The organism is Streptomyces pallidus (ex Mingjun et al. 2026) (genome assembly GCF_051550185.1).
GTDB lineage: Bacteria > Actinomycetota > Actinomycetes > Streptomycetales > Streptomycetaceae > Streptomyces.
In genome coordinates this window covers 4,664,635-4,721,974 of sequence record NZ_CP196181.1, presented here as the reverse complement: position 1 = coordinate 4,721,974, position 57,340 = coordinate 4,664,635, and the positions used below count along the sequence as shown (strand labels likewise).

Annotated in this window: 46 protein-coding genes and 1 tRNA gene (2 of these 47 running past the window's edge); 18 read left to right on the top strand and 29 right to left on the bottom strand. The window is 73.3% G+C overall.

What is annotated here, in order from left to right; translation table 11 throughout:
• A protein-coding gene (locus ACSHWO_RS20850) for a glycosyltransferase family 2 protein (protein ID WP_438313718.1) crosses the window boundary here: on the bottom strand, positions 1-3,712 show its 5' portion. Its footprint begins 65 nt before the window's first position; 3,712 of the gene's 3,777 nt are visible here — the first part of the coding sequence; its start codon is at positions 3,710-3,712; its stop codon lies off the left edge, out of view.
• Positions 3,713-3,907: 195 nt separating this feature from the next.
• The gene (locus ACSHWO_RS20845) at positions 3,908-4,171 is read right to left on the bottom strand and encodes a WhiB family transcriptional regulator (protein ID WP_003983763.1); all 264 of its coding nucleotides are present in this window, start codon (positions 4,169-4,171) and stop codon (positions 3,908-3,910) included.
• A 638-nt stretch (positions 4,172-4,809) separates the two neighbouring features.
• On the opposite strand from ACSHWO_RS20845, the gene ACSHWO_RS20840 reads away from it, so the two are divergent.
• Genes ACSHWO_RS20840 through ACSHWO_RS20830 form a run of 3 tightly spaced genes read left to right on the top strand, consistent with a single transcriptional unit; the run spans position 4,810 to position 7,737 of the window.
• Complete coding sequence (locus ACSHWO_RS20840) at positions 4,810-5,397, top strand: cysteine dioxygenase (protein ID WP_438313713.1); 588 nt, start codon at positions 4,810-4,812, stop codon at positions 5,395-5,397.
• A gap of 40 nt (positions 5,398-5,437) precedes the next feature.
• Positions 5,438-6,397, top strand: a complete 960-nt coding sequence (gene cofD, locus ACSHWO_RS20835; protein WP_438313711.1) for a 2-phospho-L-lactate transferase — start codon at positions 5,438-5,440, stop codon at positions 6,395-6,397.
• 20 nt (positions 6,398-6,417) lie between these two features.
• Complete coding sequence (locus ACSHWO_RS20830; RefSeq protein ID WP_438319194.1) at positions 6,418-7,737, top strand: coenzyme F420-0:L-glutamate ligase; 1,320 nt, start codon at positions 6,418-6,420, stop codon at positions 7,735-7,737.
• Positions 7,738-7,905: 168 nt separating this feature from the next.
• Here the strand turns inward: ACSHWO_RS20830 and ACSHWO_RS20825 are convergent, their stop codons facing one another.
• The gene (locus ACSHWO_RS20825; protein WP_438313709.1) at positions 7,906-8,934 is read right to left on the bottom strand and encodes a DNA-3-methyladenine glycosylase family protein; all 1,029 of its coding nucleotides are present in this window, start codon (positions 8,932-8,934) and stop codon (positions 7,906-7,908) included.
• A gap of 377 nt (positions 8,935-9,311) precedes the next feature.
• Positions 9,312-10,829: a peptidoglycan recognition protein family protein gene (locus tag ACSHWO_RS20820; protein WP_438313706.1), complete on the bottom strand. Its 1,518-nt coding sequence runs from the start codon at positions 10,827-10,829 to the stop codon at positions 9,312-9,314.
• Between the two features lie 140 nt (positions 10,830-10,969).
• Here ACSHWO_RS20820 and ACSHWO_RS20815 point away from each other — a divergent pair, with 140 nt between their 5' ends.
• The 4 genes from ACSHWO_RS20815 to ACSHWO_RS20800 all read left to right on the top strand — a co-directional run bounded on the left by ACSHWO_RS20815 (position 10,970) and on the right by ACSHWO_RS20800 (position 16,933).
• A complete protein-coding gene (locus ACSHWO_RS20815; protein WP_385844597.1) occupies positions 10,970-11,722 on the top strand; it encodes a TIGR03089 family protein in 753 nt (250 codons plus the stop codon).
• Between the two features lie 170 nt (positions 11,723-11,892).
• Positions 11,893-13,131 (top strand): LCP family protein, encoded by a 1,239-nt coding sequence (locus tag ACSHWO_RS20810; protein WP_438313703.1) that lies wholly within the window; start codon positions 11,893-11,895, stop codon positions 13,129-13,131.
• Between the two features lie 225 nt (positions 13,132-13,356).
• The gene (locus tag ACSHWO_RS20805; RefSeq protein ID WP_385844603.1) at positions 13,357-15,102 is read left to right on the top strand and encodes an LCP family protein; all 1,746 of its coding nucleotides are present in this window, start codon (positions 13,357-13,359) and stop codon (positions 15,100-15,102) included.
• A gap of 88 nt (positions 15,103-15,190) precedes the next feature.
• Positions 15,191-16,933 (top strand): LCP family protein, encoded by a 1,743-nt coding sequence (locus ACSHWO_RS20800; RefSeq protein ID WP_438313699.1) that lies wholly within the window; start codon positions 15,191-15,193, stop codon positions 16,931-16,933.
• A 144-nt stretch (positions 16,934-17,077) separates the two neighbouring features.
• Here the strand turns inward: ACSHWO_RS20800 and ACSHWO_RS20795 are convergent, their stop codons facing one another.
• Positions 17,078-18,103, bottom strand: coding sequence for a glycosyltransferase family 2 protein (locus ACSHWO_RS20795; protein ID WP_438313696.1), 1,026 nt, complete (start codon positions 18,101-18,103; stop codon positions 17,078-17,080).
• A gap of 186 nt (positions 18,104-18,289) precedes the next feature.
• Between ACSHWO_RS20795 and ACSHWO_RS20790 the strand changes: the two genes are divergently transcribed.
• Positions 18,290-19,837 carry an LCP family protein gene (locus tag ACSHWO_RS20790; protein WP_438313693.1) on the top strand — a complete coding sequence of 516 codons (1,548 nt, stop codon included), beginning with the start codon at positions 18,290-18,292 and terminating at the stop codon, positions 19,835-19,837.
• A 52-nt stretch (positions 19,838-19,889) separates the two neighbouring features.
• Here ACSHWO_RS20790 and ACSHWO_RS20785 read toward each other — a convergent pair whose 3' ends face one another.
• A complete protein-coding gene (locus ACSHWO_RS20785) occupies positions 19,890-20,438 on the bottom strand; it encodes an acyl-CoA thioesterase (protein ID WP_361100092.1) in 549 nt (182 codons plus the stop codon).
• A gap of 106 nt (positions 20,439-20,544) precedes the next feature.
• Here ACSHWO_RS20785 and ACSHWO_RS20780 point away from each other — a divergent pair, with 106 nt between their 5' ends.
• A complete protein-coding gene (locus tag ACSHWO_RS20780; protein WP_438313690.1) occupies positions 20,545-21,924 on the top strand; it encodes an LCP family protein in 1,380 nt (459 codons plus the stop codon).
• A gap of 88 nt (positions 21,925-22,012) precedes the next feature.
• Here ACSHWO_RS20780 and ACSHWO_RS20775 read toward each other — a convergent pair whose 3' ends face one another.
• On the bottom strand, positions 22,013-23,092 hold the full coding sequence (locus ACSHWO_RS20775) for a sugar phosphate nucleotidyltransferase (protein ID WP_438313687.1): 1,080 nt from the start codon (positions 23,090-23,092) through the stop codon (positions 22,013-22,015).
• A 200-nt stretch (positions 23,093-23,292) separates the two neighbouring features.
• Positions 23,293-24,450 carry an acyl-CoA dehydrogenase gene (locus ACSHWO_RS20770; protein ID WP_361100084.1) on the bottom strand — a complete coding sequence of 386 codons (1,158 nt, stop codon included), beginning with the start codon at positions 24,448-24,450 and terminating at the stop codon, positions 23,293-23,295.
• A 226-nt stretch (positions 24,451-24,676) separates the two neighbouring features.
• On the opposite strand from ACSHWO_RS20770, the gene ACSHWO_RS20765 reads away from it, so the two are divergent.
• Complete coding sequence (locus tag ACSHWO_RS20765) at positions 24,677-26,020, top strand: UDP-glucose dehydrogenase family protein (RefSeq protein WP_361100081.1); 1,344 nt, start codon at positions 24,677-24,679, stop codon at positions 26,018-26,020.
• Between the two features lie 51 nt (positions 26,021-26,071).
• Here ACSHWO_RS20765 and ACSHWO_RS20760 read toward each other — a convergent pair whose 3' ends face one another.
• From ACSHWO_RS20760 to ACSHWO_RS20745, 4 genes are all read right to left on the bottom strand, one after another.
• Positions 26,072-27,166: a membrane dipeptidase gene (locus tag ACSHWO_RS20760; protein ID WP_438313683.1), complete on the bottom strand. Its 1,095-nt coding sequence runs from the start codon at positions 27,164-27,166 to the stop codon at positions 26,072-26,074.
• A 203-nt stretch (positions 27,167-27,369) separates the two neighbouring features.
• Positions 27,370-28,566, bottom strand: coding sequence for a dipeptidase (locus tag ACSHWO_RS20755; protein WP_438313680.1), 1,197 nt, complete (start codon positions 28,564-28,566; stop codon positions 27,370-27,372).
• Positions 28,563-29,108, bottom strand: coding sequence for a 5-(carboxyamino)imidazole ribonucleotide mutase (gene purE / locus ACSHWO_RS20750; protein WP_361100072.1), 546 nt, complete (start codon positions 29,106-29,108; stop codon positions 28,563-28,565). Before purE ends, ACSHWO_RS20755 begins: the two co-directional genes overlap by 4 nt.
• On the bottom strand, positions 29,105-30,244 hold the full coding sequence (locus ACSHWO_RS20745; protein WP_361100069.1) for a 5-(carboxyamino)imidazole ribonucleotide synthase: 1,140 nt from the start codon (positions 30,242-30,244) through the stop codon (positions 29,105-29,107). The genes purE and ACSHWO_RS20745 overlap by 4 nt, the downstream gene beginning before the upstream one ends.
• A 217-nt stretch (positions 30,245-30,461) precedes the next feature.
• Between ACSHWO_RS20745 and ACSHWO_RS20740 the strand changes: the two genes are divergently transcribed.
• On the top strand, positions 30,462-30,986 hold the full coding sequence (locus ACSHWO_RS20740) for a GtrA family protein (RefSeq protein ID WP_385844635.1): 525 nt from the start codon (positions 30,462-30,464) through the stop codon (positions 30,984-30,986).
• A 104-nt stretch (positions 30,987-31,090) separates the two neighbouring features.
• Here ACSHWO_RS20740 and ACSHWO_RS20735 read toward each other — a convergent pair whose 3' ends face one another.
• The gene (locus tag ACSHWO_RS20735) at positions 31,091-32,356 is read right to left on the bottom strand and encodes an ATP-binding protein (protein ID WP_438313675.1); all 1,266 of its coding nucleotides are present in this window, start codon (positions 32,354-32,356) and stop codon (positions 31,091-31,093) included.
• A 16-nt stretch (positions 32,357-32,372) separates the two neighbouring features.
• Positions 32,373-33,050 carry a response regulator transcription factor gene (locus ACSHWO_RS20730; RefSeq protein WP_361100060.1) on the bottom strand — a complete coding sequence of 226 codons (678 nt, stop codon included), beginning with the start codon at positions 33,048-33,050 and terminating at the stop codon, positions 32,373-32,375.
• A gap of 495 nt (positions 33,051-33,545) precedes the next feature.
• Between ACSHWO_RS20730 and ACSHWO_RS20725 the strand changes: the two genes are divergently transcribed.
• Positions 33,546-35,063, top strand: a complete 1,518-nt coding sequence (locus ACSHWO_RS20725) for a peptide MFS transporter (RefSeq protein ID WP_438313671.1) — start codon at positions 33,546-33,548, stop codon at positions 35,061-35,063.
• 247 nt (positions 35,064-35,310) lie between these two features.
• On the opposite strand, the gene ACSHWO_RS20720 is transcribed toward ACSHWO_RS20725, so the two are convergent.
• From ACSHWO_RS20720 to hutU, 9 genes are all read right to left on the bottom strand, one after another.
• Positions 35,311-35,667 carry a hypothetical protein gene (locus tag ACSHWO_RS20720; protein WP_438313668.1) on the bottom strand — a complete coding sequence of 119 codons (357 nt, stop codon included), beginning with the start codon at positions 35,665-35,667 and terminating at the stop codon, positions 35,311-35,313.
• Between the two features lie 106 nt (positions 35,668-35,773).
• Positions 35,774-37,021, bottom strand: a complete 1,248-nt coding sequence (locus ACSHWO_RS20715; RefSeq protein WP_438313665.1) for a hypothetical protein — start codon at positions 37,019-37,021, stop codon at positions 35,774-35,776.
• The gene (locus ACSHWO_RS20710; RefSeq protein WP_438313662.1) at positions 37,018-38,046 is read right to left on the bottom strand and encodes a neocarzinostatin apoprotein domain-containing protein; all 1,029 of its coding nucleotides are present in this window, start codon (positions 38,044-38,046) and stop codon (positions 37,018-37,020) included. The genes ACSHWO_RS20715 and ACSHWO_RS20710 overlap by 4 nt, the downstream gene beginning before the upstream one ends.
• Positions 38,043-39,143 carry a COG1470 family protein gene (locus ACSHWO_RS20705; RefSeq protein WP_438313660.1) on the bottom strand — a complete coding sequence of 367 codons (1,101 nt, stop codon included), beginning with the start codon at positions 39,141-39,143 and terminating at the stop codon, positions 38,043-38,045. Before ACSHWO_RS20705 ends, ACSHWO_RS20710 begins: the two co-directional genes overlap by 4 nt.
• A gap of 16 nt (positions 39,144-39,159) precedes the next feature.
• A complete protein-coding gene (locus tag ACSHWO_RS20700; RefSeq protein WP_438313657.1) occupies positions 39,160-39,846 on the bottom strand; it encodes an LPXTG cell wall anchor domain-containing protein in 687 nt (228 codons plus the stop codon).
• Positions 39,847-40,017: 171 nt separating this feature from the next.
• A complete protein-coding gene (gene hutI, locus ACSHWO_RS20695) occupies positions 40,018-41,196 on the bottom strand; it encodes an imidazolonepropionase (protein ID WP_361100042.1) in 1,179 nt (392 codons plus the stop codon).
• A 113-nt stretch (positions 41,197-41,309) separates the two neighbouring features.
• The gene (locus ACSHWO_RS20690) at positions 41,310-42,650 is read right to left on the bottom strand and encodes a formimidoylglutamate deiminase (RefSeq protein ID WP_438313653.1); all 1,341 of its coding nucleotides are present in this window, start codon (positions 42,648-42,650) and stop codon (positions 41,310-41,312) included.
• Positions 42,641-43,831: an allantoate amidohydrolase gene (locus ACSHWO_RS20685; RefSeq protein WP_438319192.1), complete on the bottom strand. Its 1,191-nt coding sequence runs from the start codon at positions 43,829-43,831 to the stop codon at positions 42,641-42,643. The genes ACSHWO_RS20690 and ACSHWO_RS20685 overlap by 10 nt, the downstream gene beginning before the upstream one ends.
• Before the next feature lie 17 nt (positions 43,832-43,848).
• The gene (gene hutU, locus ACSHWO_RS20680; RefSeq protein ID WP_361102428.1) at positions 43,849-45,522 is read right to left on the bottom strand and encodes a urocanate hydratase; all 1,674 of its coding nucleotides are present in this window, start codon (positions 45,520-45,522) and stop codon (positions 43,849-43,851) included.
• A gap of 115 nt (positions 45,523-45,637) precedes the next feature.
• Here hutU and ACSHWO_RS20675 point away from each other — a divergent pair, with 115 nt between their 5' ends.
• Positions 45,638-46,996, top strand: coding sequence for a diaminopimelate decarboxylase (locus tag ACSHWO_RS20675; protein ID WP_438319190.1), 1,359 nt, complete (start codon positions 45,638-45,640; stop codon positions 46,994-46,996).
• Between the two features lie 173 nt (positions 46,997-47,169).
• Here the strand turns inward: ACSHWO_RS20675 and ACSHWO_RS20670 are convergent, their stop codons facing one another.
• Positions 47,170-48,015 carry a MurR/RpiR family transcriptional regulator gene (locus ACSHWO_RS20670; RefSeq protein ID WP_385844672.1) on the bottom strand — a complete coding sequence of 282 codons (846 nt, stop codon included), beginning with the start codon at positions 48,013-48,015 and terminating at the stop codon, positions 47,170-47,172.
• Between the two features lie 190 nt (positions 48,016-48,205).
• Complete coding sequence (locus tag ACSHWO_RS20665; RefSeq protein WP_385844674.1) at positions 48,206-48,601, bottom strand: SHOCT domain-containing protein; 396 nt, start codon at positions 48,599-48,601, stop codon at positions 48,206-48,208.
• Positions 48,602-48,814: 213 nt separating this feature from the next.
• Here ACSHWO_RS20665 and ACSHWO_RS20660 point away from each other — a divergent pair, with 213 nt between their 5' ends.
• On the top strand, positions 48,815-49,255 hold the full coding sequence (locus tag ACSHWO_RS20660) for a hypothetical protein (protein ID WP_361099024.1): 441 nt from the start codon (positions 48,815-48,817) through the stop codon (positions 49,253-49,255).
• A gap of 435 nt (positions 49,256-49,690) precedes the next feature.
• Here ACSHWO_RS20660 and ACSHWO_RS20655 read toward each other — a convergent pair whose 3' ends face one another.
• Entirely contained in the window at positions 49,691-51,076 is a 1,386-nt protein-coding gene (locus tag ACSHWO_RS20655) for a cystathionine beta-synthase (RefSeq protein WP_361099042.1), read from the bottom strand.
• Between the two features lie 124 nt (positions 51,077-51,200).
• Between ACSHWO_RS20655 and ACSHWO_RS20650 the strand changes: the two genes are divergently transcribed.
• The 3 genes from ACSHWO_RS20650 (at position 51,201) to ACSHWO_RS20640 (ending at position 55,242) form a co-directional block, all read left to right on the top strand.
• On the top strand, positions 51,201-52,223 hold the full coding sequence (locus tag ACSHWO_RS20650; protein ID WP_438313650.1) for an SGNH/GDSL hydrolase family protein: 1,023 nt from the start codon (positions 51,201-51,203) through the stop codon (positions 52,221-52,223).
• A gap of 543 nt (positions 52,224-52,766) precedes the next feature.
• On the top strand, positions 52,767-53,987 hold the full coding sequence (locus ACSHWO_RS20645) for an acetyl-CoA C-acetyltransferase (protein ID WP_438313648.1): 1,221 nt from the start codon (positions 52,767-52,769) through the stop codon (positions 53,985-53,987).
• A 442-nt stretch (positions 53,988-54,429) separates the two neighbouring features.
• A complete protein-coding gene (locus ACSHWO_RS20640; RefSeq protein ID WP_361099039.1) occupies positions 54,430-55,242 on the top strand; it encodes a hypothetical protein in 813 nt (270 codons plus the stop codon).
• On the opposite strand, the gene ACSHWO_RS20635 is transcribed toward ACSHWO_RS20640, so the two are convergent.
• Positions 55,226-55,588, bottom strand: a complete 363-nt coding sequence (locus tag ACSHWO_RS20635) for a hypothetical protein (protein ID WP_438313646.1) — start codon at positions 55,586-55,588, stop codon at positions 55,226-55,228. The genes ACSHWO_RS20640 and ACSHWO_RS20635 overlap by 17 nt on opposite strands.
• 101 nt (positions 55,589-55,689) lie before the next feature.
• Here ACSHWO_RS20635 and ACSHWO_RS20630 point away from each other — a divergent pair, with 101 nt between their 5' ends.
• Entirely contained in the window at positions 55,690-55,920 is a 231-nt protein-coding gene (locus ACSHWO_RS20630; protein WP_385844686.1) for a DUF4287 domain-containing protein, read from the top strand.
• A gap of 167 nt (positions 55,921-56,087) precedes the next feature.
• Here the strand turns inward: ACSHWO_RS20630 and ACSHWO_RS20625 are convergent, their stop codons facing one another.
• Both ACSHWO_RS20625 and ACSHWO_RS20620 read right to left on the bottom strand, forming a co-directional pair.
• Positions 56,088-56,936 carry a Bax inhibitor-1/YccA family protein gene (locus ACSHWO_RS20625; RefSeq protein ID WP_385844691.1) on the bottom strand — a complete coding sequence of 283 codons (849 nt, stop codon included), beginning with the start codon at positions 56,934-56,936 and terminating at the stop codon, positions 56,088-56,090.
• Between the two features lie 403 nt (positions 56,937-57,339).
• Position 57,340, bottom strand: a tRNA-Leu gene (locus ACSHWO_RS20620); it runs 84 nt beyond the window's last position.

Here is a 57,340-nt window from a genome sequence, read left to right as displayed (position 1 = left end):
CGTACGGGTGCGGGTACGGCTGGGCGTGGGGCTGGTGGGGCTGCTGGGTGTGCTGGGGCTGTGGGGGGTAGGCCTGGTGGAGGTCGTGGGCCTGGGGGTCGTAGCCCTGCTGGTACGGGTACTGCTCGTAGCCGGTGGCCTGGGCGGGGACGTACGGCTGCTGCGGCCGGTCCGGCTGCCCGTAGGCGTGGCCCTGGTCGCCTTGGCCCTGATCGCCGTACGGCTGGTCCCCGTACGGCTGGTCGCCGTACGACTGGTCCGCGTACGACTGGTCGCCGTACGACTGGTAGGCGTAGGCGTCCTCGCCGTACGCCGGCTGCGCAGGGATCGCCGCGTACGGGTCGGCCACGGCGCCGGCGGGCTCGGCCGCGGTGCCGGCGGCGGCCGGGGCGGCCGCCCCGTCGGTCTCGGCGCGCAGACGGCGGGCCCGACGGCCCTCCCCGGCCTCGCCGGGGGCGGGCCGGTCGGCGGCGGCCTCCTCGTCGGGCAGGTCGTCGTCGAGGCTGGCCCGGCGGCCGGGCAGGGCCATCACGAGCAGCAGCAGGGCGAGCCCGCCCTGGGCCCAGTGCCAGGCGGTCCGGGGGAAGGAGTCCTCGTGGACGAGGTCGAGGCGGCCGCCGGCGGCCGGCAGTTCGAAGCCCTGGGCCCAGCCGTCGAGGGTCTTGGCCCCCAGCGGCTTGCCGTCGAGGGTGGCCCGCCAGCCGGGCGCGGCACGGTCGGCGATGCGCAGGACGCGGCCCGCCTCGCCCGCCGGGATCCTGGTGTGGGCCTCGACGGGGCCGGAGGCCACCGGGATGGGGGCCTCGCCCGGCTTGCCGGAGACGATGACGGCGCGGGCGACCTGCCGGTCCACCCGCCACAGGGCGCTGCCGTCGAGCTGGCTGAGCCGGCTCAGGCCGGGGGTGGTGTCGAGGACCTTCCGCATCTGCTGCGGGGCTCCGTCGCGGACCAGGACGTAGCGGATGCCGTACCCGCTGAGCTGGTCGCTCTGGTCGGCTCCGGAGCCGGCGACGAGGCTGGAGACGACCTTGTCGAGGGCGGGGGTGCTGCCGGCCCCGGCGGCGAGTTCGGCGTCGCCGAGGCTGCCGCCCGAGCCGCGGACGAGGGCGTAGGACACGGTGGCGGGCGAGCTGCCGCCGAGGACGAGGGTGCGGGCCTGGTCGCGGGTGCTGCCCTCTTCGGCGACGAAGGCGGGGACCTGGACCGGGTCGCGCCGCTCCAGCGGGCCGGCGGCCCCGGAGACCATCCAGCCGGCCGCGCCCAGCAGCGGGCCGGCGGCTGCCGCGAGGGCGATCAGCGCGGCTGCGGGCTGGCGCCAGCCGAAGCTGCTGGCGGCGACGCGCTCCTTGGCCCCGTCCGCGCCGACGGCGGCGGCGGCGAGCAGGGCGAGCCCGTACACGAGGACGGCGGGTCCCGCCCAGCCCGTGCGGTTGAGGACGACGGCCAGGGCCAGCGCGGCCAGGGCGGCGGCCCAGGCGGCGCGGACGGCGAGCCGCCGCTCGGTGCGCAGCAGGGCGGCCAGGGCGGCGAGGACGACGCCGAGGAGCAGCAGACCGCCGGCGGTGCGGGGGCCGCCGGGGCTGAGGCCGACGAGGTCGAGGGCGGTGGCCCGGCCGGCGGCGCCGGGGAGGCCGGCCTCGTCCAGGAGCCGGGCCGGGTGCAGGAGCAGGCCCAGGGACCAGGGGGCGAGGACGAGGAGCGGGACGGTGAGGGAGGCGAGCAGCCGCAGCCCGTACGCCTTCCACTCGGCGCGCCGGCGGACCGCCGCGGCGGCGGCGAGGACGGCGGCCAGCAGCCAGACGACCGGGGTGAAGGCGGTGGCCAGGGTCAGCAGGAGGGTGTACGTCCACACCGCGCGCCGGCCGCCGCGCTGCGCGGGGGCGGTGGTGCCGGAGTCGGGGGCACCGGCGGGCGCGGGGTCGGCGAGGCCGAAGGCGGTGACGGCGGAGCGGGCGATGAGCGGGAGCAGGATCGCGAGGACGGCGGTGCCGAGGCGGCCGCCGGCGAGGGCTCCGGTGACGGCGGGCAGGAAGGCGTAGGCGACGGCGGCCCAGGCGCGCAGCAGCCGGGAGTCGACGAGCGGCCGGGCGGCGAAGTAGGCGGTGAGTCCGGCGAGCGGGACCGAGCAGACCAGCAGCAGGGTCAGGGCGGCGTCGGTGGAGCCGAGGAGCAGGGTGGAGAGGGCTCCGAGGACGGCGAGGTACGGGGGTGCGCCGGCGGTGGAGCCGACGCCGACGGGCTGCCAGTCGCGGGTGTAGCGGTGCCAGAGGTCCAGGCCGCTGTCGGGGGCGGGCAGCAGGGCGCCGCCCATGAGGGAGCCGCCGCCGAGGAGGCCGCGGCAGGCGATGACGGAGACGAGCAGGAGGAGGGCGAAGAGGGCGGGCGCGGGGTTGCGGGCGATCCGCTTCAGGCGCGCGAACTGTTCGACGTGGAGGTAGTCGGCGTCCTCGCCGCCGGGTCCGGATTCGACGGCTCCGCCGTGCCGGCCGGCGGCGGCGCCGTCGGTGTCGCGGCCGGAGCCGAGGTATCCGGCGAGCTGTTCGGCGCCGGCGCGCACGGTGGCGCCGGGCGGCGGGAACAGGGGGCGCAGTTCCTTGGCGGGGACGGCGGGGCGGCCGCGCCGGCGGCGGGCGCCGAGGAGGCGGCCGGGGCGCAGCAGCGTGGCGAGGAGGCCGGTGAACTCGTCGACGGCCTGGCCGGGGGCCTTGCCGACGAGGTAGCCGAGGGTGCGCAGTACGGTACCGGCGACCAGGCGCAGCAGCACGTACGGCAGGGCCCGGCCGGAGCTGTTGGCGAGCAGCGTGTAGACGGCGCCGGCCTTGTCGACGCGGTGCGGTCCGACGGCGCTGCGGCCGGCGCAGTCGACGGTGCGGCGCTCGCGGGCGGCGGCCTCGGCGTGCCGCAGGACGGCGTCGGGGGCGACGAGGACGGTGTGGCCGGCGCTCTGGGCGCGCCAGCACAGGTCGACGTCGTCGCGCATGAGGGGCAGGCGGCGGTCGAAGCCGCCGAGGTCGTCGTAGACGTCGCGGCGCACGAGCATGCCGGCGGTGGACACGGACAGGACGTGGCGGACCTGGTCGTGCTGGCCCTGGTCCTGTTCGCGGCGGTCGAGGCCGGTCCAGCGGCGGCCGCTGCGGGCGATGGTGACGCCGGCTTCGAGGAGCTGCTTGTTGTCGTACCAGCCGCGCAGCTTGGGGCCGATGACGGCGGCGTCGGGGTTCTCCTCGGCGACGCGCAGCAGTTCGGTGAGGGCGTCGGGCTCGGGGGCGCTGTCGTCGTGGAGCAGCCAGAGCCACTGGACGGGTTCGCCGTGGGGGAGGTCGGGGAGGTCGTAGGTGTCGTCCCGCCAGGTGCGGCTGACGGGGTCCCAGCCGCTGGGGCGCTTGAGGTAGGGGAGGTCCTCGGGGGTGAGGGTGCCGGCGGAGCGGGCGGCCTCGTCGACGGCGGTGCCGAATCCGGTGCGGCGGGCGAGGTGCAGGACGCGGTCGTCGCCGAGGGCCTCGGCGAGCAGGCGGGCGGATTCGTCGGCACTGCCGGTGTCGGCGGCGACGTGGTTCTGCGCGGGGCGCTCCTGGCCGAGGAGCCCGGCGAGGGTCTTGGGGAGCCAGCGCGCTCCGTCGTGGGCGACCAGGACCGCGGTGACGACGTGCCGGGGGAACTGGGGGGTGGCGTCAGCCTGGTAGGAGGCCGTCGACTGGCTGTGCAGGGACATCGCTCTACTGGCCCTCCGGCCTGGGGGTCCCCCCGGGCGCGGGAGGAGGGTCCGGGGGTGGTGTGCCCTCGGAGGCTGCTGGACAGCGCCCCACACTAACGGCTGGGAACACGCCGGTCCGCCTCCTGCGGGGAAGGTGCAGGAGGCGGACCGTGTGGTGTGCTCTTGGTGTTGTTTTCCGTGCGGCGGGAGCGGTCAGACGGCGGCTTTCTTCAGGCGGCGGCGCTCGCGTTCGGACAGGCCGCCCCAGATGCCGAATCGCTCGTCGTTGGCGAGGGCGTACTCGAGGCATTCGGAGCGGACTTCGCAGGCGAGGCAGACCTTCTTCGCCTCGCGGGTGGAGCCGCCCTTCTCGGGGAAGAAGGACTCGGGGTCGGTCTGAGCGCACAGGGCGCGCTCCTGCCATCCGAGCTCTTCGTCCGCTTCCTCGACCAGCAGTTCCTGAAACAGCTCGGTCATGTGCGCCCCTCGCTCTGTCTGTGCATCCCCGTGGTGGCGTCGTTACTCATCGCTACGTAACGACACGAGTGAAATTACAAGTGGGGGGCTCCAGCCCAGTCAAGCTGGGATCTGCTATTGGGGCCCTTATTCACTCTGCGGAACCAAGGCTATGCAGAAAGTGATCAAATCGCCAAAAATCGTGACACATGCCACTGGTGTCCGACTACGCCCACTTCACCCGCAACCGACGCGACGCCTCATGGACCGGTTGCAATCCGGCCACAGAAGCGGCGCAGATCACATTCCGGTCACGAGTTGGCATCGCACGTTTGAACAGGGCCACAGCGGGACTTGCAGCGCCATCTCCCCGGTCACGGGGTGCACAAACCTTTCTCCGACCGTGTTAACCGGATCAGATGAACCTTTTCCGCCAAACCGGTCATTGGGTTGACAGTCCGGCCCCCCAGCCGGTCTCCTTGTCCCCATGTCAGAGACCGCAGCCGCCAACCGGACCCCCGTTCGTGGGTTCCTGCGCGCTGCCCAGGTCCGCTGTTGCTGTTGCAGCTGTTGATGCCCTGGGAGCCCCCGGCTCCCCTGAGCTCCGGCCACCTCCGCAGCAACCGCCAGCACTCCTGACATCTCCCGAGGACCCCGCAATGCGCATCCCCGCACCCGCCGCTTCCGCTTCCGCTTCCGTTCCGGCCACTGCCGCCGCGGCCCCCGCTGCCGCGACGGCCGACGACCGCCCCCCGGTCACGGAGAGCGACCTCCAGATCGCCGGCGACATCCTCGCCGTCCAGCACCTGCTCCAGCCCGCCCGCGAACACCCCTCCACCCTCTCCGAGTTCGTCGGCCTCGCCCGCTCCATCGCCGAGGACCGCGCGAGCTGGCAGCACCTGGTCCGCTACGACGCCACCACCCGCTGGTACCACCGGCTGCGCACCGGCCCCGGCTACGAGGTGTGGCTCCTCAGCTGGGTCCCCGGACAGGGCAGCGGCCGGCACGACCACGGCGCCTCCTCCGGCGTCCTGACCGTCCTCGACGGCACGCTCACCGAGCACAGCCCCCGCGGCGCCCTCACCCTCCGGGCCGGCGCCCAGCGCGTCTTCGCCCCCGGTTACGACCACGAGGTCGTCAACGACGGCCTCGACGGCGCCGTCAGCCTGCACGTCTACTTCCCCGGTCTGACCGAGATGCCCATGCACCACTGCTCCCCCGCCCGGCCCGAGGCCCTCCCCGTCTGACGGAGCACGCCCGGCGGACCGCGGCTGACAGACTGTCCGCATGCGCATTGTTGTTCTGGCCGGCGGCATCGGCGGCGCCCGTTTCCTCCGCGGACTGAAGTCGGCGGTCCCCGACGCGGAGATCACCGTCATCGGCAACACCGGTGACGACATCCACCTGTTCGGGCTCAAGGTGTGCCCCGACCTCGACACCGTCATGTACACCCTCGGCGGCGGCATCAACGAGGAGCAGGGCTGGGGCCGCGCCGACGAGTCCTTCACCGTCAAGGAAGAACTCGCCGCCTACGGGGTCGGACCGTCCTGGTTCGGCCTCGGAGACCGCGACTTCGCCACCCACATCGTCCGTACCCAGATGATCGACGCCGGCTACCCGCTGAGCGCCGTCACCGAAGCCCTCTGCGACCGCTGGCAGCCCGGCGTCCGGCTGCTGCCCATGTCCGACGACCGGGTCGAGACCCACGTCGCCGTCACCGACGCCGGCACCGGGGAGCGCCGCGTCATCCACTTCCAGGAGTACTGGGTCCGGCTGCGCGCCTCCCTCGACGCCGAGGCCGTCGTACCCGTCGGGGCCGAACAGGCCAAGCCCGCACCGGGCGTCCTGGAGGCCCTCGCCGAGGCCGACGTCATCCTCTTCCCGCCGTCCAACCCGGTCGTCTCCGTCGGCACCATCCTCGCCGTACCCGGCGTCCGCGAGGCCGTCGCCGCCGCCGCGGCGCCCGTCGTCGGCCTCTCCCCCATCGTCGGCGGCGCCCCCGTGCGCGGCATGGCCGACAAGGTGCTGGCCGCGGTCGGCGTCGAAGCCACCGCCGCCGCCGTCGCCCGGCACTACGGCTCCGACCTCCTCGACGGCTGGCTCGTCGACACCGCCGACGCGGACGCCGTCGCCGAGGTGGAGGCCGCCGGGATCGCCTGCCGGGCGGTACCGCTGATGATGACCGACCTCGACGCGACCGCCGAGATGGCCCGCACCGCCCTGGCCCTCGCGGAGGCGGCCAGGTGACCGCGCCCTCGCCGTCGCCCGTGCCCGAGCCGTCGAACGCGCCCTCGCAATCGCCCTCGTACGAGGTGTGGGCCGTGGCCGGAATGCCGGAGGTCCGGCCCGGCGACGACCTCGCCCGACTCGTCGCGGACGCGGCGCCCGGACTGCGGGACGGCGACGTCCTGCTCGTCACCTCGAAGATCGTCTCCAAGGCGGAGGGCCGGATCGTCCGGGCCGACTCGCGTGAAGAGGCCATCGACGCCGAGACCGTACGGGTCGTCGCGCGCCGTGGCCCGCTGCGGATAGTCGAGAACCGGCAGGGCCTGGTCATGGCCGCCGCCGGCGTCGACGCCTCCAACACCGAACCCGGCACCGTACTGCTGCTGCCCGAGGACCCCGACGCCTCCGCCGCCGCGATCCGCGCCGGGCTGCGGGAGCTGCTCTGCGTCGACGTCGGCGTCATCGTCACCGACACGTTCGGGCGGCCCTGGCGGGCCGGCCTGACCGACGTGGCCATCGGCGCCGCCGGCGTACGCGTCCTCGACGACCTGCGCGGCGGCACCGACGCGCACGGCAACCCGCTCAGCGCGACCGTCGTCGCCACCGCCGACGAACTGGCCGCCGCCGGCGACCTCGTCAAGGGCAAGGCCGAGGGGCTGCCGGTGGCCGTCGTACGCGGGCTCGGGCACGTCCTCGGCGAAGGCGCCAGCGCCGCGCAGCTGGTGCGGCCCGCCGCCGAGGACATGTTCCGCCTCGGCACCTCGGAGGCGGTACGGGAGGCGGTCACGCAGCGCCGCACCGTGCGGGCCTTCACCGCCGAACCGGTGGACCCGGCCGCGGTCCGGCGGGCCGTCGCCGCGGCCGTGACCGCCCCGGCGCCGCACCACACGACGCCGTGGCGGTTCGTCCTGGTGGAATCCGAGGGCGCGCGGCGCGAACTGCTCGACGCGATGCGGGACGCCTGGATCGAGGACCTGCGGCGCGACGGCAAGAGCGAGGAGTCGATCGCGAAGCGGGTGCGGCGCGGCGACGTGCTGCGGAACGCGCCGTACCTGGTGGTGCCGTGCATGGTGATGGACGGCGCGCACACGTACGGGCACGCGCGGCGGGACGCGGCCGAGCGGGAGATGTTCGTGGTCGCGACCGGCGCCGGCGTGCAGAACTTCCTGGTCGCGGTGGCCGGGGAGGGGCTGGGGTCGGCGTGGGTGTCGTCGACGATGTTCTGCCGGGACGTGGTGCGCAAGGCGCTGGGGCTCCCGGAGGACTGGGACCCCATGGGGGCCGTGGCCGTCGGGCGTGCGGCGGAGGCGCCGCGCGAGCGGGCCCCTCGCCCCGCGGACCCCTTCATCACGATCCGCTGACCCGCCGCGGCCCCCGCACGGCGCGGGGAAGCGGGCCCGGTTCGCACCCCGCGGGCCGCGGGCCCGACCGCGGGCCCGGGCCCGACCGCGGGCCGCGGGGGGCAGGGCGCGCAGTTCCCCGCGCCCCTGGAGCACCGCCACCGACTCGTAGGCGCGGGGCGGCGCTCGTCAGAGGTGGGCGATGTCGTTGCGGTACATCCTGGGGGCGCGGCGGGGTGGCGTGCGGCCGGCCAGGAGGATCAGACGGGCCGCGCGGTGGCGCTGGCCGGCGTACGGCGCGAGCAGTTCGAGCATGGTGGCGTCGTCGGCGTCCCGGTCGCCGGCCAGGGCGTAGCCGATGATGCCGGGCAGGTGCAGGTCACCGGTGGTGACGGCGTCCGGGTCGCCGTTGCTGCGCTGGAGGGTCTCCGCGGAGGTCCACGGGCCGATACCGGGCACCGCCTCCAGCCGGGCGGCGGCCCGCCCCGGCGGCATGGCGGCGGCCTCCTCCATCCGGGCCGCCACCCGCGCGGCCCGGACGATGGTCCCCGAGCGCTTGGCGTCGACCCCGGCCCGGTGCCAGTCCCAGGACGGGATCAGCGCCCAGGTCCGGGCGTCCGGCATGACGTACAGGTCAGCGGCGGTCCGCGGGCCGGGGGCGGGTTCCCCGTGCCGGCGCACCAGACGGCGCCAGGAACGGTAGGCCTCGTCGCTGGTGACCTTCTGCTCCAGGACGGTCGGGATCAGCGACTCCAGCACCAGCCCGGTACGGGTCAGGCGGAGGCCGGGGCGGCTGCGGTGGCTGGCGTGCACCAGGCGGTGGCGGGGGACGAAGGCCGACGGGTCGTCGTCGGCCCCGAGGAGGCCGGGCAGGCCGTCGAGCATCCACTCGGCGCCGGGGCCCCAGGCCTCCGCACGGACCGTGCCGGTGGTGCGGTCCACGGCGACGCGCAGTGTGGCGGGGCCGAGGGGGGTGCGGCTGGCGCGCCAGACGGAGCCGTCGGCGGTGACGCGGAAGGTGGGGTCGTGGGGGCCGCGGCGCAGCGGGCCGAGGGTGAGGCCGAGGTCCACGGGGCCTTCGGGGGCCCATGCCCGGTGGAGGGCCGCGGCCGTTGCCGGGGGGCCGCCGGGCGCGGGGACGGGGGCGCTGGTCGCGGGGACGTCCGTGCGGCCGCCGCGTACGGCGGCGCGGGTGAGGGGATCGAAGCGGCCGGCCATGCCAAGAGCGTATCGCCGCCGCCGGGTGTCCCCGCGAGCCGCGGGTGGCCGAGCGCGCAGTTCCCCGCGCCCCTGAGGCATCCGACGCCGAGGCACGAGGGGTAGCGCCCAGGGGCGCGGGGAACTGCGCGGGCACCCACCCACGACCCACACACACAGGCGCGGGGAACTACGCGACAGGCCCGCGGCCCGTGTCTCCAACGCCGCGGCACAGGGGGGTGCCGACAGGGGCGCGGGGAACTGCGCGAGCAGCCGCGCACGACCCGCAGACGCGCACCGCACCTGCGGCCCGTCCGGGGCCGGCGCAGCCAAGGGTGCCCGCGGCCCGGGGAGGCGTGCCCCGGGTTCCGGGGCGGCGGGCCGCGGGGCGGGGCGGCTCAGCGGCCCTGGAGTCGGGCCGCGGTGGTGCGGGTCGGCGGGAGCTGGCCGTACAGGAGCTTGCCGGGGCATTCCGTGGCGAAGCCGTCCCGGTGCCCGGAGATCACGTTCATCTTCACGCTGCTGCCCTTGGCGTACAGGTTCCCGCCGCCCGACTTCAGGGTGGTCGTGGCCCGCGGGTCCCGGTTGAACAGCCCCAGCTTCCAGGCCGTGAGCGCGGCCACCGACTGCACCGCGGCCGCCGGCGGGGCGGTGGTCGTGAAGGTGCCGAGCACCGCGATGCCCATGCTGTCGGTGTTGAACCCCATGGTGTGCGCGCCGAGCACCGGCCTGGCGACTCCGCCGGCACGGCCCTCGTACACGGTGCCGCACTTGTCGATGGCGAAGTTGTAGCCGAAGTCCCGCCAGCCGGCGCTGACCACGTGGTAGCGGTACAGGCTGCGCAGCACCGCCGGGGCGTCCTTGCAGTCGTAGTTGTTGCCGGAGGCGGTGTGGTGGACGAAGGCCGCCTTGACGGTGCTCGTGTACACGAACTCCTTCTCGCGCAGCGATTCGTCCGCGCCCCAGCCCAACCGGGTGACGATGCCCGGGCGCGGGCCGATGTACGGCGGGCTGCTGAGGGCGCCGTCGACGGCGATGACCGCGTCGGCGATGGTGTCCTGCCGGTTGAGGGGGGCGATCTCCTTGGCACCGAGCGGGGCCAGCGGCACGTTGGCGGAGGAGGCCTCCGCCGTGGCCAGCGACATGCCGGGCTGTGCCACGGGGTCACCCTTGTCGTCCTCGACCGGGGTTCCCGCGGTCCCTGTTGTCCCTGTTGTCCCTGCGGTGTCCGTGGTGCCTGCGGTGTCCGTGGTGCCTGCGGTGTCCGTGGTGCCTGTAGTGCCCGCCGTGCCCGTGCCGCTCGTGGTGTTCTTGCCGTCGCCGGGGAGCGACGGGGTCCCCGCGCCCGGGTCGACGAGTTCGATGCGCAGGCCCGACGGGAGGCGGGCGGCGTTCCCGGAGCGCGTGGCGGCGGGCGGGGCACCTGGTTCCGCTTGGACGCGCACCTCGATCCCGTCGGAATCGCCGACCCACAGCGGGGCGGTGCTGCCGCGGAGCCGGCCGCTTCCGCGTTCGACCGCGCCGAGGTCGGGGGCGTGCTCGCTGTTGTGGGTCTCGATGTCCTGCCAGTCGGACCAGGCACCGGTGCGTGCGGAGCGGGTGCGGACCTGGACGCGGCCGTAGAGCTGGCTGCCGGCGTCGTCCCAGACGACACCGACCAGCGAGAACCTCTCGACCTCGCGGGCGGCCAGCCCCCTGGCTTCGGGCAGGCGCGGCGAGGTGCTCATGCCGGGAATGCCGGGCGAGCGGTCGGCCGCGGGCCCGAGGGGGGCGAGCGGCAGGGACTGGGTGGAGCCGGCGGGGGCCGCGGAGGACGCGGAGGACGACTCCGCCAGGGCCGGGGTGGGCAGGGCGAGCGGCAGGGCGAGGGCGGCGGCGGTCGCGACGCCGACCGCGGAAGCAAGGAATCCACGCATGCAAGCGATGTTGGGCACGCGCACCACGAACCGCCATCGGAGAACTGACGGACCGTCTGCTCGCCGCCGGGTGCGGCTCCCCCGGACGGGTGAGCCGCGGACCGCCGTACGGGCGAGGGGCCCCGCGTACGCTGTGGCGGGTGAACGCATCTGACCGCACCCCTGCCGACCTGCTGCGATCCGCGCTCGCCGCCGATCCGGGCCGCCCCCTCGTCACCTTCTACGACGACGCCACGGGCGAACGCGTGGAATTGTCCGTCGCCACCTTCGCCAATTGGGTGGCCAAGACCGCCAACCTGCTCCAGGGCGACCTCGGCGCCGAGCCCGGTGACCGGCTCGCGCTGCTGCTGCCCGCGCACTGGCAGAGCGCCGTGTGGCTGCTGGCGTGCGCCTCGGTCGGGGTGGTCGCCGAGGTGGGCGGGGATCCGGCGGACGCCGACCTGGTGGTGAGCGGCCCCGACACCCTGGAGGAAGCGGCCGCCTGTTCAGGCGAGCGGGTCGCGCTCGCGCTGCGGCCGCTGGGCGGGCGGTTCCCGCAGCCGCCGGCCGGGTTCGCGGACTACGCGGTGGAGGTGCCGGGGCAGGGCGACCGGTTCGCCCCGTTCGTCCCCGTCGACCCGGAGGGGCCGGGGCTGGCGGTCGGCGGCGAGGAGCTGTCGTACGCGGGACTGGTCGGCCGGGCCCGCGAGGACGCGGCGAAGCTCGGGCTGGAGCCGGGGTCGCGGGTGCTGTCCGGGCTGGGCTATGACACCTGGGACGGACTGTCGGCGGGACTGTTCGCGGCTCTGGCCGCGGGCGGGTCCGTGGTGCTGTGCCGCCACCTGGACCAGTTGCCGGCGGAGGGCCTGGCCCAGCGCACCGAGGCGGAGCGGGTCACCCACACCGTGCGGTGAGCATCCGCGCCGACCGCCCCAGCACTGCCGCGAGGGGGCCGATCTTTCACCCGTTCGGGTCTGGACAAGGGGCCGCCCCCGGGCCGCCTCCCGGCCCCGGGGGCAGGATCGGCTCAGGCCGTACGCACGCCTGTACGGCCTCCTGCCCACGCGGTGAGGACGGTACGCGAGTGAAGGACAGCGCAGGCATACCCGACGCCACCGGGGCGGCAGGAGGCTCCCCGGAGCCTCCGCGCGACCGCCGGCGCCGGCTGCTGCGCTGGACCGCGGCCGGGGTCTCGCTGCTGGTGCTGGCCGGCGCCGGGGCGGGCTGGTGGCTGTACCGCAAGCTCGACGCGAACATCACCGAGGACACCTCGGCCGCGTCCGAGCTGGAGCGCTTCGAGCGGGAGCGTCCGACGGCAATCGCGGGCGGATCCCAGAACATCCTGCTGATCGGCTCGGACTCGCGCGCGGGCGCGGACAACTCCCGCTACGGGCGTGACGGGGGCGGGCAGCGCTCGGACACCGTGATCCTGCTGCACCTGCCCGCGGACCGGCGCAGCGCGACGGCGGTCTCGATCCCGCGGGACCTGATGACGGACGTCCCGAGCTGTCTGACGGCGGACGGGTCCCGCACCGCGGCGCAGTTCGTGCAGTTCAACTGGGCCTTCCAGTGGGGCGGGGCCGCCTGCACGATCCGCACGGTGGAGAAGCTGACCGGGATCCGGATCGATCACCACATGGTGATGGACTTCGGCGGGTTCAAGAAGATGGTGAACGCGGTCGGCGGGGTGGAGGTCTGCCTCAAACAGCCCATGAACGACACGGAGGCGCGGCTGCACCTCCCCGCGGGCCGGCAGACCCTGCGGGGCGAGCAGGCGCTCGGCTTCGTGCGCGCCCGCTACGGGCAGGGCGACGGCAGCGACACCGAACGGATGGACCGCCAGCAGCAGTTCCTCGGCTCGCTGGTGAAGAAGGTGCAGAGCAACGGGGTGTTGCTGAACCCCGGCAGGCTGTACCCGCTGTTGGACGCGGCGACGTCCTCGGTGACCACGGACGCCGGGCTGGCCTCGCTGCGCGGGCTGTACGAACTCGTCCGGGGCATGCGGGACATACCGACCGAGCAGGTGAAGTTCCTGACGGTACCGCGCCGTCCGTACGCGGCCAACCGGAACCGGGACGAGCTCGTGCAGCCCGATGCGGCCCGGCTGTTCCAGCGGCTGCGCGCGGACGCGCCCCTGACGGTGGCACCGCCGACGGAGGCGGACGGCCGAAAGGCGGACGGCCGGAAAGCCGACGGCCGGGAGCCCGACGGCGTACGGGCCGGGGCCGGCAGTGCCGAGCCGTCGCCGACCAGAACCGGAACGGCCCCCACACCCGTCCCCACCTTCACCGGCACCACCGCGGGGATGGCCGGCTGCCGGTAAAGCAATGCCAAAAGCCGGTGCACGAAGCGCGGGAGCTTAGGCGGTTTGCCCCGATATAAGGGGAGTGGAATTTGTCACCACCATGGTTTGACGTTGACCGGGGCGGATAAGGTGAGCGATCCGGTGCCCTGGCCAGCAAAGAGGCCGTGCACCAGCAGCCGGATCGTTGACCGGGCGTCTTGGGGGAGGCGCGTCGCGAGGCACCGACGGAGGATTCGAGCAACCGTGGATGCGCAGAGCCGTGGGCGGGCGGAGGAGATCGACCCCGCAGACCAGTGGGTGCTCAACCCCAGCACCGGCAATTACGAACTGCAACTGGATCAAAGCGCTCCGCAAGGGAAGCGCTCGATGACCTCCCCCCGCAGGTCCGCCGGCGCCCGTTCCGGCAAACCGGCCTCCCCCAAGAAGCCGGAGGCCCCGGAGTCCCCGGCCTCGCCGTCCCCGGCGGTCCCCGGGCCGCGCCGCGGCGAGACCCCGCCCGGCCGGCGCACCGGTCGGCCCCGCAAGGGCGGCACGGGCAGCGCCCGCCGCAAGCGGCTGATGGTGGTCACCGGTGGCACGCTCGCCTTCCTGCTGGTCGGCGGCTCGCTGGGCGCGTACCTGTACTACAACCACCTGAACGGCAACCTGAAGGTCACCGACATCGGCGACGCGGGCACGGGCGGCTTCAAGAAGGACCAGCCGATCAACATCCTCGTCATCGGCACCGACAAGCGCTCCGGCTCGGGTAACGAGGGCTACGGCGACGCGGACAGCCCCGGCCACGCCGACACGACGATCCTGTTCCACGTCTCCAAGGACCGCTCCAACGCCACCGCGCTGTCCATCCCCCGCGACCTGATCACGAACATCCCGGCCTGCCCCACCAAGCAGCCCGACGGGTCGATGAAGACGATCCCGGGCCAGCGGGGGACCCGCTTCAACACCAGCCTCGGCCAGGAGGGCCGCGACCCGGGCTGCACCATGCGCACGGTCAAGGAGCTCACCGGGATCACCGTCGACCACTTCATGATGGTCGACTTCAACGCGGTGAAGGTGCTGAGCACGGCCGTCGGCGGCGTCCCCGTCTGCCTGGACAAGGGCGTCGACGACAAGGACTCCAAGCTGAAGCTGGGCCCGGGCGAGCACCGGCTGCAGGGCGAGCAGGCCCTCGCCTTCGTACGGACCCGGCACGCCTTCGGCAACGAGAGCGACCTCGACCGCATCAAGACGCAGCAGCAGTTCCTGAGTTCGATGCTGCGCGAGATGAAGTCGAAGGAGACCCTGACCAGCCCGAAGAAGTTCTTCTCCCTCGCCGAGGCGGCCACCAAGTCGCTGAGCGTGGACTCGGGCATAGGGTCCATCGAGAAACTCACCAACCTCGCCGGTGAGTTGAAGGACATGAACCTCAAGAACGTCACCTTCACCACCCTGCCCGTGCTCGACAACCCGGCCGAGAAGGTGAAGGCCACCGTCGTCCTCAACAACGCGCTGGCCGACCCCCTGCTCCAGATGATCCGGGGGGACGTCTCGCTCACCGAGGTCGAGAAGAAGGAGCAGGCCGCCAACGCCGAGGCCAGGGCCAAGCAGGACGCGCTCCTGCAGGGCCCGCGCGCCGCGGCGAAGGACGTACGGGTGGACGTCTACAACGGCGGCGGGCCCTCGGGCTCGGCCTCCACCACCCTGACCTGGCTGCAGAACAGCAAGGGCGTCACCAAGGCGAGCAACCTCGGCAACGCGCCCGCCAAGCTGGATGCCACGCAGCTGGAGTTCGCCCCGAACCAGGCGGACCAGGCGCGGGCGCTGGCGGACATGATGGGCCTGCCGTCCACGGCGCTGAAGATGGGCACGGCCGACGCCGGGCCCCGGACCGCGATGAAGCTGACGCTCGGCGCGGACTTCAAGGGGGCGGGGATCTCCATGACGGCGCCGCAGAAGGCGCCCGAGGACATCCAGCGCGTCGAGGCGGACAAGGCGGTCTGCGCCAAGTAGCCGACCGGCCGGCCCCGGGCCGGCCATCAGCCCTGCGCCGGCGCGGCCGGCGCCACCACAGTCATGAAGTGATTTCGAGGGGGGACCTGTGAGGAACGACAGCACGCGGGGGGAGGGGGCGTCCGCCCGGCCGGCCGACGACATATCCGGCGGCCCCTCCGACGGGCCAGCCGTGCCCGCCGGCGGCGCGCCCGGCAAGGGGACGCCCGGCACCGGGACGCCCGGCACGGCGGGCACCGGCGTGCCTGCGCCCCGGCGCGGCAAGCGGCGCATCCTGCGCTGGACGGCCTCCGTCCTGGCGTTCCTCATACTCGCGACGGCGGCGGCGGGCTACCTCTACTACCGGCACCTCAACGGCAGCATCCAGACCGACGCGCTCAACCTCGGCGACAGCAAGCTGGGCGGCTCCAAGCCCAACGCCTTCGGCCAGACCCCGCTGAACATCCTCATCATCGGCTCCGACGCCCGCGACGGCGCGGAGAACCAGGCCCTCGGCGGCGCGAAGGAGACCTTCGACGGGCCGCCCCTCGCGGACGTGCAGATGCTGCTGCACCTGTCGGCGGACCGCTCCAACATGTCCGTGGTGTCCATGCCGCGCGACACGCTGCTGAAGATGCCCAAGTGCACCGAGCCGAACGGCAAGGTCCACCAGGCCAGCAGGGGCCTCGTGCAGACCAACGAGTCCCTCAGCCGCGGCGGCCCCGGCTGCACGGTCGCCACCTGGCAGGAGCTGACCAAGATCCCGGTCGATCACTTCATGATGATCGACTTCAAGGGCGTGGTGACCATGGCGGACGCCATCGGCGGCGTCCCGGTCTGCGTCCAGGAGAACGTGCACTCCCGCACCAGGGACGGCAAGGGCTCCGGCCTGAAGCTGCCCAAGGGCGAGAACGTCATCCAGGGCGAGGTGGCCCTGCAGTGGCTGCGCACCCGCTACGGCTTCGAGGACGGCACCGACATCGGCCGCGCCCACGCCCAGCACATGTACATGAACTCGATGGCCCGCGAGTTCCGCAAGAACGCCAAGCTGAGCAACCCGATGAAGCTCAACAGCCTGGCGCAGGCGGCCATCAAGGCCATGGTGGTCGACCCCGGCCTGAACAAGATCGACAAGCTGTACGACCTGAGCATGGAGCTCAAGAAGGTCGCCCCGGGCCGGATCACGATGACCACCATGCCGTGGATCTACAGCCCCTCGGACTCCGCCCGGGTCGAGCCCAAGCCGGGCGAGGCCGAGGACCTGTTCCGGATGATCCGTGAGGACATCCCGCTCGACGGCAAGGGCCCCGAGCACCCCGGCGGGGCGGCCTCCCCGGCCCCGTCCTCGTCGGCCCCGTCCTCGTCGGCCGCGGCGCCCGGCACCCCGGGCGGCGCCCCGGCGACGCCCTCACAGCCCGCCGTCGACCAGGCCGCCCCGCCCGCGAAGATCGCGATCACGGTGCGCAACGCCACCGGCGGCAGGGACGGTGCCCAGCCGAGGGTGAGGGACCGGGCCCTGCAGGTCGTCTCGGTGCTGGCCGGCAAGGGCTTCACCAAGGCCGTCTCCGACAACGTGACCGCGGCCGAGGACACCACCGTGGTCCGCTTCTCCAGCCCGGACCTGGCGGGTGACGCGGCGGCCGTGGCCACCGCGCTGGGCCTGCCGGCCTCGGCGGTGCAGAAGGTGGACGACGTCTCCGGGATCGTCCTGCTCGTGGGCAAGGACTGGCGGACCGGCAATGCGCCGACCCCGCCGCCTCCCGCTCCGACCAAGGCCCCCGACTCGGCGCGCCCGCTCAACGGCGACAACGACAAGGAGTGCATGGCGATCCAGCCGGGCTTCACCTGGTAGCCGGTGGCGTACGGTGCGCCGGCCGGCGCACCGTACGCAGGAACGGGGAAGGGGCCCGGTGCCGCGGCTGCACGACCACGGCACCGGGCCCCTTCCCGTGTGCGCCCGCCGCCGGGCCGCGGACGACGGGCGACGAGCGGCGCCTCAGGCCGCCGAGGGGTCCGGGCTCGGCGACGGTCGCCGGCTCGCGATGACCTTGTCCGCGAGCGAGCGCGGGCTGGTGAGGAAGCCGAAGCCCCACGACATGTGCATCGTGGCGATGGCCACCGGGATCTGCGCCCGCGCCCTGAGCGGGAGGCCCTTGCCCGCCGGGATCGAACCGAGCGCGATCCCCGCGAGGTAGCCGACCGGGACCGCGAAGGCCCAGGGGGTCACGGCCGCGCCCGCCACCACACCGGCCGCGACCGCGCAGACGGCGGTCGGCGGGGCCAGGTAGCGCATGTTGATCGAGCCCGCGTGGTAGCGGGCCACCACGTGCCGCCAGCGGCCGTAGTCCTTGTACTGCTTGGCCAGCGCCCGCACCGTGGGCCGCGGGCGGTACTGGACCTTCAGCTCGGGCGAGAACCAGATCAGCCCGCCGGCCTCGCGGATGCGGAAGTTCAGCTCCCAGTCCTGGGCCCGGATGAACTCCTCGTTGTAGCCGCCCGCCCGCTCCAGTGCCTCGCGCCGGAACACGCCCAGGTAGACCGTGTCCGCCGGGCCGGCCTCGCCACCGGTGTGGAAGGCCGCGTTGCCGACGCCGAGCTTCGAGGTCATCGCCGCGGCGACGGCCTCCTCCCAGGCGTTCTCGCCCTCGGCGTGCATGATGCCGCCGACGTTCTGCGCACCGGTCTCCTCCAGGAGGCGGACCGCGGTGGCGATGTAGTTCGGCGAGAGCATGCCGTGGCCGTCGACGCGCACCACGATCGGGTGGCGCGACGCCTTGATGGCGGCGTTGAGGGCGGCCGGGGTGCGGCCGGACGGGTTCGGAACGGTGACGACGCGGGGGTCCTCGCGTACGAGCTCGGCGGCGATCTCGTCGGTGCGGTCCGTGGACGGCCCCAGCGCGATCACCACCTCCATCTCACCGGCGTACTCCTGTCCGAGGATGTGGTGGACGGAGTTGCGCAGGTGGCGCTCCTCGTTGAGCACCGGCATGATCACCGAGACTGCGGGCTGCTGGGCGGGCATGTGGTCCTTCAAGGTCGGGTATCGGTGTCACGTTACCGCGTACGGGGGAAACGGGTGCGCGCCGCCTGATCGGTCAGGACCGAGGCTGATCGTATGGGCCTATTGTTCTGACGATCTGACCATTATGTCTGGTTCGCCTTATCTGGTCCGTCCCTGTCGGCCCGGCTCCCCCGCGGAGGTGTCCCCGTGCCCCAGCCACCCCGTCCGCCCCGACCCGCCCGGCCCGCGCACCTGCCCCCGCACCCGCGCCCGCGCCCGCGCCCGCAGCGCACCCGGCGCGGCCCGGCCCCGCACCGCCGCCGCGGCAACCGGGCCCGCGGCGGGCGGCCGCGGTGGGGGGTACGGCTGGCGGGCGGCCTGGCGGCGGTCGTCCTGGGCTCCGGGGCCGTCGGGCACGCGGTCATGACGGGCCTGGACACCGGGATCGAACGGGTGGACCCGTTCAAGGACATGAAGAACCGCCCCCAGGCCGGGCACGGCCTGAACTTCCTCCTCGTCGGCACCGACGGCCGCGACAGGATCAGCCGGGAGGACCGGCGCGAGTACCGCCTCGGCGGCGCCCCCTGCCACTGCACCGACACCGTGATGCTGGTGCACCTCTCGGCGGACCGGGCGCGCGCCAGCGTCGTCAGCCTGCCCCGCGACAGCTACGCCGAGCTGCCCGCGCACCGCGACGGCTCCACGGGGAAGCAGCACGGCCCGCACCCGGTGAAGCTGAACGCGGCCTACGCCGAGGGCGGCCCCCAGCTGACCGTGCGCACCGTCGAGCACATGACCCGCGTCAAGATCGACCACTACCTGGAGGTCGACTTCACCAGCTTCATGCGGACGGTCGACGCGATGGGCGGCGTGGAGATCTGCACCGCCAAGGTCCTCGACGACCGGAACACCGGCCTGCACCTGCTGCCCGGCACCCACCGGCTCAGCGGCGGCCAGGCCCTGCAGTACGTGCGTTCCCGCCACGTGGACGGCGCCGCCGACCTCGGCCGGATGCAGCGCCAGCAGCGGTTCGTGGCCGCCCTCATCAAACAGGCCACCACCGGCGGGGTACTGCTGAACCCGGTGAAGTTCAAGCAGGTCAGCTCCACCCTGCTCGGCTCGGTACGGGCCGACCCCGGCTTCGGCGCCGAGCAGATGCTGGCCCTCGGCCAGGCCATGCGCGACTTCTCCCCGTCCTCTTCGGAGTTCGCCTCCGTGCCGGTCGGGAACCCGTCCTTCCCGGTCAAGGGCATCGGCTCCACCGTGAAGTGGGACGAGCCGAGGTCCGCCGAGCTCTTCGAGGCGCTGCGCCAGGACCGCCCGCTGACCCCCGGCCCGGCCCCCGGGCCCGGGCGGTCCGCCCGCCCGCAGCAGCCGCCCGCGGTGCCCGTGGACGTACCTCCGGAGCGGATCCGGGTCCGGGTCGAGAACGGGACCCGGATCGACGGGCTGGGCGGCCGGGTGGACGCGGCCCTGCGCGCCACCGGCTTCGACACCACCGGCACCCCGGGCAACGGGGCCGGCCGCGGCGTCAGGCGCACGGTGATCGCGTACGACCCGCGCTGGGACCGCTCCGCCCGTACGGTGTCCGCCGCGCTGCCGGGCAGCGAGCTGCGGGCCGTGCCGGGGCAGGGCCGCACCGTGCTGGTGATCGCCGGCACGGACTACGAGAAGGTCGTGCCGGTCCGGCCGGAGGACCCGCACGAGGGAGGGTTCGGGGTGGTCACCGGCGACCAGGTGGTCTGTGCCAAGTAGGACGAGCGGCAGGGGGCGGGCGGCAGGAGGCGGGCGGCCCGGCGCCGCCGGGTCAGTCGTCGAAGCCCTGGGCGGCCCGCTCCTCGCGCAGCGCCATGATCGCCCTGCGCCGGGCGAGCCGGTGCGTGCGGCGGATCATCGCCTCCTGGTAGCGCCGCTTGTCCTGGTCGGTCTCGGGGACCACGGGCGGGACGGTGCGCGGCTTGCCCTCGCCGTCCACGGCCGTGAAGACGAGGTAGGCGCTGCCGACCTGGGTGGCGGGGGTGGACTCGTTCCACCGCTCGGCCAGGACCCGGACACCGATCTCCATCGAGGACCGGCCGGTCCAGTTGACCTGCGCCTTGACGTGAACCAGGTCACCCACGCGGACCGGGGCGAGGAAGGCCATCTCGTCCATGGAGGCGGTCACGGCCGCGCCGCCCGAGTGGCGGCCGGCGACGGCGCCCGCCGCGTCGTCAACGAGTTTCATGATCACGCCACCGTGCACCGTGCCCAGGAGATTGGTGTCGTTGGCGGTCATGATGTGGCTGAGAGTGGTCCGCGAGGCCGCGGTGGGCTTCCCCTGCAGGGCACCCGTCGTCGCGCCCGGTATCTGTGTCATACCGCTACCTTAAAGGCGGCCCGGATGCATCAGCTGTGCAACAGCACCGGCACGAAGCTCCGCCCGGACTGTCGTGCACCTCCTGCGACCGGGCATCCTATGCGGCATGAACGAGTGGCCGGATGGGCGCGGTGGCAGCCGCGAGGACGGGTACGGGCGCGGCAGCGCGCAGGCACAGCCGGAGGGCGCCCGGCGGATGCCGCACGTCCAGCGCCGCGGGCCGGCACTGCCCCCGCAGCCGCAGCAGCCCCAGCGGCCCCCGCAGCCCCCGCAGCCCCCGGCGGGGCGGCCGGGCCGGCCGCCGGCGCCCGCGTACGGGGTGCCGCAGCAGCAGTCCCACGGCCAGGACACGTACGGCGGCTACGACAGCGGCTACAACACCGGCCAGGTCTACGGCTCGCCGCAGCGCAGCCCGCAGCACCCGGGCGGCCCCGGGGGTCACGGGGGTCCCGGCGGGCCGGGGCAGCCGCCGTCGGCCCGGCCCGGCGGACCCGGTCCCGCCGCCGCCCCGGACTGGCGCCGACGCATCAAGATCGGCTCGATCGTCCTGGCCACGGCCCTGGTGGTGACCACCGTCGGCACCTACTTCTGGGCCGACTCCAAGGTGCGCCGCGAGGTCGACCTCTCCAAGGTCATCGAGCGCCCGAAGGACGACGACTGCACGACGTACCTGATCGTCGGCTCCGACAGCCGCGAGGGCATGTCCGACGAGGAGAAGAAGAAGCTCCACACGGGCTCCGCCGAGGGCAAGCGCACCGACTCGATGATGATCCTGGCGGCCTGCTCCGGCGGGAACACCATGATCTCGCTGCCGCGCGACTCGGACGTGGAGATCCCCTCCTTCGTCGGCTCGCAGTCCGGCAAGAAGTACCCGGCGACGGGCAAGCACACCAAGCTCAACGCCGCGTACGCGGACGACGGCCCGGAGCTGCTGGTCCGCACCGTCGAGCACAACACGGGCCTGCGCATCGACCACTACGCCGAGATCGGCTTCGCGGGCTTCGCGAACATCGTCGACGCGCTCGGCGGCGTCGACATGAACATCGAGAAGGGCTTCAAGGACGAGAAGTCCGGCGCCGACTTCAAGGCCGGCGAGCAGACCCTCAACGGCGAGCAGGCCCTGGCCTTCGTCCGCACCCGGTACGCCTTCGCCGAGTCCGACCTGGCCCGGACGAAGAACCAGCAGAAGTTCCTGGCGGCCCTGGCCAGCCAGGCGGCCACCCCCGGCACCGTCCTCAACCCGTTCAAGCTGTACCCGGTGCTGGGCGCCGGGCTGGACACGCTGATCGTGGACAAGGACATGGGCCTGTGGGACATGGGCGAGATGTTCTTCGCGATGAAGGGCATCAGCGGCGGCAGCGGCACCTCGATGAACATGCCGATCGCGGGCGAGCGCGGCGGGAACCTGCTCTGGGACAAGCCGAAGGTCAAGCAGATCGTCCAGCAGATCCAGAACGGCGAGAAGGTCACCGTCACCGGCAACTGACCCTGCGGGCCGTACGCCGACGGCCCCTGCCCCGGCATCGCGGAGCAGGGGCCGTCGGCGTCTTCCGGTACCGGGCGGGGCGGGCGGCTCAGCCGTCCGCGGAGAAGCGGAGCGCCTTGGGGGGCAGCTCGGCGCGGCACCAGACGCGGGCGCCGGCCCGCAGCTCGTTGTCCGCGCCGATGACGGCGCCGTCGCCGACGACCGAGGCGTCGAGCACGGTGCGCGGGCCGACGGTGGCGCCGACGCCGATCAGGCTGGCGCTGACCTGCGTGTCCGGCCCGATGACGGCGTCGTCGAGGACGATGGACCCGGTCACGACCGCGCCCGCCCCGACGGTGGCCCCCGCGCCGACGACGGTGCCGCCGGAGAGCCGGGCACCGGGCTCGACCCGGGCGCCCGGCAGGACGAGGGACTCGCCGCGCGGCCCGGGGACGGCCGGCGAGGCCACGACGCCGCGGACCAGGTCGGCGGAGGCCTGGACGAAGGACTCGGGCCTGCCGAGGTCCAGCCAGTACGTGTTCTCGGTGACGCCGTGCAGCAGGGCGCCGTCGGCGAGGAGGCCGGGGAAGGTCTCGCGCTCGACGGAGACGGGCCGGTCGGCCGGGATGGAGTCGATCACGCTGCGCCGGAAGACGTAGCAGCCGGCGTTGACCTGGTCGGTGATGATCTCCTCGGGGGCCTGCGGCTTCTCGGTGAAGGCCAGCACCCGCCCGTCGGGGTCGGTGGGGACCAGGCCGAACGCGCGCGGGTCCTCGACCTGCACCAGGTGCAGGGTGACGTCGGCGGAGGCGGCCCGGTGGGCGTCGACGAGGCCGGCGATGTCGAGGCCGGTGAGGATGTCGCCGTTGAAGACGAGGACCGGGTCGTCGGGCCCGCCCCGGAGGCGGCGGGCGGCGTTGCGGATGGCTCCGCCGGTGCCGAGGGGCTCGTCCTCGACGACGTACTCCAGCTGTACGCCGAAGGCGGAGCCGTCGCCGAAGTACGGCTCGAAGACCTCGGCCAGGTAGCAGGTGGCCATCACGATGTGCGTGACGCCGGCGGCCCGCGCCCGGGCTATCTGGTGTGCCAGGAACGGCACACCGGCCGCCCGCACCATGGGCTTCGGGGTGTTCACCGTCACGGGGCGCAGCCGCGTCCCCTGCCCGCCGACCAGCAGGATCGCTTCCAAATTCCTTCTCCCCACCCGGTCCGGGCCTATGAAGCTCCAAAGCTAACCCATCCCCGCCCGCCGCCCGCCGCGCGGCGCACGAATCGTGACCGGGCCCCGTGCGGGCCCGCCACCTGGGCTTCTACCGCCCGCGCGCCGGGCGCGGGCAGCGCAGCGCCCCCGCCGCGTCGCGGCGGGGGCGCTGTCGCGAGGAGGGGGCCCTACGGCAGGTTGCGGGCCATGACGATCCGCTGGACCTGGTTCGTGCCTTCGTAGATCTGCGTGATCTTGGCGTCGCGCATCATGCGCTCGACCGGGTAGTCACGGGTGTAGCCGTAGCCGCCGAGGAGCTGGACGGCGTCCGTGGTGACCTCCATGGCCACGTCGGAGGCGAAGCACTTGGCCGCGGCGCCGAGGTAGGTCAGGTCGGCGTCGCCGCGCTCGGAGGCGGCGGCGGCCTGGTAGGTCAGGGCGCGGGCGGCCGAGATCTTCATGGCCATGTCCGCGAGCATGAACTGGATGCCCTGGAAGTCGGCGATCGGCTTGCCGAACTGCTTGCGCTCCTGGACGTAGCCCTTGGCGTAGTCGAGGGCGCCCTGCGCGATGCCGAGGGCCTGGGCCGCGATGGTGATGCGGGTGTGGTCCAGGGTCTTCATGGCGGTGGCGAAGCCGGTGCCCTCGGCGCCGATCATGCGGTCGGCCGGGATCCGGACGTTGTCGAGGTAGACCTCGCGGGTCGGGGAGCCCTTGATGCCGAGCTTCTTCTCCGGGGCGCCGAAGGAGACGCCCTCGTCGCTCTTCTCGACCACGAAGGCGGAGATCCCCTTGGAGCGCTTCTCCGGGTCGGTGACGGCCATGACCGTGTAGAAGTCGGAGACGCCCGCGTTGGTGATCCAGCGCTTGACGCCGTTGAGGACCCAGAAGTCGCCGTCGCGGACCGCGCGGGTCTTCATGCCGGCCGCGTCCGAACCGGCGTCCGGCTCGGAGAGGCAGTACGAGAACATCGCGTCGCCCTTGGCGAGCGGCGTGAGGTACTTGGCCTTGAGCTCCTCGGAGCCGGAGAGGATCACCGGGAGGGAGCCGAGCTTGTTGACGGCCGGGATCAGGGAGGAGGACGCGCAGACGCGGGCCACTTCCTCGATCACGATGACGGTGGCGAGGGCGTCGGCGCCCGCACCGCCGTAGCTCTCCGGGACGTGCACGGCGTGCAGGTCGTTGGCGACCAGCGCGTCCAGCGCCTCCTGGGGGAAGCGGGCTTCCTCGTCGACCGCCGCGGCGAACGGGAGGATCTTGGCCTCGCAGAGCGAGCGGACGGACTCGCGGAGCATGTCGTGCTCCTCGGCCGGGCGGTACAGGTCGAAGTCGGCAGAACCCGCCAAGATCTCTCACTCCCCAAGCTGAAGCGTGCGCTCAGTCATTGCTAACTACCGTTAAGTAACCCAAATCTTAGTGGTCGGCGTCCGCACAGCGATATGTACGCGGCACGTGAGCTGCACGACAGCCACCGGCACCGGTGAGGCCTCCCGGTGCTCCTGGGAAACGTCCCCCCTGACCGGCCCGACTATGCTCAGTTGCCGCAAACGGCCCCGCACCTCTGGAGCACCCATGGCCCCCCTCAGGATCACAGTGATCGGCACCGGCTACCTCGGCGCCACGCACGCCGCGGCGATGGCCGAGCTGGGCTTCGAGGTGCTCGGGCTCGACGTGGTCCCGGAGAAGATCGAGATGCTGGCGGCCGGGCGCGTGCCGATGTACGAGCCCGGGCTGGAGGAGCTGCTCTCCGCGCACGTCGCCGGACTGCCCGGCTCCACCGGTCGGCTGCGCTTCACGCAGTCCTGGGAGGAGGTCGGCGCCTTCGGCGACGTCCACTTCATCTGCGTCAACACCCCGCAGAAGCACGGCGAGTACGCGTGTGACATGTCCTACGTGGACTCCGCCGTGGAATCCCTCGCCCCGCACCTGACCCGGGCCGCGCTCGTCGTCGGCAAGTCCACCGTGCCCGTGGGCTCGGCGGAGCGGCTCGCCACCAAGCTGGCCGAGCTGGCCCCCGCCGGCGACGAGGTCGAACTCGCCTGGAACCCGGAGTTCCTGCGCGAGGGCTTCGCCGTCCAGGACACCCTTCACCCGGACCGGATCGTCGTCGGCGTCCAGGGCGACCGCGGCGAGAAGCTGCTGCGCGAGGTGTACGCGACACCGATGGCGGAGGGGTCACCGCTCGTGGTGACCGACTTCCCGACGGCCGAGCTCGTGAAGACCGCCGCCAACTCCTTCCTCGCGACGAAGATCTCCTTCATCAACGCGATGGCCGAGGTGTGCGAGGCCGCCGGCGGCGACGTCGTGAAGCTCGCCGAGGCCATCGGCCACGACGAGCGCATCGGCGCCAAGTTCCTGCGCGCCGGCATCGGCTTCGGCGGCGGCTGCCTGCCCAAGGACATCCGCGCGTTCATGGCGCGCGCCGGCGAGCTCGGCGCCGACCAGGCGCTGACGTTCCTGCGCGAGGTCGACTCCATCAACATGCGGCGCCGCGGCCACATGGTGGAGCTGGCCCGGGAGGCGGTCGGCGGCGCGTTCCTCGGCAAGCGGGTCGCCGTGCTCGGCGCCACCTTCAAGCCGGACTCCGACGACGTGCGCGACTCGCCCGCCCTGAACGTGGCCGGGCAGATCCACCTCCAGGGCGGCCAGGTCACCGTCTACGACCCCAAGGGCATGGACAACGCCCGCCGCGTCTTCCCCACCCTCGCCTACGCGGACTCGGCCGTGGAGGCGGCCCGCGGGGCGGACGTGGTCCTGCACCTCACCGAGTGGCGCGAGTTCCGCGACCTCGACCCGGCGGAGCTCGGCGCGGTCGTCTCCGACCGGCTGCTCCTCGACGGGCGCAACGCCCTGGACGCGGCGCACTGGCGCGCGGCCGGGTGGACCTACCGGGCCATGGGCCGACCGCGCGCCTGACCCGGTCGCCCGCCCGCCGGGCCCGGGGCGCCTGCACTGCGGGCCACAGCACTAGGTGGGTCTGCGGTGTTGGGCGGCGCGGGCCGTGAACTCCGCGTCGCGCAGCACCCGCTGGGCGTTGCCCCAGGTCAGCAGGGACAGGTCGGACTCCGGCCAGCCCCGGTCCACGAGTTCCGCGACCAGCCTCGGGTAGCCGGAGGGGTCGGTCAGGCCGGTCGGGCGGGGCGTGCCGTGCTCGGTGCCGAAGGAGGCGCCGAGCCCCACGCAGTGGGGGCCGGCGACGGCCCGGAGGTGCTCCAGGTGGTCGGCGACCGCGTGCAGGGAGTCCCCGGTCTGCGCGGTGTCGAACGTGACCATCGCGAGGCCGCCGGCGGCGCGGAGCGCGAGCAGCACCTCGTCGGTGACGTTGCCCGGATGGTCGTTCAGCGCGGCCGCCGCGGTGTGGGAGACGATCACGGGGGCCTTGGAGGCGCCGGCGATCTGGCAGGCCACCACCGGCGGGCACCCGGTCAGGTCCAGCAGCATCGCGAGCCGGTTCGTCTCCCTGACCACCTCGTGGCCGAAGGCGGTCAGGCCCTCCTGCGCCCAGGGCGCCCCCGCCGGTGCGAGGATCCGTACGCCCAGCGCGTGGAAGGCGTGCAACGCGCCGAGGGAGCCGATGAGCGCCCGGCCGGTCACGGGGCCCAGGAACGAGGCGATCCGGCCGCGGTTGCGGGCGTCGGCCATGTCGTCGGCGGTCAGCGCCAGGCAGAGGCTGTCGGGGTAGCGGGCCACGAAGGCGCGGGCGTGGTCGATCTGCTCGAGGGTGTCGGACACCACCTGGTCGGGGACGGCGGCGTCGTGCGGCATCATCAGCGACCAGAACTGCGCGCCGACCCCGCCGGCGCGCAGCCGGGGGATGTCGGTGTCGACGCCCGGGTCGGTGGTGTCGATGTCGTGGTACGGGCTCTGGCGCAGGGTCCAGACGAGGGTGTTGTGGCCGTCTGCCACGGGATGCACGGACAGCAGCGCGGCGGCCCGTTCGAGCGAGCCGGCCGGTACCACGGCGGGAAGGTCCTCGGCTCCGACGGAGCCGGGGCCCGGCAGGGCCGTGTCGAGCGTGTACGCGGGATTCCCGGCGTGCGGTTCGTCCTGCAGGTCGGCCATGGATGCGCTCCGGTCTCGGCGGCAGCAGGGGGAGGTGCTGCCACGGTGACACGCGGGGCGCCCCGGTCGCCCGGCGGATGTGGCGTTCGGGTGTAGGCCGCGGGCCGACCCGCAGGTAGCGCGGCGGGCCACCGGGCGGGCGGCGTAACGGGCCCGCCGGTGCGGACGGGCCGCACGGGCGGCCCGCCCGTGCGGCCGCGCGGTTACGGCTGCGGGTGCAGCACCGCGTTGGAGGGGCCCCGGGACGCCGACAGCTCCCGCGCCACCGCCTCCGCGTCGCGCAGCGCCCGTACCGCGTTGGACCAGGTCAGCTTGGCCAGGTCGGTCTGCGACCAGCCGCGGTGCAGGAGTTCCGCGATGAGGTTCGGGTAGCCGGCGACGTCGTCCAGCCCGGCGGGGGTGAAGGCCGTGCCGTCGAAGTCGCCGCCGATGCCGATGTGGTCGACGCCGGCGACCTCGCGCATGTGGTCGAGGTGGTCGGCCACCGTGGCCGCGGTGGCCACCGGGCGGGGGTGACCGGCCTCGAAGGCCCGGTGCAGGGCCATCGCCTCGGGGGTGGTGTCGAGGTGGTGGAAGCCGTGCGCGCGGAGGTTCTCGTCGGCGGCTAGGGTCCACTCGACCGCCGCCGGGAGGATGAACTTCGGCACGAACGTGGCCATGGCCACCCCGCCGTTGGCGGGCAGCCGCTCCAGCACGTCGTCCGGGACGTTGCGCGGGTGGTCGCAGACGGCCCGCGCCGACGAGTGCGAGAAGATCACCGGCGCGGTCGAGGTCTCGATGGCGTCCCGCATCGTCGTCGCCGCGACGTGCGAGAGGTCGACGAGCATGCCGGTCCGGTTCATCTCGCGGACGACCTCTCGGCCGAAGTCCGTCAGGCCGCCGTGCCGGGCCTCGTCGGTCGCCGAGTCGGCCCAGTCGATGGTGTCGTTGTGGGTGAGGGTCATGTACCGCACGCCCAGCTGGTGCAGGGCGCGCAGGGTGGCCAGCGAGTTGTTGATGGAGTGGCCGCCCTCGGCGCCCATCAGCGAGGCGATCCGGCCGTCGGCGCGGGCCGCCTCCATGTCGTCCGCCGTCAGCGCCCGCACCAGGTCCGCCGGATAACGGTCGATCAGCTGCGCGACCGCGTCGATCTGCTCCAGGGTGGCGCTGACCGCCTGGTCACCCGTGTAGTCGGAGCGGACGTACACCGACCAGAACTGCGCCCCGACCCCGCCGGCGCGCAGCCGCGGGATGTCGGTGTGCAGGTGGTCCGACTGGTCGCCGGCGAGGTCGCGGCGCCCCAGGTCGTAGCGCACCTGCTGGCGCAGCGCCCAGGGCAGGTCGTTGTGTCCGTCGACGACGGGGTGTTCGGCGAGCAGGGCGCGGGCCCTGGCGAGCCGGTCCGCGGCCGCGGCGCTCACTTGCCGAACCCGAAGGACTCCGCGCCGGCGACCTTGGCCCGCAGCCGCTTGCCCTTCTCGGTGGCCTGGTCGTTCAGCTCCTGCTGGAAGTCGCGCATCCGGCCGAGCAGCTCGGGGTCGTGGGCGGCGAGCATCCGCACGGCGAGGAGGCCGGCGTTGCGGGCCCCGGCGACGGAGACGGTGGCGACGGGCACCCCGGCGGGCATCTGCACGATCGACAGCAGGGAGTCCATGCCGTCGAGGTACTTCAGCGGCACGGGCACGCCGATGACGGGCAGCGGAGTCACGGAGGCGAGCATGCCGGGCAGGTGGGCGGCCCCGCCCGCACCGGCGATGATCGCCTTCAGGCCGCGGCCGGCGGCCTGCTCCCCGTACGCGACCATCTCGCGGGGCATGCGGTGTGCGGAGACGACGTCGACCTCGTAGGGGATCTCGAACTCGTCGAGGGCCTGGGCGGCGGCCTCCATGACGGGCCAGTCGGAGTCCGAGCCCATGACGATGCCGATGACGGGGGCGGTGCCCTCGGTGCTGGGGGTGCTCATTCGGTGATGGTTCCTCTGAGGTAGCCGGCAGCGTGACGTGCGCGCTCCAGCACATCGTCCAGGTCGTCGCCGTAGGTGTTGACGTGGCCGACCTTGCGGCCGTGCTTCACGTCCTTGCCGTACATGTGGATCTTGACCTGTGGGTCGTGGGCCATGCAGTGCAGGTACCCCGCGTACATGTCGGGGTAGTCGCCGCCGAGGACGTTCGCCATGACCGTCCAGCGGGCGCGGGGGCGCGGGTCGCCCAGGGGGAGGTCCAGGACCGCGCGGACGTGGTTGGCGAACTGGGAGGTGACGGCGCCGTCCTGGGTCCAGTGGCCGCTGTTGTGCGGGCGCATGGCCAGCTCGTTGACGAGGATCCGGCCGTCGGTGGTCTCGAAGAGCTCCACCGCCAGGTGGCCGGTCACGCCGAGCTCCTTGGCGATGCGCAGGGCTAGCGCCTGGGCCTCGCCCGCGAGCTCCTCGGAGAGGTTCGGGGCGGGGGCGATCACGGTGTCGCAGACGCCGTCGACCTGGATGGACTCCACGACGGGGTAGGCGACGGCCTGGCCGTGCGGGGAGCGGACGATGTTCGCCGCGAGCTCGCGGACGTAGTCGACCTTCTCCTCGGCGAGGACGGGGACGCCCGCCTTGAAGGGGGCCTCGGCGTCCTCGGGGGTGCGGACGAACCACACGCCCTTGCCGTCGTAGCCGCCGCGCACGGTCTTGAGGATGACGGGGAAGCCGCCGACCTCCTCGGCGAAGGCCGCCACGTCCGCCGGGTCCTCGACGATGCGGTGGCGGGGGCTGGGAGCGCCGATCGCGTCGAGCCGGGCGCGCATCACCCCCTTGTCCTGGGCGTGCACCAAGGCGTCGGGCCCCGGCCGGACGGGGACGCCGTCCGCTTCCAGGGCCCGCAGGTGCTCGGTGGGCACGTGCTCGTGGTCGAAGGTGATCACGTCGCAGCCGCGGGCGAAGGCGCGCAGCGTCTCCAGGTCGCGGTAGTCGCCGATGACGACGTCGCTCACGACCTGGGCCGCCGAGTCCTGCGGGGTGTCACTGAGGATCTTGAACTTGATGCCGAGGGGGATGCCCGCCTCGTGGGTCATACGGGCGAGCTGACCGCCACCGACCATGCCGACTACCGGGAACGTCACCCCTCCAGAGTATCGGCCGGTTTTTCGCCATACGGACGCGGGCCCGCCCGGTACTCGTAGCAATCTCCCGTGCGCCCTGCGTCGCGCCGCTGGAGGAACACACAGGGCCGGAAGGCACAGACGACCCGATGGGGTGACACTTAGCATGGGTGGGCCGACCGAGAAGCGAGTGACGCTCCCGCGCGCGGGGGCGGCGACGGACAGGACCGACCATTAGATGAGCACGCCGGAGCAGGGATCCGCTCTCGAACGCGTACGCGGGCTCGCGCGCGAGATCGCCAAGTTCGGGGCCGTCGGGGGCCTGGGCGTACTGGTCAACCTGGGTGTCTTCAACCTCATCCGGCACACCACGGACCTCCAGGTGGTGCGGGCGAGCGTCCTGGCCACCGTCGTCGCGATCCTCACCAACTACATGGGCTTCCGGTATTTCGCCTACCGGGACCGCGCTCATTCGGGGAGCTCCCGCGAACTGCCGCTGTTCCTGGCGTTCAGCCTGATCGGGCTCGTTATCGAGAACGGCGTGCTGTACACGGCGACGTACGGGTTCGGCTGGGACGGCCGGCTCGCGACGAACCTGTTCAAGTTCATCGGCATCGGCACCGCCACCGTCTTCCGCTTCTGGTCCTACCGGACCTGGGTGTTCAAGGCCCTCCCGGCGGCACACGCGCCCGAATCCGCCCGCGGCCGCACCGCGACCGCGGCTGCCGCCTCCGAGCCGGCGCCGGAGCCCGCGGGCAAGTGACGGCGGGCACGTGACGGCAGGCAGGCGCACGTGCCGACAGGGGCCCGGCCGGGAATCCGGCCGGGCATCCGGGCGGGCGTCCCCGCGGGCGTCCCCCGCCGCGGTCAGCGGACCGTCTGCTCCGGCTCCCTGCGCGTCGGCTCCGTCCGACTGAGGAACAGCGCGAACACCGGCGGCTGCGCCTGCAGCAGCTCCAGCCGGCCCCCGTCGGCCTCCGCGAGGTCCCGCGCCACCGCCAGGCCGATCCCGGTGGAGTTGCGGCCGCTGATGGCCCGCTCGAAGATCCGGTTGCCGAGGTCGGGCGGGACGCCGGGTCCCTCGTCCGTGACTTCCAGCACCGCCTGGTTCCCGATGACGCGGGTACGCAGGGCGACCGTGCCGCCGCCGTGCATGAGGGCGTTCTCCACCAGCGTCGCCAGGACCTGCGAGACCGCGCCGGGTGTGCCGAAGGCCCGTACGCCCGTCTTCCCGGAGCGCACGATGGCCCGGCCGGCGCTGCGGTAGGCCGGCCGCCACTCCTCCACCTGCTGCTTGACGACCTCGTCCAGGTCGAAGGGGACCGCCGAGCCGGTCCGCGGGTCGCGCGAGTTGGTCAGCAGCCGCTGCACCACGTCCGTCAGCCGCTCCACCTGCGTGAGGGCGATGGTCGCCTCCTCGCGGACGGTCTCCAGGTCGTCGGTGACCGTGATCTCCTCCAGCCGCATCGACAGTGCGGTGAGGGGGGTGCGCAGCTGGTGCGAGGCGTCCGCGGCGAGCCGCCGCTCGGCGGTCAGCATCCGGGCGATCCGCTCGGCGCTGGAGTCCAGCACGTCCGCGACGCGGTCCAGTTCGGGGACCCCGTACCGGCGGTGCCGGGGCCGCGGGTCGCCCGACCCGAGCCGTTCGGCGGTCTCGGCGAGGTCGGTGAGCGGGGAGGCCAGCCGGTTGGCCTGGCGTACGGCGAGCAGCACGGCCGCCACCACGGCCAGCAGGGCGACGGCGCCGACCACCGCCAGCGTCCGCACGACCTCCCGGGTGACCGTGGCCCGGGACTCCTCGACGACCACGACCTCGCCCTGTTCGCCCTTGGCGGTGCCGCGGATGACGTCGTCCGGGATGCGTTCGCCGACCTCGGCGGGCGGCTGGCCGGGGACGGTGATCCGGGCGTACCGGCCGGGGTCGAGCTGCTCGGCGAGGGCCTCGGAGTCGACGGGTCTGCGCTCCAGGACGTTCGCCTCGACGATGCCGACGAGGCGCAGCGCCTCGGACTCGATGCGGTCCTGGGCGCTGCTGGTGATCGTCCGGGTCTCCACGATGACGAGGGAGACCCCGAACACGGCGATCACGACGAGCACCACGGCGAGCGTGGAGTTGATCAGGCGGCGGCGCATGGCTGGGGCGGTTCGCTCAGCTCTTCTCGAAGCGGAAGCCGACGCCGCGGACGGTGGCGATGTAGCGCGGGTTCGCGGCGTCGTCGCCCAGCTTCTTGCGCAGCCAGGAGATGTGCATGTCGAGGGTCTTGGTGGAGGACCACCAGGTGGTGTCCCAGACCTCGCGCATCAGCTGGTCGCGGGTGACGACCCGGCCGGCGTCGCGTACCAGGACCCGCAGCAGGTCGAACTCCTTGGCGGTGAGCTGGAGCTCCTCCTCCCCCATCCAGGCGCGGTGCGACTCGACGTCGATGCGCACGCCGTGGGTGGCGGGGGGCTGGGCCGCCTCGTTGGAGCCGCGCCGGAGCAGGGCCCGGACCCGGGCGAGCAGCTCGGCGAGGCGGAAGGGCTTGGTCACGTAGTCGTCCGCCCCGGCGTCCAGGCCGACGACGGTGTCGACCTCGTCGGCGCGGGCGGTGAGCACGAGGATGGGGAAGCTGTGGCCCTCGGCGCGCAGCCGGCGGGCGACCTCCAGGCCGTCCATCCCCGGCAGGCCCAGATCCAGGACGACGAGGTCCACGCCGCCCTGCAGTCCCGCGTCCAGGGCCGTGGGGCCGTCTTCCCGGACCTCGACCTCGTACCCCTCCCGGCGCAGGGCGCGGGCCAGTGGTTCCGAAATGGATGCGTCGTCCTCGGCGAGCAGTACACGCGTCATGTGGGTGATGGTAGTCCGCGGCGGCGATCCGCAGGGGCGGCCCCGCACACCCCTTTCCAACTGGCCTTATGTGTGAAGGCCGCCTTCGAAATGCTGAAACGGTTCCCGATCCCCCCTGTGATCCATCTCTCAAGTCCTTTCATATGCCGCACGGTCGTGTCGTATGGTGGCGAGACGCCTGATGCACTACCTCCGGGACCTTTGCGCCGAAATCCGAGCCAAAGGTCTCAATTCTGTCCGGATTGATCAGAGGGTCTTGACGACTTTCCAGATCGACTCGGGTGACAGTGAATGACCTGTGGGCCGGGCCCCGCGCGCGAAACGATGCGCGCGAGGGCGTGGATCCCGGTTGCGGATGTTCCCTCGCCCCCCGCCCTCGGCGGCGGGTGCGAGACCCCGGGGCGTGGGGCCGGAACGCCGCCGCCGGTTCCGGCCACCCCCCACCGGGCGCCGACCGGCTCACGAAGCCAGCGTCCCGAGCAAGCAAGGATCGACATGGCTTCCAGCCTGACGACGGGCACGGCGGACCCGTCCGCCGAGAAGACCTTCTTCGGCCACCCCCGTGGCCTGGCCACGCTCTTCATGACCGAGATGTGGGAGCGCTTCTCCTACTACGGCATGCGGGCACTGCTCGTGTACTACCTGGTCTCGGGCGGCGCCGACGCCGCCACGGGCACCCAGGGCGGCGGCCTGGCCATGACGGCGGCCACGACGACGGCCATCTACTCCGTCTACGTCTCCATGGTCTACCTGATGGCCATGCCGGGCGGATGGTTCGGCGACCGCGTCTGGGGCGCCCGCAAGACGGTCACCATCGCCGGTTTCGTGATCATGGCAGGCCACCTGTCGCTGGCGCTGCCCGGCCAGGCGATGTTCTTCGTCGGTCTGCTCCTCGTAGCGGTGGGTTCCGGTCTGCTGAAGGCCAACATCTCCACGATGGTCGGCCACCTGTACGACGGCCCCGAGGACCCGCGCCGTGACGGCGGCTTCACGCTGTTCTACATCGGCATCAACCTCGGTGCCTTCGTCGCCCCGTTCGTCGTCGGCACGGTCGGCAAGGAATACAACTGGCACCTGGGCTTCGCCCTCGCCGCCGTCGGCATGGCGCTGGGCCTGGCCCAGTTCCTGATCGGCACCAAGCACCTGAGCCCGAAGAGCAGCCTGGTCCCGAACCCTCTCTCCGCCGACGAGCGCAAGGCCGTCCTCACCAAGGCCGTCATCGGCGCTGCCGCCATCGCCGTGTTCTACGGCGCCGTGGTCGCCCTGGGCGTCTACACGCTGAACTGGGTCCTGGTCCCGCTGACCCTCGCCGGTCTGATCATTCCGGTCGCCGTCCTGGTCCGCATCAAGCGCGACAAGGACCTGAACTCGGCCGAGCAGTCGAAGATGACGGCCTACATCTGGTTCTTCATCGCCGCCGCCGTCTTCTGGATGATCTACGACCAGGGTGGCTCCACGCTGTCGCTGTTCGCCGACTCCAAGACCGCCGACACCGTGTTCGGCTTCGAGTTCTCGGCCACCTGGTACCAGTCGCTGAACCCGCTGTTCGTCATGGCGCTGGCCCCGGTGTTCGCCTGGCTGTGGCTGTGGCTGGCCCGCAAGAACCAGGAGCCGAACACCATCGTGAAGTTCGCGATGGGCCTGGTCCTGATCGGCGCCTCGTTCTTCGTCTTCATCGTGCCGATGGGCATGGCAACGGGCGACACCAAGGTCTCCCCGATGTGGCTCGTCTCGATCTACATGATCCAGACCATCGGTGAGCTGTGCGTCTCCCCGGTCGGCCTCTCCGTCACCACGAAGATGGCACCGCAGAAGTACGCCTCCCAGATGATGGGCGTCTGGTTCCTCGCGGTCACCGCCGGTGACTGCACCACGGGTCTGCTGTCGCTGGCCGGTGTGGACCTGAACGGCACCGTGATCATCGGCATCCAGGCGGCGGCCGCCGTCCTGGCCGGTGTGGCGGTGTACGCCTACCGCAAGAAGGTCCAGGCGCTGATGGGCGACGTCCACTGACGTAGCACGGCACGCGCCGAAATGCCCGGCACACCGAAAGGTGTGCCGGGCATTTCCGTCTCTCGACCCCCACGAAGGGGTCGCGCGCCGGACAGGATCCAGAAGTGAAGGCACGAGATCGCCGACCCGAGCGACTGCGCCGAATTCCACCCCGACGTCTGGCTGGAATTCCGATTCACCCGCCGCTCAGCCCCCGCGCGTCTCGGACGAGAAACTGACCAACATGACCTTGGTGCCACAGCTGACCTCAGGTGATCACGGGGCAGTGGGCGGCACCCGAGGGGAACCGGCCGGTGCAGCGGGAGGTGCCCCTCGGATTCCCCGTCCTGCCCAGGTCGGCAGTGGTCTTGCACCTGCCGTTGATGCCGCCTGCCGATGCGGCCCACTCGGCCGGCGCGCTCGGAATGCCCAGGGCCGTGGCAGCGGCCACGGCGACGACGAAGACCTTGAGCTTCGTTTTCTGCCCCTCGGTGACACCGGCCCGAAAATGCGGCCGGGCGAATAACGTGCCGGCCTTCGGGGGAGCGAAGGCATCCACCCCCCCCTGATCGCCGCACGAGCCGCTGTCACCCAACGGGGTGGCGCAGGCAACGCCATGTTCCACCGGGGATCCGGCCACCTCCGGGCAGAAGCCGCCGTCGGGCCAGACGGAAAAGGAGGGGCTGCGCCCGCCCGGGCGGGCGGGCGCAGCCCCTGCCGTGGGGCCGGCGTCAGCGGGTGCCGCGGAGGCGGCGCCAGGGGGTGAACGTGAAGACCGCGGCGCCGAGGAGGATCACCGTGCCCGCGATCAGGGCCAGGGCCCGGATGCCGCCCTCGGCACCGGCTCCCGTGTCGGCGAGGCCGCCGGAGGTGCCGGCGGTGGTGGCGCCGCCGGTGGTCGGGGAGCCCGAGCCGCCGGGCTGGGCGGTGGTGTCCAGCTCCAGGGAGACGGCGCTGCTGACCGCCTTGCACGGCACGTTGATCGGCGTGGAGCCGGGGCTCATCGTGACGTCGATGGTCAGCTGGTCGGGGCTCAGCGTCACCTTGCCGGTCTTGCCCGGTGTGTAGGTGCCGGTCATGTCGCTCAGGCTGACCGGGGCCTTGTCCGGGATCGGCTCCGCGTTGGCCGGGCCGGTGACCTTGACCGTGCCGCTGTCGGCGCCGCCGAGCTTGATGTTCATCGAGGGCTTGAGGGCGCCGGCCGGGAGGGCCATGGGGCTGGCCATGGCGCCCTTGGCGGTCCTGACCGTGAGGTCGAAGGCTCCGCCGTTCTTCCTGGCGTTGATGGTGACCGGGGTCTTGATGCCGCCGGGGACGACCGCGCCGCAGTCGAAGGAGACCTCCACCGGCTTGCCCGGGAAGTCGGTCTGGCCTCCGCCGCCGCCGGTCGCGCCGCCGGTGGTGCCTCCCCCACTCGTGGCGCCTCCGCCGCTCGTACTGCCGCCGCCGTCCGTGACCTTGATGGTGGCGGCGACGCCGGCCGCCTCCTTGGGCGAGCAGTGCGTGACGAAGCCGCTGAAGTCGACGTCGTACCTACCGGGGGTGATCGTCACGTCCCCCGCCTTGGTCAGCTTGACCTTCCCCTTCATGTCGGACATGACCATGGGGGCGTTCTTCGGGATGGGCGGGTTCTTCCGCTCGCCCTCCAGCTTCACCTCCGCGCCGAGCGCGCCGCCGAGCTTCACCCAGCCGGTCGGCTTGACGGTGTCCTTGCCCAGGTCCATCAGGTCGGTGTTGTTGGAGGCGGGCTTGACGGTCTTCCACACCACCTCGACCTCGTCGCCGACCTTCGCGGTGGCCGGCGCCGTGACCGACACCGTCGTGGTGCCCTGGACCGGGCCGCCGCCACCCGCCGGCGGGATGCACTCCACCTTGTACGAGACCTCGGCCGCCTGGGCGGGGCCGGCCGCCAGCAGGACGCCCGCGCCGCCGAACAGCAGCGCTACCGCGGCCGCACTCACCCTCCGTTGGGTCTTCACGCCTGTCCCTTCGTCGTCGGACTGTTCTCAGACGGTGCGGACGCCTGTGGTGCGGTGAACCACGGCAGGACCGCCGTGGTGGTCGTGGGGGTCGTGGCGGCTGCGGGAGCCGCGGGGGCGGCGGCAGCCGTCGCCGTCGGTGCCGCGTGCGGCCGGACCCGGTCCACGACGGCCATCCCGGCACGGAACAGCCCGGCCGGGACCACCACCAGGAGCAGGGCCCAGAACAGCAGCACCCCGTACGGCCGGGACACCCGCCACGGCTGCGCGGCCATGACCGTGTCGCCGTACTTGAGGGAGACCGTGTAGTCGCCGTGCGCGCCGGCGGACAGGCCGACCGCGAGCCGGACTTCGGCCTTGCCGCCCGGCGGGATGGTTCCCTTCCACCGGACCTCCTCCCACAGCGGAGCGAGCACGCCGTGCGCGGTGCCCAGCTGGAAGACGGGGTCCTTGACGGGGGCGGGCCCGAGGTTTCCGACGGTGACGGTGAACGTCCGCCCGGGCGGGGCGCCGAACCAGGTCAGGATCCCGTCCCCGCCGGCCAGCCGGACCCCGCTCAGCATCGCCAGGCGTGGGCTGCCCGGTTCCGCGGGCAGCTCGGCCACCGGATGGTCGGTGATCTTCAGGGCGGTGGCGACGGTGGCCCGGTCCTCGCCGACCGAGGTGACGTTCACGACGCACGGGCAGGGCTTGGGCGGGGCGACGACGGCCAGCCGGGCCGTGAACCGGCCGTCGTCGCCGGTCGAGACGGCGGCGCCGTCGGCGTTGGCGCAGCTGTTGGTGCCGCCGATCATGTTCTGGCCGCAGAGCAGCAGCATCACGAGGGTCCCGGGGCGCCAGCCGGTGCCGGTGACGGTGATCCCGGCGCCCTTCGCGGCCTCCTGGAGCGAGAGCGCCACGGCGGGCTCGGCCGCGGCCGCCGTGGCCGCGGGAGCGGAGGCCGCGGAGGCCGTCAGGGGCAGTGCGAGGAGGCACAGCAGCAGTGCCGCCCCTGCCGCGAGCCGGGCCCTGAGCTTGCCGATCACGTGGTTGCTCCCGTCAGCCCGTGGTCCGGAGTGCGGCCCGCCGCCCGTACGGGTTCTCCGGGCGCGGGCGGCCCTCGCCGGGCCCGCCGCCCGCGTACGAGGGGCAGGGCGACCAGGGCCGCCCCGCCGAGGGCGAGCGACACCGCGCCCGCCCACCCGGCGGTGCCCCCCGGCACGAGCCGGACGGACGCGCGGGCGCTCGCCGGGGCGGCCCCGGGGGCGGTGACGGTCAGCGTGAGGTCGACGTCGTCGAGGAGCGGCGCGCCGGGCCACGGCTCGGACAGCCGGACCCGCTGGCCGGGCAGCAGTTCCACCGGCAGGGCGCGGTGCGTGCGGCCGGGAACGGCGCCGAGGAGCCCCTCGGCCCGCAGGGACAACCCGGGCGCGAGGGTCACGTTGCCGCGGTTGACCAGGGTGTAGCCGACCTCGGCCCGGGCGCCCCGGCCGCGTACGGCGACGTCCTCGACGGTCAGCGCGGCCAGGGCCGGGCCGCCGACGCGCAGGTGGACCCGTACCCCGGCCTCGCGGCCGCCGGCCTCGGCTGCGACCAGGGCCGCCGGGTGGTCGCCGGGCAGGGCGGCGGGCGGCAGGGTGACGGTGAAGGGGACGACGGCGCGGGTGCGGGCGGGGACCTTCACGGTGGCGGCGGTGCCGAAGCTGATCCAGGAGGCGGCGCCGGCGCCCGCGGTGGCGCCGGCGGGGCGCACGGCGAGGCCCCCGTCCGCCGTGTTGTGGGCGTCGGCCCCGCGCAGGGTGAGGGTGCGCTCCCGGTCGGAGGGGTTGTCCAGGGCGAGGCGGTCCTCCAGGACGGTGCCGGGCGCGCCCGCGAGGTAGAAGGCCGGGCGGAGGCTGCCGGTGGCGCCCCCGGCGGGAGCGGCGGTCCAGTCGGGCTCGGCGGCGACCGCCGCTCCCGCCGGGGCTGCGGCGACGAGCGGGGTCGCGGCGACGAGCGGGGCTGCCGCGACCACCGGAGCTGCGGCGACCACCGGGGCTGCCGGGGTCGCGGCCGCCGCCGGGGTCGCGGCGGCGTACAGCGCTGCGGCGGCGACGAGCAGCGGCGCGGGCAGGCCGCGGCGGCGGGCGGGGAGCACGGGCATGGCCGGGGTGCTCCGTTCAGGTGCGGGCCTGCCGGCGCCGCGTCAGCCAGAGCAGGCCGGCGGTGCCGGACAGCAGCACGGTGCCGCCAAGGGTGCCGAGTGCGGTGACGGAGTCCGCGGGGCCGGTCTGCGGCAGGGAGTCGACCCCGCTGCCGCCAGCACCCGCCGATCCGGGCCCCGATCCCCCGCCGGCGGCCGTGACGTCCAGTTCGAGGGAGGGCTTCGGGTTGTTGCCGGGGGTGCAGGTGGTGGTGGTCCCCATGGCCTTGATGGTGAGCACGCCGGCGGTGAAGGTGGCCTTGCCGCTCTTCTTCGGGGTGTAGGTGCCCGACAGATCAGTGATCTTGATGGGGGTGTTGGGCGGGATCGCCTCGGAGTTGGCCGCCCCCGAGACCGGTACGGAGCCCTGCTCGGCGCCGCCGAGCGCGATGACCGCGCTCGGGTTCATCGCCCCCTTGCCGAGCTCGATGGGGCTGGACGAGACGCCCTTCTGGAAGGACATCGTCAGTTTGTAGCCGTCGCCCTGCTTGACGGCCTTGATGTCGATGGGCGAGACCGCGGACTTGTCCCCGATGGGGGTCTTGCAGTCGTACGCGACGTCGACGACATCGGCGTGGGCGACGGGGGCCGCGGCGAGCACGGCCGCCGATCCGGCCAGCGCGGCGCCCAGCGCGAGCGCGGTGGAGCGTATCCGGTTGGGCACCTTCGTCTTCCCCTCGAGCCGCAAGTTACTGACGACACATCAGATTCGGGGCCACAAGGTACGCCCGGGACCCTGCAAGGGGAAGACGAAGGACGCGCGGATCAGGCGCGACGGATCAGACCCGACGGATCAGGCGTGATCGACCGGGCCTGATCGACCAGGCGTGACGGGTCAGGCCGCGCGGACTCCGCGCTGCCAGACCGCCGACACCAGCGGGACGCCGGGCCGGTACGCCAGGTGCACATGGCTCGGGGCGTCCAGCAGGGCCAGGTCGGCGCGGGCGCCCGGGGTGAGCGCGCCGATGTCGGTGCGGCGCAGCGCGCGGGCGCCGCCGGCGGTGGCGGCCCAGACGGCCTCGTCGGGGGTCATGCGCATGTCCCGCACGGCGAGCGCGACGCAGAACGGCATCGAGCTCGTGTACGAGGACCCCGGGTTGCAGTCCGTGGACAGCGCGACCGTCGCACCCGCGTCGATCAGTCGGCGGGCGTCGGGCCACTGGGCGCGGGTGGAGAACTCGGCGCCCGGCAGCAGGGTGGCGACGGTGGTGTCCGCGGCCTGGGCCAGGGCGTCGACGTCGGCGTCGGTGAGGTGGGTGCAGTGGTCGGCGGAGGCCGCGCCGAGCTCGACGGCCAGCTGTACGCCGGGGCCGTAGGAGAGCTGGTTGGCGTGGACGCGCGGGATCAGCCCGGCGGCGGCGCCCGCGGTCAGGATCGCCCGGGCCTGGTCGCCGTCGAAGGCGCCCTTCTCGCAGAACACGTCGACCCAGCGGGCGTAGGGGGCGCAGGCCGCCAGCATCTCGCCGGTGACCAGGTCCACGTACGCGGCCGGGTCCTCGGCGTAGTCCGGGGAGACGATGTGCGCGCCGAGGTAGGTGACCTCCTCGGTGTGCGCGGCGGCGATCCGCAGGGCGCGGGCCTCGTCGGCCACGGTCAGGCCGTAGCCGGACTTGGTCTCGAAGGTGGTCGTGCCCTGGCGGCGGGCCTCGTCGAGGTGGCGCACCAGGTTGGCCTCCAGCTCCGCGTCGGAGGCGGCGCGGGTGGCGGCGACGGTGGTGCGGATGCCGCCGGCGGAGTAGCTGCGGCCGGACATGCGGGCGTTGAACTCGGCGGTGCGGTCGCCGGCGAAGACGAGGTGGGAGTGGGAGTCGACGAAGCCGGGGATGACGGCCCGGCCCTGCGCGTCGAAGGCGGTGTCCGCGGACGGGGCCGCGGCGGCTTCGCCGACCCAGGCGATGGTGTCGTCGTCGATGACGACGGCGGCGTTCTCGATGAGGCCGAGGGGGGTGCCGTCGCCTTGGGCGGGGTCGTTGGTGACCAGGCTGCCGATGTTCGTGATGACGGTGGTGGTCATGGGTTCCTCTCGAGTTGTCTCCCCCCGCCCCGCCCTTCCCGGAAACCGGGGCTCCGCCCCGGACCCCGTTCCGGGCGGTCGGCGGCGATTCCGAGGGGCGGGGTGGGGGGACGTCAGCCGCGGACGGCCGCGATCGCTTCGACCAGGGCGGACGGGACGTCGGGGACCAGGGTGTGGGCGCCGTCGCGGACGATGTGGCGGCCGCCGACCACCGTGTGCCGGACGTCCGCGGCCGAGGCGGCGAAGACCGCCGTCTCGGCCCCGAGCCGCGGCAGCGGCCCGGCGGTGCGGACGGTGTCCAGCGCGACGGTGGTGAAGTCGGCGAGCGCGCCGACCTCCAGCCGGCCGGCGTCCGCCAGACCGAGCGCGGCATGGCCGTCCGCCGTAGCAGCGGTCAGCAGCGCGTTCGCCGTCCAGTGCCCCCGCGTCCGGCTGCGCAGCCGCTCGTTCAGCTCCATCGCGCGCGCCTCCTCCAGCAGGTCGATCACGGCGTGGCTGTCGCTGCCCAGCGACAGCGGGCTGCCCGCCTGCTGGAGCCGCCCGGCCGGGCCGATGCCGTCGGCGAGGTCGCGCTCGGTGGTGGGGCACATGCAGGTGCCGGTGGCGGTCCCGCCGAGGAGGGCGATGTCCTCGTCGGTGAGGTGCGTGTTGTGGACGCCGGTGGTGCGCGGGCCGAGCACCCCGTGGTCGGCGAGGAGCCGGGTGGGGGTGCAGCCGTGGGCGGCCAGGCAGGCGTCGTTCTCGGCGGTCTGCTCGGACAGGTGGACGTGCAGCGGGGCCTGCCGCTCCTGCGCCCAGTGGGCGACGGTGGCGAGCTGTCCGGCGGGTACGGCCCGCACGGAGTGGACGGCCGCGCCGACCAGGGCGTGCCCGCGCGGCTTGAGGGCCGAGACGCGTTCGGCCCAGGCCTCGGCGGTGCCGTCGGAGAACCGCCGCTGGTGCTCGCTCGGGGCCTCGCCGAAGCCCGCGGAGAGGTAGGCGGTGTCGAGGAGGGTGATGCGGATGCCGGCGGCCGCGGCGGCCTCGATCAGGGCCTCACCCATGGCGTTCGGGTCGGCGTACGGGGTGCCGCCGGGCGCGTGGTGGACGTAGTGGAACTCGCCGACGTTGGTGATGCCGGCCAGCGCCATCTCCGCGTACACCGCGCGGGCGAGGTCGAAGTAGCTGTCGGGGGTGAGGTTCTGGGCGACCTTGTACATGACGTCGCGCCAGGTCCAGAACGTGCCGGAGCCGACCTGGACCACGCCGCGCAGGGCCCGGTGGAAGGCGTGCGAATGGGCGTTGGCCAGGCCCGGGAGGGTCAGACCGCGCAGCACCTCGGCGCCGGGCGGCGGCGCGTCCGCCCCGGTGCGCAGGGCGGTGATCCGCCCGTCGTCGGACACGTCCAGGGCGACGCCCGGCTCGACGGCGGTGCCGAGCCAGGCGTGCTCCAGCCAGTACGTCTTCAACGACATGCCAGGCCTTCCAGTACGTCGGCGAGGGCGAGGACGCCGGCCACGCAGTCGTCCTCGGGGGCGAACTCCCGCGGGGAGTGGGAGACGCCGGTGGGGTTGCGCACGAACAGCATGGCGGTCGGGACGGCCGCGGAGAGGATGCCCGCGTCGTGTCCGGCGCCGGTGCCGAGGACGGGGACGGACCCGCCCAGGATCCGGTTGATCTCGTCGCGCAGGGCGTGCTCGAACTCGACGACCGGGGTGAAGGACTCCCGGACGACCGCGAGGTCGATGCCGTCCTTGTCGGCGCGCTCGCGGGCGGCCTTCTCGATGGCGGTGACCACGGTGTCGAGCGTGGCCTGGTCGGCGGCGCGGGAGTCGAGCCAGCCCCGCACCAGGGAGGGGATGGCGTTGACGCCGTTCGGCTCGACGGAGATCTTGCCGAAGGTGGCGACGGCGCCGGCGAGTGCGGCCTCCGTACGGGCGGCCAGCACGGTCTCGGCGTAGGTGAGCATCGGGTCGTGCCGGTCGACCAGGCGGGTGGTGCCCGCGTGGTTGGCCTCGCCGCGGAAGTCGAACCGCCAGCGGCCGTGCGGCCAGATGGCGGAGGCGATGCCGACGGCGTCCCCGGACAGGTCCAGGGCGCGGCCCTGTTCGACGTGGAGTTCGACGAACGCGCCGATGCGGGCGAGGCGCTCGGGGTCGGGCCCGATGGACTCGGGGTCGTACCCGGCGGCCTCCATCGCCTGCGGGAGGGTGATCCCGTCGGCGTCGCGCAGCTCGTACGCCTTCTCCTTGGTCAGCTGGCCGGAGGTGAGGCGGGAGCCGACGCAGGCCAGCCCGAAGCGGGCGCCCTCCTCGTCGCCGAAGTTGACGATGGCGAGGGGGCGCCTGAACTGGACCCCGCGGGCGCGGAGTTCGTCGAGCGCGGCGAAGGCGGACACGACGCCGAGGGGGCCGTCGAAGGCGCCGCCGTCCGGGACGGAGTCCAGGTGGGAGCCGGTGACGACGGCGTCACCGGCGGTCGGGTCGCCGAGCCACGCCCACTGGTTGCCGTTGCGGTCGGTCTCGACGTCGAGGCGGCGGGCCTCCGCCTGCATCCGGAACCAGAGCCGGCAGTCGGCGTCGGCGCCGGTCCAGGCGTAGCGGCGGTACCCGCCCGAGGCGTCGCTGCGGCCGATCGGCCGCAGCGACGCCCACATGGCGTGGAAGCTCTGGCTCACGCGGAGGCCCCGGCGTCGCCCTCGCGCATCGGGACGCGCACGCCCTTGGCGTCGGCCACCGACTCGGCGATGTCGTAGCCGGCGTCGACGTGCCGGATGACGCCCATGCCGGGGTCGTTGGTGAGGACGCGGCGGACCTTCTCGCCCGCGAGCGCGGTGCCGTCGGCGACGGTGACCTGGCCGGCGTGGATGGAGCGGCCCATGCCGACGCCGCCGCCGTGGTGGATGGAGACCCAGGAGGCACCCGAGGCCACGTTGACCATGGCGTTGAGCAGCGGCCAGTCGGCGATGGCGTCCGAGCCGTCGAGCATGGCCTCGGTCTCGCGGTACGGGGAGGCGACGGAGCCGCAGTCGAGGTGGTCGCGGCCGATGGCCAGCGGGGCGGCCAGCTCGCCGGAGGCGACCATGTCGTTGAAGCGCTCACCGGCCTTGTCGCGCTCGCCGTAGCCGAGCCAGCAGATGCGGGCGGGCAGGCCCTGGAAGTGGACGCGCTCGCCGGCCATCTTGATCCAGCGGTGCAGGGACTCGTTCTCCGGGAAGAGCTCCAGGATCGCCTTGTCGGTCTTGGCGATGTCCGAGGCCTCGCCGGACAGGGCGGCCCAGCGGAACGGGCCCTTGCCCTCGCAGAACAGCGGGCGGATGTAGGCCGGGACAAAGCCGGGGAAGGCGAACGCGCGGTCGTAGCCGGCCAGCTGGGCCTCGCCGCGGATGGAGTTGCCGTAGTCGAAGACCTCGGCGCCGGCGTCCATGAAGCCGACCATGGCCTCGACGTGCTTGGCCATGGACTCGCGGGAGCGGGTGGTGAAGCCGGCCGGGTCCTTGGCGGCGGCGTCGGCCATGTCCTCGAAGGCGACACCGACCGGCAGGTACGACAGCGGGTCGTGGGCCGAGGTCTGGTCCGTGACGATGTCGATCGGGGCGCCCTCGGCGAGCATCTGCGGGAGCAGCTCGGCGGCGTTGCCGAGGAGGCCGATGGACAGCGGCTTGCGCTGGTCGCGGGCCTCGGTGGCGAGCTGGAGGGCGTGGGCCAGGTTGTCGGCCTTGACGTCGAGGTAGCGGTGCTCGATGCGGCGCTCGATGGCGCGCGGGTCGCAGTCGATGCAGATCGCCACGCCGTCGTTCATGGTGACGGCGAGCGGCTGGGCGCCGCCCATGCCGCCGAGGCCGGCGGTGAGGGTGATGGTGCCGGCGAGGGTGCCGCCGAACTTCTTCGCGGCGACGGCGGCGAAGGTCTCGTACGTGCCCTGGAGGATGCCCTGGGTGCCGATGTAGATCCACGAACCGGCGGTCATCTGGCCGTACATGGTCAGGCCGAGGTGCTCCAGGCGGCGGAACTCCTCCCAGTTGGCCCAGTCGCCGACCAGGTTGGAGTTGGCGAGCAGGACGCGGGGGGCCCACTCGTGGGTCTGCATGACGCCGACCGGGCGGCCGGACTGGACGAGCATGGTCTCGTCCTGCTTGAGGGTGCGCAGGGTGCGGACCATGGCGTCGAAGGAGCGCCAGTCGCGGGCGGCCTTGCCGGTGCCGCCGTAGACGACGAGCTTGTCGGGGTGCTCGGCGACCTCGGGGTCGAGGTTGTTCTGCAGCATCCGGAGGGCGGCTTCCTGCTGCCATCCCAGGGCGGTGAGCTCGGTGCCGCGCGCGGCTCGTACCGGTCGGGGTCCTGACATGGCGTTGCCTCCTGACGAAGTGGCGTTCTGTAGGTAATTCCATTCACATCCTCCCCGTCTGAATAGATCCAGTCAACAGCTGCGGTCCGGCGCGCCGGATGATGGGATGGCTGACATGGCTGCCGACATGCACGAGCAGGGCGCCGCAGAGCGCCGTGACCTGGCCGTACGGGCCGCCGTCGAGCAAGGGCTCGTCGGCGGGTCGGACACCGCCCCGCCGCTGGTCTGCCTGCTGGACACCGCCGGGATCCGGGCGTCCGCCGCCGCCCTCACGGACGCCTTCGCCACCGCGCTGCCGCCCGGCACCCCCGTCCTGCACGCCTTCGCCGTCAAGGCCGCGCCGCTGGTGCCGGTGCTGCGGCTGCTCGCCGACGCGGGCCTCGGCTGCGAGGTGGCGAGCCCCGGCGAGCTGGCCCTGGCCAGGGCCGCGGGCGTGCCGGCGGAGCGGACGGTGCTGGACTCCCCCGCCAAGACCACGGCCGAGCTGCGCGCGGCCCTCGACCTCGGGATCACCGTCAACGCCGACAACCGGCAGGAGCTGGAGCGGCTCGACGCGCTGGTCGCGGCACGGCCGGACGGCGCCGTGCCCCCGATCGGCGTACGGGTCAACACCCAGACGGGGGCGGGCGCCATCGACGCGCTGTCCACGGCCACCGCCACCTCGAAGTTCGGGATCGCACTGCGCGACCCGGGCGCCCGGCAACGGCTCGTCCGGGCCTTCCTGGACCGCCCGTGGCTGACCCGGCTGCACGCGCACTCGGGCTCGCAGGGGGTGCCGCTGCCCCTGATCGCGCAGGGGGTGCGGGAGCTGCACGCACTGGCCGAGGAGATCAACGCGGCGGCCGGGCGCCGCCAGGTCGACACCCTCGACATCGGCGGCGGCCTACCGGTGAACTTCACCTCGGACGAGCACACCCCGACGTACGCGCAGTACGTGGCCGCCCTGCGCGCGGCGGCCCCGGGACTCTTCGACGGCTCGTACGGCCTGGTCACGGAGTTCGGCCGGTCCCTGCTGGCCAAGCACGGGCTGGTCGTCACCCGGGTGGAGTACACGAAGGCGACCGGCGGCCGGACGATCGCCCTCACGCACGCGGGCGTGCAGTTGGCCACCCGTACCGTGTACGCGCCGCAGGCGTGGCCGGTGCGGATCCTGCCGTACGACGCGAAGGGCGCCCCGAAGACGGGCCCGCCCGTCGCCCAGGACGTCGCCGGGCCGGCCTGCTTCGCCGGCGACCTGCTGGCCACGGCCCGGGAGTTGCCCGAACTGGCCCCGGGGGACCTGGTCGCGGTGCCGGACACCGGCGCGTACTTCTTCACGGCCCACTACGGGTACAACAGCCTGCCGCGGCCGGCGGTGCACGGCTTCACGGTGCGGCCGTCGGGGGAGGTCCGCTTCGCCGCGGCCCGCCCGGCGCAGAGCCCGGCGGACATCGTCGCCGAGGCCGGCGGCTCCCACCCCGACGCCCTCCTCTGACCCCGCCCCGGCCGCCGGGCCGCAACCGGGTGCAGTGCCCAGGCGCACGGGGAACCGCGCGCTCAGCCGCGGTCGACCGGCACCCGCGAACCGGCCGAGACCCCCCAGGGGCGCGGGGAACCGCGCGAGCGGCCGCCACCGGCCCGCACCCCTGGACCGGGCCGGGGCGGGGCCTACTCGACGAACAGGCCCCGGGCGGCGGCCTTGGCGTCGAACTCCTCCAGCCGGGCCTGCGCGTCGGGCAGGGCATCGGCCATCGCCTCCAGCAGCACCCGCCCCAACAGCATGGGCGCGCACGCCGTGTCGAAGGCCAGCCCGGTGCCGACCGGCGCCGGGATCAGCAGGTCCGAGTACCGCGCGACCGGCGCGAAGGCCGAGTCGGCGACCGTCACCACCGTCAGCCCCGCCCCCCGGGCGTGCTCCAGCGCCTCGGCCACCTCCCGCGGGTGCCGGGGCAGCGCGAAGCACAGCAGGGCCGATGCGCCGGCCCCGGCGGCCGCGTCGATCCGGTCGGCCAGCATCGTGCCGCCCTCGTCGAGGAGCCGTACGTCCGGGTGCACCTTGGCCGCGAAGTACGCGAACCCGCGCGCCTGCGAGGACGCCGCCCGCAGTCCCAGCACGGGCAGCGGGGACGACCCGGCGAGCAACCGGCCCGCCTCCTCCACCGGCGAGGGGTCGGCGAGCATGGCCGACAGCTGCCGGAGGTTCTCGATCTCGCCCTGGACGGCCTGCTGGTACTCGTTGTAGGCGTCCTGGGGCGGCTCCTCGGCCCGCTCCACCGGCGGGGCCACCTCCCGCAGGTGTCGGCGCAGCGCCGGGTACCCGTCGAAGCCCAGCGCCACCGCGAACCGGGTCACCGACGGCTGGCTCACCCCGGCCAGGTCGGCGAGCTCCACGCTCGACAGGAAGGGCACCTCGGTCGCCCCCCGGACCATGCAGTGCGCGATGCGCCGCTGGGTCGGCGTCAGCCGGTGCCCCTCGAACAGCTTCTGCAGCCGCGCCGCCGGGCTGTCGCTCATCCCGACCCCTCCGTCCCCGTACTTATTCAGCCACCGAGCACTCTGCATGCGCTTATGCAGAACGGCAAGCGGCCGCCCGCTTCCCGAGACGCGGCGACCGGCATGCGGCGACGGGCGCACGGCGAAGGGCTCCCCCGTACGGTACGCACGCGGGAGCCCTTTCGGTGGCGGGTTCCGGAAGGGGCCGGCTCTAGGCGAGGAGCTTCTGCTTCGCCTGCTGGAACTCGGCCTCGGTGATCGCGCCCCGCTCCTTCAGGTCGGCCAGTGCGGCCAGCTCGGACGCGCTTCCGCCCGCGCCGGACGTCGCGGCGGCGTCGCGGACGTACTCCTTGAAGGCCGCGTCCGCCTGCCTGGCGCTCTCCACGTCGCGCTCGGCCATCCCCTTTCCACGGGCGATGAGGTACACGAGGATGCCGATGAACGGCAGGATCACCACGAAGATCGTCCAGCCGGCCTTGCCCCAGCCTCCCATGTCCTGGCTCCGGAAGATGTCGGTGATGATCTTGAAGAGCAGGAAGAACCACAGCACCCACAGGAAGATCAGGAGCATGGTCCAGAAGAGGTTGAGGAGCGGGTAATCGTCCATCTGAGCCTCCCGGAGGCTTGGTCGCCCCCCGATCATTCACCGTTCAGGTATAGCCCGAACTCCCGGGCGCCGCACCCGCAGCGCGGCCTTGCGGGGGACGGGGCCCGATTGCGGGTCCGAGACGGCTGTGCCAGCTTGAGTGGGCGGGGGACTCGGGGAACTCGGGGGCCGAAACGGGGGGACGTTCCCAAAGATCCCGAAGAGGGGCGACCCATGAAGCGACGCTTTCTGAGGACGGCTGCCGTCACCACGGCGGCACTGGTCATGACCGGCGGCGGCACCACCGCCGCGCTCGCCGCCGACCCGACCCCCGACCCGAGCAAGGCGGCGGCAGAACTGTGCACCAACCTCAACCAACTCAGCTCCGACACTGCGGCGTTGCAGGCCATGAAGCCGGCCACCACGACCAAGGACCAGCTCAAGGCCGCGACCCAGAAGGTCCAGGACGACTGGAAGAAGGTCGCGCAGTCCACGGCCACCTGGACCCAGGCGAAGAAGGACGCGGTGAAGACGGCCGCCGAAAACCTCAAGAAGGCGTACGACAACATGCCCGGCAGCACCACCGCCAGCCAGGCCGCCACCAACCTCGCGCCGCAGGTACAGGCGTTGAACACGGCCGTCCGGGACGCCAGGAGCGAACTCAAGTGCCCCTGACCTGACCGCGCTCGGCCGGAGGGACCGGCCGGAGGGTCTGAGCGCGGGGACCGCCACACCCTCGCAGGCGCGAGGGGCGGGACGACGGCGGTCCCCGCGGGGGACACGGGCCGGGTCAGGGCCGTCCGCGTCCATGGCGTTCACGTGGTCCGGGAGCCGCTCCGGAGGTCCGCCAACGCCGTTCCGTGGCGCCGGCCGGGGCCCTCGCCCCTGCCGACGACCACCACTGTGCCCGAGGCGTGTTAAGCCGGTGCTGCCGCCACGTGACGTGCCCGTACCGTTTGCCCGACGCGCCGGCACCGGCCCGGCGGCACCGCCCCGCCACCACGGCAGCACGGCGGACGCCCGCGGCCTACGGAAAACGAAACGCCGGTCCGGCCGGGAGATCGCCCTCCGGGCCGGACCGGCGCTCCGCCGCGGACGGACGGGCCGGGCCTACTTGGCGTTCTTGGCGAGGAAGGCCAGCAGGTCCTGGCGGCTCACCACACCGGTCGGCTTGCCCTCGACCAGCACGATCGCCGCGTCGGCCTCGCCCAGCGCGGCCATCAGGTCGGAGACCGGCTCGCCGGAGCCGACCTGCGGCAGCGGCGCGCTCATGTGCTTCTCCAGCGGGTCGGACAGCGCCGCCTGCTGCGCGAACAGCGCCGCCAGCAGCTCCTTCTCCACGACCGAGCCGACGACCTCGGCGGCCATCACGTCGGGGTGACCGGCGCCGGGCTTGACGACCGGCATCTGCGAGACGCCGTACTCGCGCAGCACCTCGATGGCCTCGCCGACGGTCTCCTCCGGGTGCATGTGCACCAGCGAGGGCATGTCGCCCTCCTTGTCGGCGAGGACGTCGCCGATGCGGGCGGCGGGGCCCGCCTCCTCCAGGAAGCCGTGGCCGGCCATCCACTCGTCCGAGAAGATCTTGCTCATGTAGCCGCGGCCGCTGTCCGGGAGGAGGACGACGACCACGTCGTCCGGGCCGAGGCCCTCGGCGGCGCGCAGCGCGGCGACGACCGCCATGCCGCAGGAGCCGCCGACGAGGAGGCCCTCCTCCTTCGCCAGCCGGCGGGTCATCTGGAAGGAGTCCTTGTCGGACACCGCGATGATCTCGTCGGCCACGTTCTGGTCGTAGGCGGTCGGCCAGAAGTCCTCGCCGACGCCCTCGACGAGGTACGGGCGACCCGAGCCGCCCGAGTAGACGGAGCCCTCGGGGTCGGCGCCGATGACCTTGACCTTGCCGCCGGACACCTCCTTCAGGTAGTTGCCGGTACCCGAAATCGTGCCGCCCGTGCCCACGCCGGCCACGAAGTGCGTGATCTTCCCCTCAGTCTGTTCCCACAGTTCGGGACCGGTGGTCTCGTAATGCGAACGGGGGTTGTTCGGGTTGCTGTACTGGTCCGGCTTCCAGGCGCCCGGCGTCTCACGGACGAGGCGGTCGGACACGTTGTAGTACGAGTCGGGGTGCTCCGGGTCGACCGCGGTCGGGCAGACCACGACCTCGGCGCCGTACGCCCGCAGCACGTTGATCTTGTCCAGGGAAACCTTGTCGGGGCACACGAAAATGCACTTGTAGCCCTTCTGCTGGGCCACGATGGCGAGTCCTACACCCGTGTTGCCGCTGGTCGGCTCCACGATGGTGCCACCGGGCTTGAGGGCACCGCTCTCCTCGGCGGCCTCGATCATCCGGAGGGCGATCCGGTCCTTCACGGAGCCGCCGGGGTTGAAGTACTCGACCTTGGCAAGGACGGTGGCCTGCAGGCCTTCGGTCACACGGTTGAGCTTCACCAGCGGGGTGTTGCCGACGAGGCTGATCATCGAGTCGTGGAATTGCACCATGTTCTCCAGTGACGACACTCCACGGGTTCTCCGGGAGACATGGCCAGAGTATGCGGAAAGGGATTGGCCGACAGGGAGTACGGGGCAGGAAGGTCAACAAGACCAGGAGGTGGCTTGCAGGGTGTCCAGGGCAAGGACGGCCCGCCGGATCGCGGCGGGAGCGGCGTACGGCGGAGGCGGGCTCGGACTGGTCGGGGTCGCCGCCGTCGGACTGGTGCTGGCGGAGGTCCAGTTCGCCAAGCGCACGGTCGGGACCGGGCTGGGCGACCCCCCGCGCGCCGACGGGCTGTACGGGAGCGAGTTCGGCGGGCCCGCCGACGGCCCGGGGTGCCCGGGGCCGGGTCCGCTGCGGCTGGCCATGCTGGGCGACTCCACGGCCGCCGGGCTCGGGGTGCACCGGGCCCGGCAGACACCGGCCGCGTTGCTGGCCTCGGGTCTGGCGGCGGTGGCCGAGCGTCCCGTCGAACTGCGGAACGTGGCCCTGTCCGGGGCCATGTCGGACGACCTCGACCGGCAGGTCGGACTGCTGCTGGGCGGAGACGGCCCCGGGGACGCGCCCGCCCCGGACGTCTGCGTGATCATGATCGGCGCGAACGACGTGACCCGGCGGATGCCGCCGACGCAGTCCGTCCGACACCTCACCTCGGCGGTACGGAGGCTGCGGCTGGCCGGCTGCGAGGTGGTGGTCGGCACCTGCCCCGACCTCGGCACGATCGAGCCGGTGTACCAGCCGCTGCGGTGGCTGGCCCGGCGGGTCTCGCGGCAGCTGGCCGCCGCCCAGACCATAGGGGTGGTCGCGCTGGGCGCCCGTACGCTCTCGATGGGCGACCTGCTGGGCCCGGAGTTCGCCGCGAACCCGCGCGAGATGTTCGGCCCGGACTCCTACCACCCCTCGGCGGAGGGGTACGCCACGGCGGCCATGGCCATCCTGCCGACAGTGTGCGCGGCGCTGTCGCTGTGGCCGGAGTCCGACCGGCTGGACATCACCCGGAACGAGGACATGCTGCCGGTGGCCAAGGCCGCGTCGGCCGCCGCCGGGCAGGCGGGTACCGAGGTGACCGCCGCCCGTGGTCCGTGGGCCCTGCTGAAGCACCGCCGCCGCCGGCGGGTCCCGGCCGAGTCCCCCACCCCGACCCAGGCCTGACCCCGGCCCCCGCACCGCCCCGGCCCGTGGCTGCGCCGGCGCCGCCGACCGTACGGGCACGGCCCGGGCCGCGGGCACCGCGCCCGGGTGCGGGCCGGCGGTGCCCGCTCGCGCAGTTCCCCGCGCCCCTTACCCCACAGCCCCGGCCTTGCAGGCACAGCCACCGTCCAGTGGCTCGCGGAACCGCGCCGGCAACCCCCACGGCCCGCCCCCAGGGGCGCGGGGAACTGCGCGAGCAACCACCCACGGCCCGCACGCGAGAAGCGCGCCCCAGCCCCACCAGGGGCGCGGGGAACTGCGCGGACGGCCCGTCTGGGGGCTTCCAGGGGCACGCGGGCACCGCGGCCGGTCAGAGGCGGGGCGTCGGCCCGCCGGGGCAGGGGCATGCTGGGGGCGGGGCCCGCCCCCGGCCCCCGCCCCGCAGGGCCCCACCCCACCCGCGGAGCGACCGGCATCACACCTGCCACCCGATGACCTCGACCGTACGGGCCGGTAACTTCGCATCCGGTCCGCAATGAGCCGCAACTCACCCTTGGAGCCCCGATGCCCGAAGCAGTCATCGTTTCCGCCACCCGGTCCCCGATCGGGCGCGCCTTCAAGGGGTCCCTCAAGGACGTCCGCCCGGACGACCTGACCGCGACCGTCATCCAGGCCGCCCTTGCCAAGATCCCCGAGCTGGACCCGCGGGAGATCGACGACCTGATGCTCGGCTGCGGCCTCCCCGGCGGCGAGCAGGGCCACAACCTGGCCCGCATCGTGGCCGTGCAGATGGGCATGGACTACCTGCCGGGCACGACCATCACCCGCTACTGCTCCTCCTCGCTGCAGACCTCCCGCATGGCCCTGCACGCCATCAAGGCGGGCGAGGGCGACGTGTTCGTCTCCGCGGGTGTGGAGACCGTCTCCCGCTCGGTCAAGGGCACCTCGGACGGCCTGCCCGAGACGCACAACCCGCTGTTCGCCGACGCCGAGGCCCGCACGGCCGAGGTCGCCCAGTCCGAGGGCTCCACCTGGCACGACCCGCGCGAGGACGGCCTGGTCCCGGACGCGTACATCGCGATGGGTCAGACCGCGGAGAACCTGGCCCGCCTCAAGGGCGTGACCCGCCGGGACATGGACGAGTTCGCCGTGCGCTCGCAGAACCTGGCCGAGGAAGCGATCAAGAAGGGCTTCTGGGAGCGGGAGATCACCCCGATCACCACCCCGGACGGCACCGTGGTCAGCAAGGACGACGGTCCGCGCGCCGGGGTCACCCTGGAGGGCGTGGAGGGCCTGAAGCCGGTCTTCCGCCCGGACGGTCTGGTGACGGCCGGCAACTGCTGCCCGCTGAACGACGGCGCCGCGGCCCTGGTCATCATGAGCGACACCAAGGCGCGGGAGCTGGGTCTGACCCCGCTGGCCCGGATCGTCTCCACCGGTGTGACCGCGCTCTCCCCCGAGATCATGGGCCTGGGCCCGGTCGAGGCGTCGAAGCAGGCCCTGGAGCGGGCCGGCCTGACGGTGGGCGACATCGACCTGTTCGAGATCAACGAGGCCTTCGCGGCCCAGGTCATCCCGTCGTACCGGGACCTGGAGATCCCGCTGGAGAAGCTGAACGTCAACGGTGGCGCCATCGCCGTCGGCCACCCCTTCGGCATGACCGGTGCCCGCATCACCGGCACTCTGATCAACAGCCTCCAGTTCCACGACAAGCAGTTCGGCCTCGAGACGATGTGCGTGGGCGGCGGCCAGGGCATGGCCATGGTCATCGAGCGGCTGAGCTGAGCCGTAGCGGAGGGTAGGGGTCGCCCGAGGAACGAGGGCGGCACCTGCCCGCAGCGCAGGCGAAGCTCAGCGCGACCGAGAAGACGAGCGGCTGAGCTGAGCCGTAGCGGAGGGTAGGGGTCGCCCGAGGAACGAGGGCGGCACCTGCCCGCAGCGCAGGCGAAGCTCAAGTGCCGCAAGGGATCCGCTTGATCTCTTGCGGCCTGCTGACGCCGGTTCCAATCCCCTCGCGGCCGACCCGTGACCGAAATTCCCCCAGGATGTGACCTTCGTCCTGGGGGTTTGGCATTTCCCCAGGTCAGGGTAGTGAGCTGTACGTCTGGTGTGACGAAAGCCCTGTCCATTTCGTGACGTAATGCACTGCACGCCATTCCCATGTCAGGACACTCTGATGTAGGAAGTCGGGGGATCGAGTCACATCAGGAGTTAGTCAGTGAGCGCCATGTCTCTTGCCCTGCTGCTGACCACGGCCGTCGCTGCGGCCGTGGGCGCTGCTGCGCTGCACGCTGTCCACGGCCTGCGCAAGCAGGTCACGGCCCTGCGCGGTGAGCTGGCCGTTCCGGCCCAGTCGCGCGGTGCGAGCGTCCCGCACGCCCGCAGCGCCGTGCAGTCCCCCGCCGCCGAGATACGGGCCGCCGTGGCCGAGGCCCTGGCCGAGGAGCGTGAGCGCGAGCTCGCCGAGGCGCGGGCCTTCTGGGCCGCGCAGGAGGCCCGTGACGCCGCCGACGCGCCCTCGCTGCTGGGCGGGCTGCCTGGGCTCGGGGACGACGCCCCGGCCGTGTTCCTGCCCCGCCAGGCGGACCTGGTGGGGCTGGAGCCCGTACTCGGCGAGGAGGTGGCGGACGAGTACCCCGAGGACTCCCCCGAGCTGGCCGCCGCCCGCCGGCGCCACCCCTCGCACCCGGACTTCGTCCCGGCGCAGCCGCCGGCCGCCGGTGTCGACCACGAGCGGACGGTGAGCCGCCTGGAGGAGCTCGCGGAGGCCCGTACGGCCCTCGCGGACGTCCGTCCGGGCCCGCTCGGCACGCTCGACGTGTACGTGTTCACCGACGGGACCACGCTGTGCATGACCCCGGGCCACCGGGAGACGGCGGAGCGCCTCGCCGAGGCGCTCCGCTCCGGCACGGCGCCGGTCCTGCTGGGCGGCTCGGGCATCTCGGGTGCCTACGCGCTGACCTTCTCCTGCGGCGGTGACGCGCAGGATCCGGACAACAACGTCTACATCCTCGCGGACCGCGTCATCGCGTCGCTCTGACGTCCGCCTGCTCCACCAGCCGCACGGCCTCGTCCAGGATCTCGGACGGGGCCGTCGCCGTTCCCCGTGCCTCCGCGGCGTCAGCGGCGGCGGCACGCAGTGCCTCCGCGAGGTCGAGTCCGGCGACCGCGACCTGGTCCCCGACGACGAAGATCCCCGCGTCCGGGATCTCCCGCGCCGCAGCCGCCCGGTGGGGCTCCTCCAGCCGCTGGGCCCGTACGGAGAGCTCCCGGGCCAGTTGGAGGGCCTCGGCGGCGGCTCCTTGCTGGAGGCGGCTCTGGGGCATGGCGCGCAGCCGGTCGGCGAAGCGTTCCACGGCGGCGGTCAGGGGCGAGGTATCGAGCACCCGGCCGACCTTACGCGCCGCCCCGGCGCCATTGCCAACGGGCGAACTCTCCGGCACGGTGACGTGAAGAGAACAGCACGGCACACCTTCCGGAGGCGCCCATGTCCGTAGAGTTCTCCGAGCAGACCCACCGCAACATGATCGACAGAATTCCCCGGAGCACCGGCCGCGACCTCGCCGAATGGCTGCGGACCGTCGAAGACGGCCCCTCCCTCATCCGGTTCGAGGAGAAGGTCAGCTGGCTGCGCGGCGCGCACGAGCTGTCGTACGGCCAGGCGAAGGCGATCATCCACGAGTACGACCTGCGCAGGGCGGCCCGCAGGTTCGGCTGAGCCCGTTCCGCTACCGGCCCCTGATCCCCCGTCGGGTCTTCGCCCCCCGCCGTTCCCCCTCCCTCCACGACGCGGGAAGGCCCCGCGAGCGGTGCTCGCGGGGCCTTCCCCTCGTCGTGCCACGGCGTGCGCGCCGTGCCGTGCGGGCCCGCGGGGCCCCGGTCCGGTCAGTCGTCGCCGGAGAGGATCTGGAACAGGCGCAGCAGCTCCAGGTAGATCCAGACCAGCGTCATGGTGAGGCCGAAGGCGGCCATCCAGGCCTCGTCACGCGGGGCGCCGTAGGTCACGCCGTCCTCGACCTGCTTGAAGTCCAGGGCGAGGAAGCAGGCGCCGAGGACGACGCCGAGGAGACCGAAGGCGATGCCGAGGCCGCCGCTGCGGAAGCCGAGGCCGTCGCCGCCCGCGAAGAGCGAGAACAGCAGGTTGGTGACCATGAGCAGCATGAAGCCCATGGCGGCGGCCATCACGAAGCCGTAGAAGCGGCGGGTGACGCGGATCCAGCGCATCTTGTACGCGAACAGCACGGCGGCGAAGACGCACATCGTGCCGAGCACGGCCTGGATGACCACGCCGGCGCCGATGTAGGTGCTGGTGGCCGCGCTGATGACGCCGAGGAAGACGCCCTCGAAGGCCGCGTAGCCGATGATGATCGCCGGGGAGGCCTTGGCCTTGAAGGTCTGGACGAGCGCCAGGACCATCGCGACGAGCGCGGCGCCGACGGCGATGCCGTAGGACTTGCCGAGGTTCATCGGGTCGACGGGCAGGGCGAGCCAGGCCAGGGTCGCGGTGAGGACGACCGTGCCGAGCGTCATGGCCGTACGGCTCACGACGTCGTCCATGGTCATCGCGTTGGCGCGCGCCGGGGCCGGGGGCATCCCGGTGGTCGGGTCGGTGGCGTAAGGATTCGTCGCGTACGGGTTGGCCCCGGCCTGCTGGTGCTGCGCCTCGAAGCCGGCGTAGGCACCGTTGTCGCGGCTGAACCCCCGTCGCGAGAAGACCGGGTTACTGCTCCTCATCTCACTCCTCCATGGCCACCGTGCGCGGCCTTGCGTCAAGAGTAATGCGTTAGCAAAAGAATGGCCCTACTGCTGGAGGAGGATCTTAGGAGAAGGCGCGGACAACCGCAGGGGGTAATTGCGGGGGCGCACCGGTGGCGCCGGACCCGCCCGCCGGAGGCGCGGACGGACCGCTGGAGCGCCTTGAGGATGATGGGCGGCGCGCCGACGAGGCCGTTCGGCAGGGGCGGGCGGGGGCGTGCAGCGGGGCGGTGGGGCGCGGGCCGACCCGGCGGGGGCGCCGGGGTGCGCGCCGGCCGCGCGGGCGCGCGCCCGGCGGGACCGGGGCACGGAGCCGGAGCCCGGAGCCGGGCACGAAAAAGGCCGAACTCCCGGTGTACACCGGCAGATCGGCCGTGATGCGT

Coding starts and splice junctions, on each gene's coding strand:
- ACSHWO_RS20845 (WP_003983763.1), bottom strand. CDS start 4,171: ATGACCGAGCTGTTTCAGGAACTGCTGGTCGAGGAAGCGGACGAAGAG.
- ACSHWO_RS20840 (WP_438313713.1), top strand. CDS start 4,810: ATGCGCATCCCCGCACCCGCCGCTTCCGCTTCCGCTTCCGTTCCGGCC.
- cofD (WP_438313711.1), top strand. CDS start 5,438: ATGCGCATTGTTGTTCTGGCCGGCGGCATCGGCGGCGCCCGTTTCCTC.
- ACSHWO_RS20825 (WP_438313709.1), bottom strand. CDS start 8,934: ATGGCCGGCCGCTTCGATCCCCTCACCCGCGCCGCCGTACGCGGCGGC.
- ACSHWO_RS20820 (WP_438313706.1), bottom strand. CDS start 10,829: ATGCGTGGATTCCTTGCTTCCGCGGTCGGCGTCGCGACCGCCGCCGCC.
- ACSHWO_RS20795 (WP_438313696.1), bottom strand. CDS start 18,103: ATGCCCGCCCAGCAGCCCGCAGTCTCGGTGATCATGCCGGTGCTCAAC.
- ACSHWO_RS20785 (WP_361100092.1), bottom strand. CDS start 20,438: ATGACACAGATACCGGGCGCGACGACGGGTGCCCTGCAGGGGAAGCCC.
- ACSHWO_RS20780 (WP_438313690.1), top strand. CDS start 20,545: ATGAACGAGTGGCCGGATGGGCGCGGTGGCAGCCGCGAGGACGGGTAC.
- ACSHWO_RS20765 (WP_361100081.1), top strand. CDS start 24,677: ATGGCCCCCCTCAGGATCACAGTGATCGGCACCGGCTACCTCGGCGCC.
- ACSHWO_RS20760 (WP_438313683.1), bottom strand. CDS start 27,166: ATGGCCGACCTGCAGGACGAACCGCACGCCGGGAATCCCGCGTACACG.
- purE (WP_361100072.1), bottom strand. CDS start 29,108: ATGAGCACCCCCAGCACCGAGGGCACCGCCCCCGTCATCGGCATCGTC.
- ACSHWO_RS20740 (WP_385844635.1), top strand. CDS start 30,462: ATGAGCACGCCGGAGCAGGGATCCGCTCTCGAACGCGTACGCGGGCTC.
- ACSHWO_RS20735 (WP_438313675.1), bottom strand. CDS start 32,356: ATGCGCCGCCGCCTGATCAACTCCACGCTCGCCGTGGTGCTCGTCGTG.
- ACSHWO_RS20730 (WP_361100060.1), bottom strand. CDS start 33,050: ATGACGCGTGTACTGCTCGCCGAGGACGACGCATCCATTTCGGAACCA.
- ACSHWO_RS20725 (WP_438313671.1), top strand. CDS start 33,546: ATGGCTTCCAGCCTGACGACGGGCACGGCGGACCCGTCCGCCGAGAAG.
- ACSHWO_RS20705 (WP_438313660.1), bottom strand. CDS start 39,143: ATGCCCGTGCTCCCCGCCCGCCGCCGCGGCCTGCCCGCGCCGCTGCTC.
- hutI (WP_361100042.1), bottom strand. CDS start 41,196: ATGACCACCACCGTCATCACGAACATCGGCAGCCTGGTCACCAACGAC.
- ACSHWO_RS20690 (WP_438313653.1), bottom strand. CDS start 42,650: ATGTCGTTGAAGACGTACTGGCTGGAGCACGCCTGGCTCGGCACCGCC.
- ACSHWO_RS20685 (WP_438319192.1), bottom strand. CDS start 43,831: ATGTGGGCGTCGCTGCGGCCGATCGGCCGCAGCGACGCCTCGGGCGGG.
- hutU (WP_361102428.1), bottom strand. CDS start 45,522: ATGTCAGGACCCCGACCGGTACGAGCCGCGCGCGGCACCGAGCTCACC.
- ACSHWO_RS20675 (WP_438319190.1), top strand. CDS start 45,638: ATGGCTGCCGACATGCACGAGCAGGGCGCCGCAGAGCGCCGTGACCTG.
- ACSHWO_RS20670 (WP_385844672.1), bottom strand. CDS start 48,015: ATGAGCGACAGCCCGGCGGCGCGGCTGCAGAAGCTGTTCGAGGGGCAC.
- ACSHWO_RS20665 (WP_385844674.1), bottom strand. CDS start 48,601: ATGGACGATTACCCGCTCCTCAACCTCTTCTGGACCATGCTCCTGATC.
- ACSHWO_RS20660 (WP_361099024.1), top strand. CDS start 48,815: ATGAAGCGACGCTTTCTGAGGACGGCTGCCGTCACCACGGCGGCACTG.
- ACSHWO_RS20645 (WP_438313648.1), top strand. CDS start 52,767: ATGCCCGAAGCAGTCATCGTTTCCGCCACCCGGTCCCCGATCGGGCGC.
- ACSHWO_RS20640 (WP_361099039.1), top strand. CDS start 54,430: ATGTCTCTTGCCCTGCTGCTGACCACGGCCGTCGCTGCGGCCGTGGGC.
- ACSHWO_RS20630 (WP_385844686.1), top strand. CDS start 55,690: ATGTCCGTAGAGTTCTCCGAGCAGACCCACCGCAACATGATCGACAGA.
- ACSHWO_RS20625 (WP_385844691.1), bottom strand. CDS start 56,936: ATGAGGAGCAGTAACCCGGTCTTCTCGCGACGGGGGTTCAGCCGCGAC.